At 45.7% G+C, this 56,805-nt stretch carries 52 protein-coding genes, 21 tRNA genes, 3 rRNA genes and 2 riboswitches (2 of these 78 running past the window's edge); of the genes, 55 read left to right on the top strand and 21 right to left on the bottom strand.

Annotated elements, in window-relative coordinates; genetic code table 11:
• Both hmpA and ACKTRM_RS14385 read left to right on the top strand, forming a co-directional pair.
• Positions 1-383: the final stretch of an NO-inducible flavohemoprotein gene (gene hmpA, locus ACKTRM_RS14390; RefSeq protein ID WP_012118279.1), read on the top strand. 793 nt of this gene lie to the left of the window's left edge; 383 of the gene's 1,176 nt are visible here — the last part of the coding sequence; the start codon falls outside the window, past its left edge; the stop codon is at positions 381-383.
• Positions 384-524: 141 nt separating this feature from the next.
• On the top strand, positions 525-1,370 hold the full coding sequence (locus ACKTRM_RS14385; protein WP_007410172.1) for a glucosaminidase domain-containing protein: 846 nt from the start codon (positions 525-527) through the stop codon (positions 1,368-1,370).
• A gap of 33 nt (positions 1,371-1,403) precedes the next feature.
• On the opposite strand, the gene ACKTRM_RS14380 is transcribed toward ACKTRM_RS14385, so the two are convergent.
• From ACKTRM_RS14380 to cudC, 3 genes are all read right to left on the bottom strand, one after another.
• On the bottom strand, positions 1,404-2,072 hold the full coding sequence (locus ACKTRM_RS14380) for a potassium channel family protein (RefSeq protein ID WP_012118278.1): 669 nt from the start codon (positions 2,070-2,072) through the stop codon (positions 1,404-1,406).
• 163 nt (positions 2,073-2,235) lie between these two features.
• Positions 2,236-2,775, bottom strand: coding sequence for a biofilm surface layer hydrophobin BslA (gene bslA, locus ACKTRM_RS14375; protein ID WP_015240450.1), 540 nt, complete (start codon positions 2,773-2,775; stop codon positions 2,236-2,238).
• A 160-nt stretch (positions 2,776-2,935) separates the two neighbouring features.
• Entirely contained in the window at positions 2,936-3,490 is a 555-nt protein-coding gene (cudC, locus tag ACKTRM_RS14370) for a choline uptake/conversion transcriptional regulator CudC (RefSeq protein ID WP_007410170.1), read from the bottom strand.
• Between the two features lie 200 nt (positions 3,491-3,690).
• Between cudC and betB the strand changes: the two genes are divergently transcribed.
• From betB to ACKTRM_RS14355, 3 genes are all read left to right on the top strand, one after another.
• A complete protein-coding gene (gene betB, locus ACKTRM_RS14365) occupies positions 3,691-5,163 on the top strand; it encodes a betaine-aldehyde dehydrogenase (protein ID WP_012118277.1) in 1,473 nt (490 codons plus the stop codon).
• Positions 5,164-5,180: 17 nt separating this feature from the next.
• On the top strand, positions 5,181-6,389 hold the full coding sequence (gbsB, locus tag ACKTRM_RS14360; protein WP_003152181.1) for a choline dehydrogenase: 1,209 nt from the start codon (positions 5,181-5,183) through the stop codon (positions 6,387-6,389).
• A gap of 70 nt (positions 6,390-6,459) precedes the next feature.
• A complete protein-coding gene (locus ACKTRM_RS14355; RefSeq protein WP_012118275.1) occupies positions 6,460-7,041 on the top strand; it encodes an MOSC domain-containing protein in 582 nt (193 codons plus the stop codon).
• On the opposite strand, the gene ACKTRM_RS14350 is transcribed toward ACKTRM_RS14355, so the two are convergent.
• Entirely contained in the window at positions 7,042-7,530 is a 489-nt protein-coding gene (locus tag ACKTRM_RS14350) for a DinB family protein (RefSeq protein WP_012118274.1), read from the bottom strand.
• Positions 7,531-7,676: 146 nt separating this feature from the next.
• On the opposite strand from ACKTRM_RS14350, the gene ACKTRM_RS14345 reads away from it, so the two are divergent.
• Positions 7,677-8,207, top strand: a complete 531-nt coding sequence (locus ACKTRM_RS14345; RefSeq protein WP_012118273.1) for an NfeD family protein — start codon at positions 7,677-7,679, stop codon at positions 8,205-8,207.
• Positions 8,208-8,226: 19 nt separating this feature from the next.
• Positions 8,227-9,756, top strand: coding sequence for a flotillin family protein (locus ACKTRM_RS14340; protein ID WP_012118272.1), 1,530 nt, complete (start codon positions 8,227-8,229; stop codon positions 9,754-9,756).
• A gap of 30 nt (positions 9,757-9,786) precedes the next feature.
• Here the strand turns inward: ACKTRM_RS14340 and thiT are convergent, their stop codons facing one another.
• Complete coding sequence (thiT, locus tag ACKTRM_RS14335) at positions 9,787-10,368, bottom strand: energy-coupled thiamine transporter ThiT (RefSeq protein WP_012118271.1); 582 nt, start codon at positions 10,366-10,368, stop codon at positions 9,787-9,789.
• 100 nt (positions 10,369-10,468) lie between these two features.
• A riboswitch (TPP riboswitch) is annotated at positions 10,469-10,569 on the bottom strand.
• 366 nt (positions 10,570-10,935) lie between these two features.
• Here thiT and ACKTRM_RS14330 point away from each other — a divergent pair.
• The 24 genes from ACKTRM_RS14330 to ACKTRM_RS14215 all read left to right on the top strand — a co-directional run bounded on the left by ACKTRM_RS14330 (position 10,936) and on the right by ACKTRM_RS14215 (position 17,736).
• Positions 10,936-12,485, top strand: a 16S ribosomal RNA gene (locus ACKTRM_RS14330).
• 233 nt (positions 12,486-12,718) lie between these two features.
• A 23S ribosomal RNA gene (locus tag ACKTRM_RS14325) occupies positions 12,719-15,648 on the top strand.
• A 50-nt stretch (positions 15,649-15,698) separates the two neighbouring features.
• A 5S ribosomal RNA gene (gene rrf, locus ACKTRM_RS14320) occupies positions 15,699-15,814 on the top strand.
• The 16S, 23S and 5S rRNA genes sit together here with 21 tRNA genes alongside, the layout of an rRNA operon.
• A 23-nt stretch (positions 15,815-15,837) precedes the next feature.
• Positions 15,838-15,913, top strand: a tRNA-Val gene (locus ACKTRM_RS14315).
• Positions 15,914-15,942: 29 nt separating this feature from the next.
• Positions 15,943-16,018, top strand: a tRNA-Thr gene (locus tag ACKTRM_RS14310).
• A gap of 37 nt (positions 16,019-16,055) precedes the next feature.
• Positions 16,056-16,131 (top strand) — tRNA-Lys (locus ACKTRM_RS14305).
• Between the two features lie 10 nt (positions 16,132-16,141).
• Positions 16,142-16,225, top strand: a tRNA-Leu gene (locus tag ACKTRM_RS14300).
• 9 nt (positions 16,226-16,234) lie between these two features.
• A tRNA-Gly gene (locus ACKTRM_RS14295) sits at positions 16,235-16,309 on the top strand.
• A 19-nt stretch (positions 16,310-16,328) separates the two neighbouring features.
• A tRNA-Leu gene (locus tag ACKTRM_RS14290) sits at positions 16,329-16,414 on the top strand.
• 9 nt (positions 16,415-16,423) lie between these two features.
• A tRNA-Arg gene (locus ACKTRM_RS14285) sits at positions 16,424-16,500 on the top strand.
• A 17-nt stretch (positions 16,501-16,517) separates the two neighbouring features.
• Positions 16,518-16,594, top strand: a tRNA-Pro gene (locus ACKTRM_RS14280).
• A 4-nt stretch (positions 16,595-16,598) separates the two neighbouring features.
• Positions 16,599-16,671 (top strand) — tRNA-Ala (locus ACKTRM_RS14275).
• A 20-nt stretch (positions 16,672-16,691) separates the two neighbouring features.
• Positions 16,692-16,768 (top strand) — tRNA-Met (locus ACKTRM_RS14270).
• Between the two features lie 2 nt (positions 16,769-16,770).
• A tRNA-Ile gene (locus ACKTRM_RS14265) sits at positions 16,771-16,847 on the top strand.
• A gap of 7 nt (positions 16,848-16,854) precedes the next feature.
• A tRNA-Ser gene (locus ACKTRM_RS14260) sits at positions 16,855-16,947 on the top strand.
• Positions 16,948-16,966: 19 nt separating this feature from the next.
• Positions 16,967-17,043 (top strand) — tRNA-Met (locus ACKTRM_RS14255).
• A gap of 6 nt (positions 17,044-17,049) precedes the next feature.
• A tRNA-Asp gene (locus ACKTRM_RS14250) sits at positions 17,050-17,126 on the top strand.
• 10 nt (positions 17,127-17,136) lie between these two features.
• Positions 17,137-17,212: transfer RNA gene (locus ACKTRM_RS14245), tRNA-Phe, on the top strand.
• A gap of 20 nt (positions 17,213-17,232) precedes the next feature.
• Positions 17,233-17,308, top strand: a tRNA-His gene (locus ACKTRM_RS14240).
• A gap of 8 nt (positions 17,309-17,316) precedes the next feature.
• Positions 17,317-17,390, top strand: a tRNA-Gly gene (locus ACKTRM_RS14235).
• 15 nt (positions 17,391-17,405) lie between these two features.
• Positions 17,406-17,482, top strand: a tRNA-Ile gene (locus ACKTRM_RS14230).
• A gap of 10 nt (positions 17,483-17,492) precedes the next feature.
• Positions 17,493-17,567: transfer RNA gene (locus tag ACKTRM_RS14225), tRNA-Asn, on the top strand.
• Between the two features lie 3 nt (positions 17,568-17,570).
• Positions 17,571-17,661: transfer RNA gene (locus ACKTRM_RS14220), tRNA-Ser, on the top strand.
• 3 nt (positions 17,662-17,664) lie between these two features.
• Positions 17,665-17,736, top strand: a tRNA-Glu gene (locus tag ACKTRM_RS14215).
• Positions 17,737-17,771: 35 nt separating this feature from the next.
• Here the strand turns inward: ACKTRM_RS14215 and ACKTRM_RS14210 are convergent.
• Positions 17,772-18,242, bottom strand: coding sequence for a TspO/MBR family protein (locus tag ACKTRM_RS14210; protein ID WP_012118270.1), 471 nt, complete (start codon positions 18,240-18,242; stop codon positions 17,772-17,774).
• A 156-nt stretch (positions 18,243-18,398) separates the two neighbouring features.
• Positions 18,399-19,118 (bottom strand): TraR/DksA C4-type zinc finger protein, encoded by a 720-nt coding sequence (locus ACKTRM_RS14205; protein ID WP_007408850.1) that lies wholly within the window; start codon positions 19,116-19,118, stop codon positions 18,399-18,401.
• Between the two features lie 282 nt (positions 19,119-19,400).
• On the opposite strand from ACKTRM_RS14205, the gene ACKTRM_RS14200 reads away from it, so the two are divergent.
• From ACKTRM_RS14200 to menC, 6 genes are all read left to right on the top strand, one after another.
• Complete coding sequence (locus ACKTRM_RS14200; RefSeq protein ID WP_012118269.1) at positions 19,401-20,816, top strand: isochorismate synthase; 1,416 nt, start codon at positions 19,401-19,403, stop codon at positions 20,814-20,816.
• Positions 20,813-22,549 carry a 2-succinyl-5-enolpyruvyl-6-hydroxy-3-cyclohexene-1-carboxylic-acid synthase gene (menD, locus tag ACKTRM_RS14195; RefSeq protein WP_012118268.1) on the top strand — a complete coding sequence of 579 codons (1,737 nt, stop codon included), beginning with the start codon at positions 20,813-20,815 and terminating at the stop codon, positions 22,547-22,549. Before ACKTRM_RS14200 ends, menD begins: the two co-directional genes overlap by 4 nt.
• The gene (menH, locus tag ACKTRM_RS14190) at positions 22,537-23,361 is read left to right on the top strand and encodes a 2-succinyl-6-hydroxy-2,4-cyclohexadiene-1-carboxylate synthase (protein ID WP_012118267.1); all 825 of its coding nucleotides are present in this window, start codon (positions 22,537-22,539) and stop codon (positions 23,359-23,361) included. Before menD ends, menH begins: the two co-directional genes overlap by 13 nt.
• Positions 23,362-23,419: 58 nt before the next feature.
• The gene (gene menB, locus ACKTRM_RS14185) at positions 23,420-24,238 is read left to right on the top strand and encodes a 1,4-dihydroxy-2-naphthoyl-CoA synthase (RefSeq protein WP_007408846.1); all 819 of its coding nucleotides are present in this window, start codon (positions 23,420-23,422) and stop codon (positions 24,236-24,238) included.
• 87 nt (positions 24,239-24,325) lie between these two features.
• Positions 24,326-25,789, top strand: coding sequence for an o-succinylbenzoate--CoA ligase (locus ACKTRM_RS14180; protein ID WP_012118266.1), 1,464 nt, complete (start codon positions 24,326-24,328; stop codon positions 25,787-25,789).
• A complete protein-coding gene (gene menC, locus ACKTRM_RS14175) occupies positions 25,786-26,901 on the top strand; it encodes an o-succinylbenzoate synthase (protein ID WP_012118265.1) in 1,116 nt (371 codons plus the stop codon). The genes ACKTRM_RS14180 and menC overlap by 4 nt, the downstream gene beginning before the upstream one ends.
• 383 nt (positions 26,902-27,284) lie before the next feature.
• On the opposite strand, the gene ACKTRM_RS14170 is transcribed toward menC, so the two are convergent.
• From ACKTRM_RS14170 to ACKTRM_RS14160, 3 genes are read right to left on the bottom strand one after another with little or no spacing between them, the layout of a single operon-like run.
• Positions 27,285-27,443, bottom strand: coding sequence for a DUF1540 domain-containing protein (locus ACKTRM_RS14170; RefSeq protein WP_007408842.1), 159 nt, complete (start codon positions 27,441-27,443; stop codon positions 27,285-27,287).
• 57 nt (positions 27,444-27,500) lie between these two features.
• Positions 27,501-28,541 (bottom strand): cytochrome d ubiquinol oxidase subunit II, encoded by a 1,041-nt coding sequence (locus ACKTRM_RS14165; protein ID WP_012118263.1) that lies wholly within the window; start codon positions 28,539-28,541, stop codon positions 27,501-27,503.
• 22 nt (positions 28,542-28,563) lie between these two features.
• A complete protein-coding gene (locus tag ACKTRM_RS14160) occupies positions 28,564-29,895 on the bottom strand; it encodes a cytochrome ubiquinol oxidase subunit I (RefSeq protein ID WP_041482266.1) in 1,332 nt (443 codons plus the stop codon).
• A gap of 197 nt (positions 29,896-30,092) precedes the next feature.
• Here ACKTRM_RS14160 and ACKTRM_RS14155 point away from each other — a divergent pair, with 197 nt between their 5' ends.
• Both ACKTRM_RS14155 and ACKTRM_RS14150 read left to right on the top strand, forming a co-directional pair.
• On the top strand, positions 30,093-30,341 hold the full coding sequence (locus ACKTRM_RS14155) for a type B 50S ribosomal protein L31 (protein WP_007613295.1): 249 nt from the start codon (positions 30,093-30,095) through the stop codon (positions 30,339-30,341).
• Between the two features lie 118 nt (positions 30,342-30,459).
• Positions 30,460-31,029 (top strand): beta-class carbonic anhydrase, encoded by a 570-nt coding sequence (locus tag ACKTRM_RS14150; RefSeq protein WP_003152233.1) that lies wholly within the window; start codon positions 30,460-30,462, stop codon positions 31,027-31,029.
• Here ACKTRM_RS14150 and yidD read toward each other — a convergent pair.
• The gene (yidD, locus tag ACKTRM_RS14145; RefSeq protein WP_007408838.1) at positions 31,026-31,253 is read right to left on the bottom strand and encodes a membrane protein insertion efficiency factor YidD; all 228 of its coding nucleotides are present in this window, start codon (positions 31,251-31,253) and stop codon (positions 31,026-31,028) included. The genes ACKTRM_RS14150 and yidD overlap by 4 nt on opposite strands.
• A 124-nt stretch (positions 31,254-31,377) precedes the next feature.
• Here yidD and ACKTRM_RS14140 point away from each other — a divergent pair, with 124 nt between their 5' ends.
• Together ACKTRM_RS14140 and ACKTRM_RS14135 are read left to right on the top strand one after the other, a co-directional pair.
• A complete protein-coding gene (locus tag ACKTRM_RS14140; RefSeq protein WP_003152237.1) occupies positions 31,378-31,851 on the top strand; it encodes an S-ribosylhomocysteine lyase in 474 nt (157 codons plus the stop codon).
• 114 nt (positions 31,852-31,965) lie between these two features.
• Entirely contained in the window at positions 31,966-32,409 is a 444-nt protein-coding gene (locus ACKTRM_RS14135) for a FixH family protein (RefSeq protein ID WP_012118261.1), read from the top strand.
• Here the strand turns inward: ACKTRM_RS14135 and ytzI are convergent.
• Positions 32,406-32,555 (bottom strand): YtzI protein, encoded by a 150-nt coding sequence (ytzI, locus tag ACKTRM_RS14130; protein WP_007408836.1) that lies wholly within the window; start codon positions 32,553-32,555, stop codon positions 32,406-32,408. The genes ACKTRM_RS14135 and ytzI overlap by 4 nt on opposite strands.
• Before the next feature lie 124 nt (positions 32,556-32,679).
• Here ytzI and ACKTRM_RS14125 point away from each other — a divergent pair, with 124 nt between their 5' ends.
• The 3 genes from ACKTRM_RS14125 to ytkD all read left to right on the top strand — a co-directional run bounded on the left by ACKTRM_RS14125 (position 32,680) and on the right by ytkD (position 34,285).
• The gene (locus tag ACKTRM_RS14125) at positions 32,680-33,117 is read left to right on the top strand and encodes a Dps family protein (protein ID WP_012118260.1); all 438 of its coding nucleotides are present in this window, start codon (positions 32,680-32,682) and stop codon (positions 33,115-33,117) included.
• 151 nt (positions 33,118-33,268) lie between these two features.
• Entirely contained in the window at positions 33,269-33,673 is a 405-nt protein-coding gene (locus ACKTRM_RS14120) for a phage holin family protein (RefSeq protein WP_015240432.1), read from the top strand.
• A gap of 132 nt (positions 33,674-33,805) precedes the next feature.
• Positions 33,806-34,285 (top strand): RNA deprotection pyrophosphohydrolase, encoded by a 480-nt coding sequence (ytkD, locus tag ACKTRM_RS14115; RefSeq protein ID WP_003152244.1) that lies wholly within the window; start codon positions 33,806-33,808, stop codon positions 34,283-34,285.
• A gap of 35 nt (positions 34,286-34,320) precedes the next feature.
• On the opposite strand, the gene ACKTRM_RS14110 is transcribed toward ytkD, so the two are convergent.
• From ACKTRM_RS14110 to ACKTRM_RS14100, 3 genes are read right to left on the bottom strand one after another with little or no spacing between them, the layout of a single operon-like run.
• Entirely contained in the window at positions 34,321-35,133 is an 813-nt protein-coding gene (locus ACKTRM_RS14110) for an ABC transporter permease (protein WP_012118258.1), read from the bottom strand.
• A complete protein-coding gene (locus ACKTRM_RS14105; RefSeq protein ID WP_012118257.1) occupies positions 35,108-35,890 on the bottom strand; it encodes an ABC transporter ATP-binding protein in 783 nt (260 codons plus the stop codon). The genes ACKTRM_RS14110 and ACKTRM_RS14105 overlap by 26 nt, the downstream gene beginning before the upstream one ends.
• A gap of 11 nt (positions 35,891-35,901) precedes the next feature.
• Positions 35,902-36,906 carry an ABC transporter substrate-binding protein gene (locus ACKTRM_RS14100; protein WP_012118256.1) on the bottom strand — a complete coding sequence of 335 codons (1,005 nt, stop codon included), beginning with the start codon at positions 36,904-36,906 and terminating at the stop codon, positions 35,902-35,904.
• A gap of 137 nt (positions 36,907-37,043) precedes the next feature.
• Between ACKTRM_RS14100 and ACKTRM_RS14095 the strand changes: the two genes are divergently transcribed.
• Together ACKTRM_RS14095 and ACKTRM_RS14090 are read left to right on the top strand one after the other, a co-directional pair.
• Complete coding sequence (locus tag ACKTRM_RS14095; RefSeq protein WP_012118255.1) at positions 37,044-37,817, top strand: alpha/beta hydrolase family protein; 774 nt, start codon at positions 37,044-37,046, stop codon at positions 37,815-37,817.
• A 57-nt stretch (positions 37,818-37,874) separates the two neighbouring features.
• A complete protein-coding gene (locus ACKTRM_RS14090) occupies positions 37,875-38,117 on the top strand; it encodes a DUF2584 domain-containing protein (RefSeq protein WP_003152249.1) in 243 nt (80 codons plus the stop codon).
• Between the two features lie 42 nt (positions 38,118-38,159).
• Here ACKTRM_RS14090 and pckA read toward each other — a convergent pair whose 3' ends face one another.
• Positions 38,160-39,743 (bottom strand): phosphoenolpyruvate carboxykinase (ATP), encoded by a 1,584-nt coding sequence (gene pckA, locus ACKTRM_RS14085; protein ID WP_007408828.1) that lies wholly within the window; start codon positions 39,741-39,743, stop codon positions 38,160-38,162.
• 197 nt (positions 39,744-39,940) lie between these two features.
• Positions 39,941-40,080: riboswitch (SAM riboswitch) on the top strand.
• A 169-nt stretch (positions 40,081-40,249) separates the two neighbouring features.
• Between pckA and metK the strand changes: the two genes are divergently transcribed.
• The 3 genes from metK to alaP all read left to right on the top strand — a co-directional run bounded on the left by metK (position 40,250) and on the right by alaP (position 45,102).
• Complete coding sequence (metK, locus tag ACKTRM_RS14080; protein WP_003152253.1) at positions 40,250-41,452, top strand: methionine adenosyltransferase; 1,203 nt, start codon at positions 40,250-40,252, stop codon at positions 41,450-41,452.
• Positions 41,453-41,595: 143 nt separating this feature from the next.
• Positions 41,596-43,494, top strand: coding sequence for an asparagine synthase (glutamine-hydrolyzing) (gene asnB / locus ACKTRM_RS14075; RefSeq protein WP_003152255.1), 1,899 nt, complete (start codon positions 41,596-41,598; stop codon positions 43,492-43,494).
• Between the two features lie 204 nt (positions 43,495-43,698).
• Positions 43,699-45,102: an alanine permease AlaP gene (gene alaP, locus ACKTRM_RS14070; RefSeq protein WP_007408827.1), complete on the top strand. Its 1,404-nt coding sequence runs from the start codon at positions 43,699-43,701 to the stop codon at positions 45,100-45,102.
• A 175-nt stretch (positions 45,103-45,277) separates the two neighbouring features.
• Here alaP and ACKTRM_RS14065 read toward each other — a convergent pair whose 3' ends face one another.
• Positions 45,278-45,793, bottom strand: coding sequence for a gamma carbonic anhydrase (locus tag ACKTRM_RS14065; RefSeq protein WP_025285156.1), 516 nt, complete (start codon positions 45,791-45,793; stop codon positions 45,278-45,280).
• Between the two features lie 46 nt (positions 45,794-45,839).
• Between ACKTRM_RS14065 and ACKTRM_RS14060 the strand changes: the two genes are divergently transcribed.
• The 3 genes from ACKTRM_RS14060 to ACKTRM_RS14050 all read left to right on the top strand — a co-directional run bounded on the left by ACKTRM_RS14060 (position 45,840) and on the right by ACKTRM_RS14050 (position 48,637).
• Complete coding sequence (locus ACKTRM_RS14060; protein ID WP_003152261.1) at positions 45,840-46,619, top strand: alpha/beta hydrolase; 780 nt, start codon at positions 45,840-45,842, stop codon at positions 46,617-46,619.
• A 20-nt stretch (positions 46,620-46,639) separates the two neighbouring features.
• Positions 46,640-47,719 carry a tetraprenyl-beta-curcumene synthase family protein gene (locus ACKTRM_RS14055; RefSeq protein ID WP_041482265.1) on the top strand — a complete coding sequence of 360 codons (1,080 nt, stop codon included), beginning with the start codon at positions 46,640-46,642 and terminating at the stop codon, positions 47,717-47,719.
• A 108-nt stretch (positions 47,720-47,827) separates the two neighbouring features.
• Positions 47,828-48,637 carry a glycerophosphodiester phosphodiesterase family protein gene (locus ACKTRM_RS14050; RefSeq protein ID WP_007408824.1) on the top strand — a complete coding sequence of 270 codons (810 nt, stop codon included), beginning with the start codon at positions 47,828-47,830 and terminating at the stop codon, positions 48,635-48,637.
• A 17-nt stretch (positions 48,638-48,654) separates the two neighbouring features.
• Here ACKTRM_RS14050 and ACKTRM_RS14045 read toward each other — a convergent pair whose 3' ends face one another.
• The 4 genes from ACKTRM_RS14045 to ACKTRM_RS14030 all read right to left on the bottom strand — a co-directional run bounded on the left by ACKTRM_RS14045 (position 48,655) and on the right by ACKTRM_RS14030 (position 52,270).
• Positions 48,655-48,849 (bottom strand): hypothetical protein, encoded by a 195-nt coding sequence (locus tag ACKTRM_RS14045; RefSeq protein ID WP_003152265.1) that lies wholly within the window; start codon positions 48,847-48,849, stop codon positions 48,655-48,657.
• 120 nt (positions 48,850-48,969) lie between these two features.
• Positions 48,970-49,551, bottom strand: a complete 582-nt coding sequence (locus tag ACKTRM_RS14040; protein WP_003152267.1) for a tRNA (mnm(5)s(2)U34)-methyltransferase — start codon at positions 49,549-49,551, stop codon at positions 48,970-48,972.
• Entirely contained in the window at positions 49,548-50,516 is a 969-nt protein-coding gene (locus ACKTRM_RS14035) for a TIGR01212 family radical SAM protein (protein ID WP_007408822.1), read from the bottom strand. The genes ACKTRM_RS14040 and ACKTRM_RS14035 overlap by 4 nt, the downstream gene beginning before the upstream one ends.
• A gap of 86 nt (positions 50,517-50,602) precedes the next feature.
• Positions 50,603-52,270, bottom strand: a complete 1,668-nt coding sequence (locus ACKTRM_RS14030) for an MFS transporter (protein WP_012118253.1) — start codon at positions 52,268-52,270, stop codon at positions 50,603-50,605.
• A gap of 265 nt (positions 52,271-52,535) precedes the next feature.
• Here ACKTRM_RS14030 and ACKTRM_RS14025 point away from each other — a divergent pair, with 265 nt between their 5' ends.
• The 3 genes in view from ACKTRM_RS14025 to ACKTRM_RS14015 are tightly spaced (at most 22 nt apart) and all read left to right on the top strand, a layout consistent with a single transcriptional unit that may run on beyond the window.
• The gene (locus ACKTRM_RS14025) at positions 52,536-53,240 is read left to right on the top strand and encodes a thioesterase II family protein (protein WP_012118252.1); all 705 of its coding nucleotides are present in this window, start codon (positions 52,536-52,538) and stop codon (positions 53,238-53,240) included.
• A gap of 22 nt (positions 53,241-53,262) precedes the next feature.
• Complete coding sequence (locus ACKTRM_RS14020; protein WP_012118251.1) at positions 53,263-54,246, top strand: SagB/ThcOx family dehydrogenase; 984 nt, start codon at positions 53,263-53,265, stop codon at positions 54,244-54,246.
• Positions 54,243-56,805, top strand: partial view of a non-ribosomal peptide synthetase gene (locus ACKTRM_RS14015; RefSeq protein ID WP_173602743.1) — the start only. Its footprint extends 7,673 nt past the window's final position; only the first 2,563 of its 10,236 coding nucleotides appear in the window; the start codon lies at positions 54,243-54,245; its stop codon lies beyond the right edge, outside the window. Before ACKTRM_RS14020 ends, ACKTRM_RS14015 begins: the two co-directional genes overlap by 4 nt.

The raw sequence follows: 56,805 nt of genomic DNA, 5'->3' as shown, positions 1-56,805 counted from the left end.
TCACGCCGATGATGAGCATGCTGAAAACAGCCGCCGAAAAACAGCCGGAGCGTGCCGTTACTTTTATTCATGCCGCGAAAAACGGAGAGTACGCCGCGTTCCGCAAAGAGGCTGAACAAGCTGCGGAGAATCATCCGAATATTAACGTCATTTATGTATACAGTGAACCGGCAGAACAAGACCGCTCAGGAGACAAGCCTTTTTACAGCGGCAGGATTGATCAAACCTTCTTGGAGCAGCTTCATCTGAATCAAGATGCTGAATTTTACTTGTGCGGATCAGCGCAGTTTATGACGCAAATGAAAGATATGATTCTTGCACTCGGGTTTGACTCTGATTCCGTTCAATATGAATTGTTCGGCCCTCAGCTGAGCATGGCATAACAAAAAAGACTCCTCAAAGAGGAGTCTTTTTTATTTGCACAATGTGTTCTTTCTCCGTCTTTTTCCCTATTTTATTGAAATTTTCATCAATGACCAGTAAAATTATAAATCTAGTGATTCCGGAATTAAAGGAAGGTTGATATGAAAAAGAAAGCAAAGACCAAAAGGGGGCTTGGGTGCCTTTTTGCTGTATCTCTTATATTCGGATTATTTCTGGTATCAATGGTGTTTTCGAAATTCATAGTGACGGAAGAAAAACCGCCTGAAGAGGTGGACGAGCAGCAGGTCTTTATTGACAGCCTTTCCGGGCATGCTCAGATTTTATATGAGAAATATCATGTCCTTCCGAGCATCACCCTCGCACAGGCCATTCTCGAATCGGACTGGGGGAACAGTGAGCTTGCGGGGAAAGCGCGCAACCTGTTCGGTGTAAAAGGTGATTATAAAGGAAAACACGTCACGATGAAAACGGATGAATTTGAAAAAGGAAAACGAAAAACGATTCGGGCAAAATTCCGTAAATACAGCACGTTTTTTGAATCAATGGATGACCATGCCAAATTATTTGTCAACGGAACGTCTTGGAATAAAAAGAAGTATAAGCCTGTCATTGAAGCGGACAATTATAAAACAGCGGCGGCTGCCCTTCAAAAATCCGGCTACGCCACAGACCCCGGCTATGCTGAAAAAATTAAAGATGTCATAGAAACCTATAATCTGAATGAATATGACAAAATCAATGCCTCTCTTAAAGCAGTTGATATGAAAGGCGCCATCAAAGACCACGCCATTGAAGACGTGTGGTCCAAGCCGTCGAAAGAGCGGCATTCTATTAAACTGGCATCGGCGCAAAAGTTTACCGGCCAGCATATTAAAGTCGTATCTGAAAAACAAAACGGAGAATCCGTCTGGTACCAAATTCAAGTGAAAGATGAGCTGATCGGCTGGGTTGACCAAACCGCCGTCCAGTTAAGTGAAGAAACATAAGCATCAAAAAAAGCCGGCAGCCCGCCGGCTTTTTTACATTCCTTCAGTTTCAAACCTTTTAATATCACGTTTATGCCCCATCAGCACAAGGCAGTCACATTCATGAATGACAGTCTCCGGAGAAGGGGACAGCTGAATGTCTCCGTTATGTTTCAAGGCGAGAATGGTGCAGCCGAATCTGGCCCGGACGCCGAGCTCAAGAATGGATTTTAAATGCAGCTTTTTCGTGGCTGAAAGCTCCACGATGCTGTATTCATCTGACAAATCAATATAATTTAAGACGTTTTCATCCGAAAGGCTTTGCGCAATCCGCACGCCCATATCCTTTTCGGGATGGATAATACGATCAGCACCGATCTTTTCAAGCACTTTGTGATGATAATAGTTTTGCGCTTTCACCCAAATATTAGGGATGTTCAGCTCCTTCAATAACAGCGTCGTCAGCGTGCTTGCCTGAATGTTGGCGCCGATTGCTACGATGACATATTCAAAATTTCTGATGCCGAGCGACTGAAGCTCGCTTTCTTCCGTTGAATTTGCCCGCACAGCATGCGTGGCATAAGAGGAGTATGCGTTGACCCGCTCTTCGCTGATATCGACCGCAAGCACCTCATGCCCCATTTTAAAAAGCTCTTTACAGATGCTTCCGCCGAAACGGCCGAGTCCGATGACGGCAAATTGTTTATTTTTGATTTTTCCCAATCCTCATAACTCCTTAAGAAACTGTTTTCGTCACTCCAAATACAACAAACAAGAATGTACTCCTGTTTCAAGGGTTTGTCAATGCGAGAGCCGGAAGAAAGAAAACAGCACAAAAAAAGACCGGCTGACAAGCGATGGGCTTGTGCCGGTCTTTTTTTCGCAATTATTTGCAGTTGCAAGGCTGTGTCGGCGGTGTGCTGCGTTTTTGAACAACAATTGTGTCCTCAGCATAGAATTTAGAGCCGATGCTTAATGATTTATTTTCTGCACGGAACTTATATGTACCTGCAGCAGGCAATGTTTTATTATTAAGAGAAAGCTTGAATTCCGCTGCGCCGAGCAAATCAATGTTTAACGGAAGTCTGACTGTTTTGCCGTTATTCAGAATCTGTCTTTCACGCAAAGCGTGTCCGTTGACTGTATCTTTTGTTGTAGCCGCAAATCCGCTAGGAAGGGTAAATTCCATAACGCCTAAGCTCAGGATCGTGTTCGGACGGTACGTCAATTCGATATCAGAAAATGACCATTCCTGCTGGCTGGCACCTGTATATTTTGCAAATAAGGTAGCAGTCGCTTTCGTGGACATTTCCGGCTCGTGAACGGTTGAGCCTGACTCAGCGGCGAATGACGCTGTCGGCAGAGAAAGAAGCAAAACCAGGCCGAATAAACTTGCCATGACAGTTGAGAAAAATTTCTGTTTCATTTTCATAAATCCCCCTAAAAAAAAATTTGTTGATTGTTCTTAAAAAAGAACGACCATACCTATAAAAATTTACCATCAATTTTAATGGAAGTAAATGGGGTTATGTTCCTATATTTTCTCAAAAATAATCAAATCACGACAAAAAACGCCTGATTTTGATTCAGGCGTTTTTTTCGTCCGTTTCTATCGGGATAAATTTAAAAATCTCCCCGCTCTGAACCGAGTCGGCGAGCCGCTTCAGCCAATGATAATAAGCTTTCGAACTCTCAAGCTGATCATATAACTGCCGCGCTTCTTCCTGTAATTCCGCGTTGCCTTCCTCGGCCAGCAAAACGGACTGCAAATCCGCCTGGGCCTGTTCGATGGCGGACAAATTCACCTGAACTTCACGATCCCATTTCGGCGGGAAGAAATTCGTGAAAAACGTAAAGAAATCTTTTTCCGCTACAAACGTATGCTTCCGTGTGCCGCGGTGAAAGGTTTTTTTGACCACATTTAAATCCTGCAGCTTTTTGACGCCTGTGCTCATACTCGGTTTGCTCATCTGCAGTTCCTCGCGCATTTCGTCAAGCGTCATTTCATCCCTCATATACATTGTTCCGTATAAAATCCCGACACTCCGTGTGATTCCGTAAAGATCCATCGTCTCTGCAATGGAATCAATGACAAGATCCCTGGCTTGTTCTATAGCTGCGAATTCTGGATTCTCATCCATACTGTCCCTCTTTTCCTCTTGAAGTTTAAATTTGTTAAGTCATTTCTTTATGTTCTTAATCTTAACGAATCATGACAAAATGTCAAAATCTAAACGGACTGACCGGGTTTTGACAGGCAAAAAAACATGTGTTAAATTAATATTGTTAAAAACATTAAATTTTTATTTAACAAACTTACTTTTCGGTAAGGAGGACTCTTATGAGCAAAACGCTTTATATCGGCGGCGGATGGATCAGTGCAGAAAAAAAACAGACCCGCCGTATCATTAATCCATTTAATCAAGAAGAAATTGCAACGGTATGCGAAGGAGATCGGAACGATGCGGTGAAAGCCATCGCCGCAGCCAGAAAAGCATTTGATGAAGGGGAGTGGCCGGTGCTTTCCGGGCTCGAGCGCGGACAATTTGTTCTGAAAATTGCGGAATTAATCAGACGCGATCTGAACGAATTAGCTGAGCTGGAATCGCTCGATACAGGAAAAACGATTGAAGAAAGTAAAGCCGATATGGATGATATCGCAAATGTATTTCAATATTATGCCGGTTTGGCGGATAAAGACGGAGGCGAGGTCATTTCATCTCCGATTCCCGATTCCGTAAGTAAAATCGTCAGAGAGCCCATTGGCGTATGCGGACAAATTACGCCGTGGAACTATCCGCTCCTTCAGGCGAGCTGGAAAATCGCTCCCGCTCTTGCGGCCGGAAACACGATCGTTTTAAAGCCGAGCGAGATTACTCCGCTGACAACCATTAAAGTCTTTCAATTAATAGAAGAAGCCGGTATTCCGAAAGGGGTCGCCAATCTCGTGCTGGGGCCGGGCGCCTCTGTCGGCGACGAGCTGGCGAGAAACCTCGACGTCGATCTGGTCTCTTTTACGGGCGGAATTGAAACAGGCAAAAAAATCATGCAGGCGGCAAGCGGCAATGTGAAAAAGATTGCCCTGGAGCTTGGCGGCAAAAATCCGAATATCGTATTTCAAGATGCAGATCTCGAAACAGCTGCAGATCAAGCGCTGAACGCCGTGTTTTTCCATGCCGGCCAAGTTTGTTCGGCAGGGTCACGTCTTTTGGTGGACGAAGCCATTCATGATGAATTTTTAGCCGAGCTGATCAAGCGCACGAAACGCATCAAATTAGGAAACGGTTTTCATGAAGATACGGAAAGCGGTCCGCTGATTTCCGCCGAGCATCGGGCCAAAGTCGAAAAATACGTAGAAATCGGCATCGAAGAAGGGGCAAAACTGGAAACAGGCGGCAAACGTCCTGATGATCCCGCCCTTCAAAACGGTTTCTTCTATGAACCTACTATTTTCTCAAACTGCAAGTCTGATATGCGGATAGTCCAAGAGGAGATCTTCGGCCCCGTTTTAACAGTTGAGTCATTTTCTTCTGAAGAAGAAGTGATCAGACTTGCCAACGATACCATTTACGGGCTGGCCGGAGCGGTATGGTCAAAGGATATTGAAAAATGCGAACGCGTAGCCGCCAAACTGCGGATGGGAACGGTATGGATCAATGATTTCCACCCGTATTTCGCGCAAGCGCCATGGGGCGGGTACAAACAATCGGGCTTCGGCCGCGAACTCGGCAAAATCGGTCTGGAAGAATACACGGAAATCAAACATATTTACCGCAACACGAAACCTGCACCCGTGAACTGGTTTCAAGCATAACGAGGAGGAGATACAATATGACATTAAATATGAAAGTAGAAAGCATGCATAAATTCCATACATTCGAAATCCCGACAGTCATTAAACACGGAATCGGTGCGATTCAGCACGCGGGAAGTGAAGTCAGAGCGCTTGGCGTCACAAAAGCGCTGCTCGTAACAGACCCGGGAATTTATAACGCGGGAGTGGCAAACCCGGTCATTGAATCTTTGCAGGAAGCGGGCATCGAAGTCGTCCTGTTTAACAAAGTGGAGCCGAACCCGCCTGTACGTCTTGTAAACGAAGGATCAGAACTGTATAAAAAAGAAAACTGCAACGGCCTTGTGGCTGTCGGCGGCGGAAGCTCCATGGATACAGCGAAAGCGATCGGGGTAGAAGCGACACACGAAGGAAGTGTGCTTGATTATGAAGCCGCGGAAGGCAAAAAGCCGCTGGAAAACCGTATTCCTCCGCTGACAACGATCCCGACGACTGCGGGAACAGGTTCAGAGGTCACACAATGGGCGGTCATTACAGATGAGGAAAGAGAATTTAAATTCAATACGGGCGGACCGCTTATCGCCGCGCATTTAACAGTCATTGACCCTGAGCTGCACACGTCCATGCCTCCGCATGTGACGGCCATGACAGGTATTGACGCACTTGCGCACGCCATCGAGTGCTATACGATGAAATTCGCGCAGCCGATCACTGATGCCGTCGCTTTAATGGCCATTGAATATGCGGCGCATTATATTAAGCGCGCGTTTGCGGACGGAGAGGATTTGGAAGCAAGATACGGCATGGCGCAGGCGGCGATGCTTGCCGGCCTTTCATACGGCAGTGAATCAGCAGGCGCGGCGCATGCGATGAGCCAGACGCTCGGCGGCATCATCCCTGTCGCTCACGGACAATGCGTCGCAGCTATGATGGGGCCGGTAATGGAATACAACTGGAAAGGCTATCCGGAAAAATTCGCCCGCATCGCCAAAGCATTCGGAATCGATACAAGCAACATGACAACCGAAGAAGCGGCAAAAGCGTCCGTCAACTGGATGTATGATCTTGTAAAAGATTTAGAGGTGCCGAGTTTAGAAGAACAAGGTGTGTCTCCGGACATGATTGAACGTTTATCAAAAGAAGCCATGAAAGATCCGCAAACTTTCGGAAATCCAAGAGATTTGAATGAGAAAGCATACAACTGGATTTACAAACGCTGCTTTGACTTAACGCCGAAAACGGTATAATAAATGAACCCCGCTCCTTTACAGAGCGGGGTTTTTTAAGGATAATGTCAAGAAAAGGCGGTGGCGGCTGATGTGGAAACGCATAACAGCAAAGACGGAAGGCGTATATATAGCGGATACCGAACAATTTGTTACCAAAAAGATGGACAAGCTTCGTACGGAATACGGCGGGTTTCCCGGTGACCTGCATTTCGGACTGACAAAAAAGGCCGGCGCGCGTGAGCCGATGTATGAAAGAGGAACAGAAATTTTTAACCGGAGACAGATTTCAATCGTGTCCATGGAGGAATGTGATGACATTGCGGAGAAGATGGGGATTTCTCATATATTTCCCGAATGGCTCGGCGCTAACATCGCAATCAGCGGTTTTTCTGCACTGACGCCGCTTAAAGAAGGAAGCAGAATGATATTTCCAAGCGGTGCGTCTCTGTTGTGCGAGGGAGAAAATGATCCGTGCATTCAGCCGGGAGAAGTCATTCAATCCTTTTATCCGGATCAGCCAAAACTCGCCGCGGCGTTTGTGAGGCACGCGATGGGCAGAAGAGGAATTGTCTGTATTGTTGAACGCCCGGGTGACATATGCACGGGCGATGCGGTCACCATCCATTCTTATGAACCGAAACGCGCCAAGAAAAAAATCGAGAAGGTCTGACTAGACCTTCTTGATTTTTTGTTTGATTTCTTTTATTTGATTAATGTGACGCTTTTCATGATGGCCGATAAAATCAATCCACTGGCGGATCGCCAGTTCCTGAAAAACAGGATGCGGAAGCACACGTTCAAAGTCTTCCTCGTTTAATGATGAAATAACTGCGGTCAGCTGCTGTCTTGCCGTATCTAATTCTTGTTTTGCTTCAATGACTGATATTCGGTTTTGCTCAGGTTCGAGGTGTGACGGCGCCGGCCGTTTATCTGTTCTGTCCTCTATAAACTCCATCGGTTTTTCTTCTATTTCTTTTAACGGTGCGTCTTTTGCCTGCTTTGATAAAAGGGTCTGCGCTGTTTCGTCAATTTTCTTTAAATGGTCAAGGACTTCCCGCACGCTCCACTCATCAGCCGCGGGCTTTCGGTTGAATTCCTCATCAGAGAGTCCTTTCAGTTCTTCCCAGATCTGCTGTCTGGCTTCATTAAAAATGCTCATCCTATCTCCTCCTTTAGAGTAAACATATCATATCCGGATTGGATAATCATGTAATCAGCCTTACTTATCAGAAAATTGAAACCATTTACCTTTACATCCGTATATAAAGTAACACTCCGACACCTCGGCCGAAAGGAGGATAGAAGATGGACATATTTCATCTGCCGCTTGAAACGGTCTATCTTTACACATTGATTATTTCGGGAAGTCTCACGCTTTTGATTCTGTTTTTTCAAGATGTGTTTCACGGCCTCTCGGAAGCCATTCCTGTTTCATTTTTAAACCCTGCATTGATTCTGTCTTTTTTAACAATCTTTTCAGCCTCAGGTTATATCGGCGAAATCGCCGCTCCGCTATCAAGTTCTGTCATTGCGTTGCTTTCATTTGTTCTTTCGGTTCTTTTGGTCAGCCTGCTTCACTTCTTCGTCCTTGTCCCGCTTTCATCAGCGGAAGAATCGCTCGCTTATCGGGAGACGGATTTAAAGGGCAGAGTCGGCAGGGTCATTACTTCCGTCCCGAAAGACGGCTATGGAGAAGTGATCATAGAGGGAATAGGGGGCGCCATTTCTAAATCAGCCGTCAGCTTTGATCAAGAACAGATCAAGTACGGAACGGCCGTATTAGTGATTGACGTGAAAGACGGAGTGCTTTTTGTGACGCCGCATGAACTAATCTGATATCTAAGGGGGAACTGTTATGACTATGCCGATTATCATCGTTATCGGAATCGTATTCTTTTTACTCATCGCACTTATTGCTGTATTTATTACGAAGTACCGGACGGCGGGGCCGGACGAAGCCCTTATCGTGACCGGAAGTTATTTGGGAAATAAGAACGTCCACATTGATGAAGGCGGAAATCGTCTGAAAATCGTCCGGGGCGGGGGAACGTTCGTGCTCCCGGTATTCCAGCAGGCAGAACCTCTCAGTTTACTGTCAAGCAAACTTGATGTCTCTACACCCGAAGTCTATACAGAGCAAGGCGTGCCGGTAATGGCCGATGGAACCGCCATTATTAAAATCGGAGGCTCTATCAGTGAAATCGCAACAGCAGCTGAACAATTTTTGGGGAAATCTAAGGAAGACCGTGAGCAGGAGGCGCGGGAGGTGCTGGAAGGCCATCTGCGCTCCATCCTCGGCTCCATGACCGTTGAAGAGATTTATAAAAACAGGGAAAAGTTTTCTCAGGAAGTCCAGCGGGTCGCGTCTCAGGATCTTGCTAAAATGGGGCTCGTGATCGTTTCTTTTACGATTAAAGACGTCCGCGATAAAAACGGCTATCTTGAATCATTAGGTAAGCCGAGAATCGCCCAAGTCAAGCGGGATGCGGACATTGCCACGGCAGAAGCGGATAAAGAGACGAGGATTAAACGCGCGGCCGCTGATAAAGACGCAAAAAAATCAGAGCTGGAGCGGGCGACGGAAATAGCTGAAGCGGAAAAAATCAATCAGCTGAAAATGGCGGAATACAGAAGAGAGCAGGATACAGCAAAAGCCAATGCCGACCAGGCATATGATCTTGAAACAGCAAAAGCCCGCCAGCAGGTGACAGAGCAGGAAATGCAAATTAAAATTATTGAGCGGCAAAAGCAGATTGAATTGGAGGAAAAAGAAATTCTGCGCCGTGAGCGCCAATATGACTCTGAAGTGAAGAAAAAAGCCGATGCTGACCGTTACTCGGTGGAACAAGCGGCCGCGGCCGCAAAAGCGAAGCAGCTCGCAGAAGCGGATGCCGAGCAGTACAGTATCGAAGCGATGGCCAAGGCGGAAGCGGAACGCGTGAGAATTGCCGGTCTTGCTAAAGCGGAGGCTGAAAAGGCGAGAGGAGAAACCGAAGCGGAAGTCATCCGCCTGAAAGGTCTCGCAGAAGCGGAAGCTAAAGAAAAAATCGCCGAAGCATTCGAAAAATACGGGCAGGCTGCAATCCTTGATATGATTGTGAAAATGCTGCCTGAATATGCGAAGCAAGTCTCAGCGCCTCTTTCCAACATTGATAAAATAACCGTCGTTGATACGGGAGGAAGCGGTGAAAACGGCGGGGCCAATAAAGTCACAGGCTACGCAACCAATTTAATGGCCGGTCTTCAGGAAAGCTTAAAAGCATCTTCCGGAATCAATGTAAAAGAGCTTATTGAGAATTTTTCAGGCAAAGGCAACATAAAACAAAGTATAAATGAACTTACAAAAGAACTGAGTGATTCGAACGAACGGCACAGCCCGGAATAAAAAAACAGCAGGCGTAAACCGCCTGCTGTTTCAGTTCGTCCGCTTAGCTTCAAGAAGCCGCGGCGCAGTCATGAATAATAAGATAAGGACAATGGCCGAAAGGATAAAAGAAGGAATCATATAAGTCGCGTTATAGACGGACGAATAAATCCATACCGGCGTGCCCTTCGGAGCATAGCTTCCGAAAAAGACAGCTCCGGAGACCACATGTGCCGCATAGCGCAGCACACTGCCGATGAAAACACCGCCTATAACATACATCGTTAAAGCGCCTCTTTTTTTATTCAATGCCGATTCCCGTACACCGGAAGCAAACAAGCCACTGAAACCGAGAACTGCAAAGGCCGCGATGTAATCAAGAAATAGCTGCACCGGGTGCTGCAAAAACAAATTGCCGATGGCGATCTGGACAATCCCTGTCAAAAAGCCTGTCGTAAGCCCGGCTTTCACTCCCCAGCGGAATGAAATCAAAAAAATCGGAATCATCATAATAGAGACCGAACCGCCTTGGGGCATCCGGAGAAACATACCTGAGACAATGTCCAGAATGACAGCCGCCCCGGTCATAATCGCTATTTCAATTAAGCGCACAAGCCGTGTTGAATGATTCATAGTTTTCCCCCTGGTCAGACAACCGTAACAAGGATAAACAAAAAAGCAGCGCGGGGAAGGATGGGAAAAGGTCCGCGCGCTGCTTGCATAAACTGCAAATCATTTGGCTTTGCCACATCCCTACGCCAGCGTTAACTAACAGGTTCAAAGGGTCAGAACAAAACGTTCACTCTCAGCTTTAATGCTCCCCTTGTGGTCATCAAGTATTTAGTTCAATCTTACTATACAAGAAAATATGCCAAACCACAAGACAACTTATCTTTCTATAGAAGAGAAACTGAAATAAGTATGAAAGAAAATAATTAATGATTTTTTTAAAAAAACTATTGTCATATTTTCAAAAGGGTGTTATATTATTAAACGTCGCTGATGAACAGCAGACAACAACGAAAAGCTTCGGAAACAACGTAAAAAAAGTTGTTGACATAAAAGAAGCTGAGTGGTAAGATAATAAAGCTGCTTCAACAAGCGGTAATGATCTTTGAAAACTAAACAAGACAAAACGTACCTGTTAATTCAAAGTTTTAAATAAATCGCACAGTGATGTGCGTAGTCAGTCAAACTACTTTATCGGAGAGTTTGATCCTGGCTCAGGACGAACGCTGGCGGCGTGCCTAATACATGCAAGTCGAGCGGACAGATGGGAGCTTGCTCCCTGATGTTAGCGGCGGACGGGTGAGTAACACGTGGGTAACCTGCCTGTAAGACTGGGATAACTCCGGGAAACCGGGGCTAATACCGGATGGTTGTCTGAACCGCATGGTTCAGACATAAAAGGTGGCTTCGGCTACCACTTACAGATGGACCCGCGGCGCATTAGCTAGTTGGTGAGGTAACGGCTCACCAAGGCGACGATGCGTAGCCGACCTGAGAGGGTGATCGGCCACACTGGGACTGAGACACGGCCCAGACTCCTACGGGAGGCAGCAGTAGGGAATCTTCCGCAATGGACGAAAGTCTGACGGAGCAACGCCGCGTGAGTGATGAAGGTTTTCGGATCGTAAAGCTCTGTTGTTAGGGAAGAACAAGTGCCGTTCAAATAGGGCGGCACCTTGACGGTACCTAACCAGAAAGCCACGGCTAACTACGTGCCAGCAGCCGCGGTAATACGTAGGTGGCAAGCGTTGTCCGGAATTATTGGGCGTAAAGGGCTCGCAGGCGGTTTCTTAAGTCTGATGTGAAAGCCCCCGGCTCAACCGGGGAGGGTCATTGGAAACTGGGGAACTTGAGTGCAGAAGAGGAGAGTGGAATTCCACGTGTAGCGGTGAAATGCGTAGAGATGTGGAGGAACACCAGTGGCGAAGGCGACTCTCTGGTCTGTAACTGACGCTGAGGAGCGAAAGCGTGGGGAGCGAACAGGATTAGATACCCTGGTAGTCCACGCCGTAAACGATGAGTGCTAAGTGTTAGGGGGTTTCCGCCCCTTAGTGCTGCAGCTAACGCATTAAGCACTCCGCCTGGGGAGTACGGTCGCAAGACTGAAACTCAAAGGAATTGACGGGGGCCCGCACAAGCGGTGGAGCATGTGGTTTAATTCGAAGCAACGCGAAGAACCTTACCAGGTCTTGACATCCTCTGACAATCCTAGAGATAGGACGTCCCCTTCGGGGGCAGAGTGACAGGTGGTGCATGGTTGTCGTCAGCTCGTGTCGTGAGATGTTGGGTTAAGTCCCGCAACGAGCGCAACCCTTGATCTTAGTTGCCAGCATTCAGTTGGGCACTCTAAGGTGACTGCCGGTGACAAACCGGAGGAAGGTGGGGATGACGTCAAATCATCATGCCCCTTATGACCTGGGCTACACACGTGCTACAATGGACAGAACAAAGGGCAGCGAAACCGCGAGGTTAAGCCAATCCCACAAATCTGTTCTCAGTTCGGATCGCAGTCTGCAACTCGACTGCGTGAAGCTGGAATCGCTAGTAATCGCGGATCAGCATGCCGCGGTGAATACGTTCCCGGGCCTTGTACACACCGCCCGTCACACCACGAGAGTTTGTAACACCCGAAGTCGGTGAGGTAACCTTTTAGGAGCCAGCCGCCGAAGGTGGGACAGATGATTGGGGTGAAGTCGTAACAAGGTAGCCGTATCGGAAGGTGCGGCTGGATCACCTCCTTTCTAAGGATTTTAACGGAATATAAGACCTTGGGTCTTATAAACAGAACGTTCCCTGTCTTGTTTAGTTTTGAAGGATCATTCCTTCAAAACATAGGAACACCTGCTAAATGCGCCACTTCCTGTGGCAACGCATGTGTTAGCATGTCCTATGCGTTGTTCTTTGAAAACTAGATAACAGAAGTAATTCACATTCAATTAGTAATGCAAGATATCACGTAGTGATTCTTTTTAACGGTTAAGTTAGAAAGGGCGCACGGTGGATGCCTTGGCACTAGGAGCCGATGAAGGACGGGACGAACACCGATATGCTTCGGGGAGCTGTAAGCAAGCTTTGATCCGGAGATTTCCGAATGGGGAAACCCACCACTCGTAATGGAGTGGTATCCATATCTGAATACATAGGATATGAGAAGGCAGACCCGGGGAACTGAAACATCTAAGTACCCGGAGGAAGAGAAAGCAAATGCGATTCCCTGAGTAGCGGCGAGCGAAACGGGACCAGCCCAAACCAAGAGGCTTGCCTCTTGGGGTTGTAGGACACTCTGTACGGAGTTACAAAGGAACGAGGTAGATGAAGAGGTCTGGAAAGGCCCGCCATAGGAGGTAACAGCCCTGTAGTCAAAACTTCGTTCTCTCCTGAGTGGATCCTGAGTACGGCGGAACACGTGAAATTCCGTCGGAATCCGGGAGGACCATCTCCCAAGGCTAAATACTCCCTAGTGACCGATAGTGAACCAGTACCGTGAGGGAAAGGTGAAAAGCACCCCGGAAGGGGAGTGAAAGAGATCCTGAAACCGTGTGCCTACAAGTAGTCAGAGCCCGTTAACGGGTGATGGCGTGCCTTTTGTAGAATGAACCGGCGAGTTACGATCCCGTGCAAGGTTAAGCAGAAGATGCGGAGCCGCAGCGAAAGCGAGTCTGAATAGGGCGAATTGAGTACGTGGTCGTAGACCCGAAACCAGGTGATCTACCCATGTCCAGGGTGAAGTTCAGGTAACACTGAATGGAGGCCCGAACCCACGCACGTTGAAAAGTGCGGGGATGAGGTGTGGGTAGGGGTGAAATGCCAATCGAACCTGGAGATAGCTGGTTCTCTCCGAAATAGCTTTAGGGCTAGCCTCAAGGTAAGAGTCTCGGAGGTAGAGCACTGATTGGACTAGGGGCCCCTACCGGGTTACCGAATTCAGTCAAACTCCGAATGCCGATGACTTATCCTTGGGAGTCAGACTGCGAGTGATAAGATCCGTAGTCGAAAGGGAAACAGCCCAGACCGCCAGCTAAGGTCCCAAAGTATACGTTAAGTGGAAAAGGATGTGGAGTTGCTTAGACAACCAGGATGTTGGCTTAGAAGCAGCCACCATTTAAAGAGTGCGTAATAGCTCACTGGTCGAGTGACTCTGCGCCGAAAATGTACCGGGGCTAAACGTATCACCGAAGCTGCGGACTGTTCTTCGAACAGTGGTAGGAGAGCGTTCTAAGGGCTGTGAAGCAAGACCGGAAGGACTTGTGGAGCGCTTAGAAGTGAGAATGCCGGTATGAGTAGCGAAAGAGGGGTGAGAATCCCCTCCACCGAATGCCTAAGGTTTCCTGAGGAAGGCTCGTCCGCTCAGGGTTAGTCGGGACCTAAGCCGAGGCCGAAAGGCGTAGGCGATGGACAACAGGTTGATATTCCTGTACCACCTCCTCACCATTTGAGCAATGGGGGGACGCAGGAGGATAGGGTAAGCGCGGTATTGGATATCCGCGTCCAAGCAGTTAGGCTGGGAAATAGGCAAATCCGTTTCCCGTGAAGGCTGAGCTGTGATGGCGAGCGAATTATAGTAGCGAAGTTCCTGATTCCACACTGCCAAGAAAAGCCTCTAGCGAGGTGAGAGGTGCCCGTACCGCAAACCGACACAGGTAGGCGAGGAGAGAATCCTAAGGTGATCGAGAGAACTCTCGTTAAGGAACTCGGCAAAATGACCCCGTAACTTCGGGAGAAGGGGTGCTCTGTTAGGGTGCAAGCCCGAGAGAGCCGCAGTGAATAGGCCCAGGCGACTGTTTAGCAAAAACACAGGTCTCTGCGAAGCCGTAAGGCGAAGTATAGGGGCTGACGCCTGCCCGGTGCTGGAAGGTTAAGAGGAGCGCTTAGCGTAAGCGAAGGTGCGAATTGAAGCCCCAGTAAACGGCGGCCGTAACTATAACGGTCCTAAGGTAGCGAAATTCCTTGTCGGGTAAGTTCCGACCCGCACGAAAGGCGCAACGATCTGGGCACTGTCTCAACGAGAGACTCGGTGAAATTATAGTACCTGTGAAGATGCAGGTTACCCGCGACAGGACGGAAAGACCCCGTGGAGCTTTACTGCAGCCTGATATTGAATGTTGGTACAGCTTGTACAGGATAGGTAGGAGCCTTGGAAACCGGAGCGCCAGCTTCGGTGGAGGCATCGGTGGGATACTACCCTGGCTGTATTGACCTTCTAACCCGCCGCCCTTATCGGGCGGGGAGACAGTGTCAGGTGGGCAGTTTGACTGGGGCGGTCGCCTCCTAAAAGGTAACGGAGGCGCCCAAAGGTTCCCTCAGAATGGTTGGAAATCATTCGCAGAGTGTAAAGGCACAAGGGAGCTTGACTGCGAGACCTACAAGTCGAGCAGGGACGAAAGTCGGGCTTAGTGATCCGGTGGTTCCGCATGGAAGGGCCATCGCTCAACGGATAAAAGCTACCCCGGGGATAACAGGCTTATCTCCCCCAAGAGTCCACATCGACGGGGAGGTTTGGCACCTCGATGTCGGCTCATCGCATCCTGGGGCTGTAGTCGGTCCCAAGGGTTGGGCTGTTCGCCCATTAAAGCGGTACGCGAGCTGGGTTCAGAACGTCGTGAGACAGTTCGGTCCCTATCCGTCGCGGGCGCAGGAAATTTGAGAGGAGCTGTCCTTAGTACGAGAGGACCGGGATGGACGCACCGCTGGTGTACCAGTTGTTCTGCCAAGGGCATCGCTGGGTAGCTATGTGCGGACGGGATAAGTGCTGAAAGCATCTAAGCATGAAGCCCCCCTCAAGATGAGATTTCCCATTCCGCAAGGAAGTAAGATCCCTGAAAGATGATCAGGTTGATAGGTCTGAGGTGGAAGTGTGGCGACACATGGAGCTGACAGATACTAATCGATCGAGGACTTAACCAATTTGAATGTATGCTTACTGTTATCTAGTTTTGAGAGAACACTCTCAATGGTTTGGTGGCGATAGCGAAGAGGTCACACCCGTTCCCATGCCGAACACGGAAGTTAAGCTCTTCAGCGCCGATGGTAGTCGGGGGTTTCCCCCTGTGAGAGTAGGACGCCGCCAAGCCATTACACGCAAGTGTAATATATGGAGGATTAGCTCAGCTGGGAGAGCATCTGCCTTACAAGCAGAGGGTCGGCGGTTCGAGCCCGTCATCCTCCACCATTCCTATCATACATAAGTTGGCGTATTAAGCCGGTGTAGCTCAATTGGTAGAGCAACTGACTTGTAATCAGTAGGTTGGGGGTTCAAGTCCTCTTGCCGGCACCACCTTTATATGTTATACTATATAAGTCTCTTGTAATAAGAGCCATTAGCTCAGTTGGTAGAGCATCTGACTTTTAATCAGAGGGTCGAAGGTTCGAGTCCTTCATGGCTCACCATGTTTTTCTTGCGGATGTGGCGGAATTGGCAGACGCGCTAGAATCAGGCTCTAGTGTCTTTACAGACGTGGGGGTTCAAGTCCCTTCATCCGCATTGCCAAACGCGGAAGTAGTTCAGTGGTAGAACATCACCTTGCCAAGGTGGGGGTCGCGGGTTCGAATCCCGTCTTCCGCTCCAACTATACTATACCATCCATGCCGGGGTGGTGGAATTGGCAGACACACAGGACTTAAAATCCTGCGGTAGGTGACTACCGTGCCGGTTCAAGTCCGGCCCTCGGCACTTATTGTTGCGCCCGTAGCTCAATTGGATAGAGCGTTTGACTACGGATCAAAAGGTTAGGGGTTCGACTCCTCTCGGGCGCGCCATACATACTTTTGAAAAACGGGAAGTAGCTCAGCTTGGTAGAGCACATGGTTTGGGACCATGGGGTCGCAGGTTCGAATCCTGTCTTCCCGACCATTTTGGGGCCTTAGCTCAGCTGGGAGAGCGCCTGCTTTGCACGCAGGAGGTCAGCGGTTCGATCCCGCTAGGCTCCACTTGATTTTAATTGTTTTTTGGCGGTGTAGCTCAGCTGGCTAGAGCGTACGGTTCATACCCGTGAGGTCGGGGGTTCGATCCCCTCCGCCGCTACCATTGGACCTTTAGCTCAGTTGGTTAGAGCAGACGGCTCATAACCGTCCGGTCGTAGGTTCGAGTCCTACAAGGTCCACCACTTATACGGAGGAATACCCAAGTCTGGCTGAAGGGATCGGTCTTGAAAACCGACAGGGGTGTCAAAGCCCGCGGGGGTTCGAATCCCTCTTCCTCCGCCATATCTAATTTAATTATCATCGCGGGGTGGAGCAGTTCGGTAGCTCGTCGGGCTCATAACCCGAAGGTCGCAGGTTCAAATCCTGCCCCCGCAACCAAAAAATGGTCCGGTAGTTCAGTTGGTTAGAATGCCTGCCTGTCACGCAGGAGGTCGCGGGTTCGAGTCCCGTCCGGACCGCCATTTATAAAAAGGCTCGGTAGCTCAGTTGGTAGAGCAACGGACTGAAAATCCGTGTGTCGGCGGTTCGATTCCGTCCCGAGCCACCATTTAATTTAATATTGTTTTGGCGGTTGTGGCGAAGTGGTTAACGCACCAGATTGTGGCTCTGGCACTCGTGGGTTCGATTCCCATCAATCGCCCCAAACAACATGCGGGTGTAGTTTAGTGGTAAAACCTCAGCCTTCCAAGCTGATGTCGTGGGTTCGATTCCCATCACCCGCTCCATTTTTATATTGTCATGGGCCTGTAGCTCAGCTGGTTAGAGCGCACGCCTGATAAGCGTGAGGTCGGTGGTTCGAGTCCACTCAGGCCCACCATGATGATTTTTCCACAGTAGCTCAGTGGTAGAGCTATCGGCTGTTAACCGATCGGTCGCAGGTTCGAATCCTGCCTGTGGAGCCATACGGAGAAGTACTCAAGTGGCTGAAGAGGCGCCCCTGCTAAGGGTGTAGGTCGTGTAAGCGGCGCGAGGGTTCAAATCCCTCCTTCTCCGCCATAAGGCCCGTTGGTCAAGCGGTTAAGACACCGCCCTTTCACGGCGGTAACACGGGTTCGAATCCCGTACGGGTCATTAAAAAAACCTTGCATAGTATGCAAGGTTTTTTATTATGCGTTCATAGCATAAATGGTAAAAGACAGGTATGTGGCAAAAGCACTCCATAATAAATAAGGAACCAGAAGCCAGGCTGAAGCTTTACTGTATTTACCGGCAATGAGCAACAGAATGAGTGTTGTCACCGCCACAAGCAGGCAATCGATAGATGCAGCAAGCAAATTTTTCTGTGTGAATTGAAAATAGCTGAATCCTTGATTCACGATATAATTGGTGAGAAGCATCACCCAAAAAGCTTTGGATTCTTTACATGAAAACTTTGCGTATATCAAGGCTGCTGAGAGCGAAATAAGCGCAAACAAAACCGCCCATATGATGCCGATCACTGATCCGCTCGGCGTCCAGTCAGGTTTTTGCAGTGCGTCATACCATTCACGGTCGATGGGAAAGAGAACCCCCGCTAAAGAAAACAAGACATATGTAATGATAAATACAATAATCGCACCGATATACTTCTTTTTCATTTGTTCCCTCCGTCATTCAATGTCAATACGTTAGTTCCCTTTTTTGGAAATATTAAACCTTTTAAAAGGTTCATGCATCATTAAGTGTATGAGTTTTCAGTGTAAAAATGCAGCAAACCATTTATTTGTATTCAAAAACCCCGGCAGGCCGGGGTTTTAATCAGCATGAAGATCGCCAAAGGTCGTCATAATTCCTTCTTCGTCCAGTTCCTGTTCATATTTTTCGTGTGCTTTGCTTGGATACACGGAAATGTTTTTTCCGGTAATATCTGTCGCGATAAAGTTTTCATAATCCTCAGCATAGCCGATGTTTTCTTCTGAGTTCATTGTCATATCCCCATAGCTGAGCGGAGGATCCTCTAAATCCTGAGGCGTTTCTGAGTTTCCGTATTCCTCAACATCCTGATAAGCATCTTCACTATCGTAAGTCGCCCGGATTGATTCATCATCATCAAATTCAAACTGTCCGAACGGTGTTTCCTCCTCAATCGGCCTGTCTTTGGAAACGGCATCCTGCGAGGAATATTCCGCCAATGTCGTAGCCGTCGGCAGAGCTTCGAGTCTGTCATAAGGAATGTCCTTGCCGCTGACTTCACATGTGCCGTATGTGCCGTTTTCAATTTGTTTCAGAGAGTAATCAATGTCGCGAAGGTGCTCCCGTTCATGGTCGAGCAGAGCCAGGTCTTTTTCCCGCTCGTATAATTCGGTCGCCTGATCGCCGGGATGATTGTCATAGGAAGACAATTCGCCGGATGACTGATACGGGAATTCATCAGCTAACTGAAATTGATCATTTTCTTTAAAGCGGCTTAAAATATCATGTCTGGCTTCTTCCAATTCTTTTTTTAAGTGTGTGATCTGTTCGTTTGTAAGCACATCAATCCCTCGTTTCTATGTGATGCTTACTGTTAGTATGAACGCTTTTGCGCAGAAAAATGGTGGATAAAAATAGTCATTTTCCCATGAGGAAGTAAAAGGATACAGTGATTGCCGAGAGTGGAGAAAGAAAATTCAAGTTTGTTTCTTTATTCATTTGCGCAAAAAGGTTTATAATAAGAAATGCAGGCATTTTGTCGTGCTCAAATCTGTGTGTTTGACACAAAGTCATCACAGGTGTATTGTATTAAAAGCATTTAACGGATTATGGAGGAATGTCTCATGGTGACAACGGTGCAGCATACGTTCCGAGAGGAAGCAGATCATGCATTACATAAAGCCAAACAAGTCAACCATGCTGTCTTATTGAGCTATTCAAGACGTATTGCGTCTTTAGACCCTCTATCATTTTTCAAAGACGGAGCAAAAAAATATAAAGGCAAACGATTTTTTTGGTCAGAACCCGGTAGTGAATTAACAATAGTCGGTCTTGGCACAGAAGCGCTGTTCCAATCGAATGAAAAAAATGGAAAGCGTTATCACGACGTTTTTGAACAATGGGAGCGCTTTAAAAAGACGGCTTTTCATATTCATGAAGAAGAAGAGGCGGCGCATACCGCGGTCGGCCCTGTCTTATTCGGCGGTTTTTCATTTAATCCCGCTGAAGAGAGAGGAGACGAATGGAACGGGTTCGAAGAAGGACTGTTCTTTATCCCCTCACTCATGCTGACAAAGACGGCAGATGGTGATTATTTAACCGTCAATCAATGGGCGGCAGACGGTAATCTGGCAGAAGATACGCTAAAACGTCTGAAATCTTTTTCGGAAGCTTTTTCAGTTTCTTCAATCGAGTATGAAGAATATCCTGTTTTAACAAAAGCGGAAGAACTTGATGTGGAAAACTGGCTTGAAGCCATTAAAACAGCAACAAATGGTATGAAAGCAAATCAATATGATAAAGTCGTGCTGGCAAGGGAAGTCGTTTTGTCATATGATGGGCCTATTCCGGCGGAGAGCGTTGTCCGTAAGCTTTTGACGGACCAAACGACAAGCTATGTTTTTGCGATTGAGCAGGGAGATAAATGCTTTGTCGGCGCTTCACCGGAACGGCTGATCAAAAAATCCGGCAAAGACGTCATGTCCACCTGTCTGGCAGGTTCAATTAAGCGCGGAGAAAATCAACAAGAAGATGAGCGTCTCGGCAAAGAGCTGCTGCATGACGAAAAAAATCTCGCGGAACATGATTTTGTGGTTCAGATGATACACGATTCTTTCTTGTCGAGCTGCAGCGATGTGAAAAAGCCTGCAGGTCCGCAATTATATAAAACGAAAAGTGTTCAGCATCTATATACACCGATCACAGGCCATCTTAAAACGTCCGCTTCACTGTTTGATTTAATTGAAAAGCTGCATCCCACACCGGCATTGGGCGGATCTCCCCAGCAGAAAGCTGTTGAAGTTATCGCTGATATTGAACCGATGACACGCGGATGGTACGCGGCACCGATCGGCTGGATGGACGGCAGGGAAAACGGAGAATTTGTCGTGGCTATCCGATCAGGGCTGATTGAAGGCAAAAGTGCGCGGCTTTTCGCAGGCTGCGGTATTGTTGAAGATTCAGATCCGCAATCAGAATATGAAGAAACACAAATTAAACTAAAGCCGATGATCTCTGCTTTAGGAGGTGAAAGGCTTTGACAAACCCGATTACACATTATATCGGAAGCTTTATTGATGAATTCGCTCTATCGGGTGTCACCGACGCAGTTGTTTGCCCGGGGTCGAGGTCAACTCCCTTGGCGGTTTTGGCGGCGGCCCACCCGGATATTCAAGTCCATATACAGATTGATGAACGATCCGCAGGTTTTTTCGCACTCGGTCTTGCAAAAGCCCGCCAGCGTCCGGTCATGCTGATTTGTACGTCAGGAACGGCGGCGGCTAACTTCTATCCGGCCGTGATTGAAGCTCATTATTCAAGAGTGCCTCTTATTGTCCTGACTGCTGACCGGCCTCATGAATTGAGGGAAGTGGGGGCGCCTCAGGCGATTAACCAGCATTTTCTGTTCGGTAACTTTGTTAAGTTTTTCACAGACTCGGCTCTGCCTGAGGAAAATCCTCAAATGCTGAGCTATATCAGAACATTGGCCGGCAGAGCCGTAAGTGAAGCCGGGAAGCGCCCGATGGGGCCAGTCCATATCAATGTGCCGCTCAGAGAGCCTTTGATGCCGGATTTATCAGCCGCACCTTTTGAAAGAATGAGAAAGGGGCGGCACGTCTCAGTCACAACAGGGATTCAGTCAGCTGATCAAGATTCTCTCTGTCATATTACAGAGCGTCTTGCGGGGACCGAAAGAGGTATGATCGTCTGCGGCGAAATTCACGGTGAAGCAGAAAAGCAGCAAATCATCGCGCTTGCCGAGATGCTTCAGTTCCCGATTTTGGCTGATCCGCTTTCAAATCTCCGAAACGGGAAGCATGATAAGACGCTGATTATTGATGCTTATGACTCGTTTTTAAAAGATGAAGCAATAAAAGAGGCGCTGCGCCCTGATGCTGTGATCCGCTTCGGCCCGATGCCGGTTTCCAAACCGCTCTTTTTATGGCTCAGAGATGATCCTGCCATTGAGCAGTTTATCGTCGATGAAGACGGAGGATGGAGAGATCCCACCCAGGCCGGCGCGCATATGATTCATTGCCATCCGTCTGTGTTTTTGGAAGCGGTCCGTTCAGCTGAAACCGGAAAACGGCCGTCCGGATGGCTTGAGAAATGGCAGTTTGTCAATGAGCGGTTCCGGAGTCATTTACAGGCCGCGAGCATGGATGATTTATCATTTGAAGGAAATGTATATCGTCAGCTTCAGCACCTTGTCCCTGAAGGCAGTTCGATTTTTGTCGGCAACAGCATGCCGATTCGCGACGTGGATACGTTCTTTGAAAAACAAGATCGTTCCTTCCGTGTTTATGCCAACCGCGGCGCTAACGGAATTGACGGAGTTGTCTCCTCGGCTATGGGACTGTGTGAAGGTACAAAAGCTCCTGTCACGCTTGTCATTGGAGATTTATCGTTTTACCATGATTTAAACGGGCTGTTAGCGGCTAAAAAACTTGGAATTCCGCTTACGGTTATTTTAATAAACAATGATGGCGGCGGGATTTTCTCGTTTTTGCCGCAGGCATCTGATAAGACTCATTTTGAAGAACTGTTCGGTACGCCGACGGGTCTTGATTTCCGGCATGCCGCCGCACTGTACGGCGGGACGTATACTTGCCCTGAGACATGGGAGGCATTTAAGGATGCGTATCAGCCGCAGGCGGACAAGCCCGGACTTCATATAATCGAGCTGAAAACAGATCGGACATCAAGAGTTCAATTCCATCGCGATCTGCTGCAGGCCGCAGTGCGGGAAGTGAAAAAAGAATGGAAACTGTAACAGTTAAAACGGCCGATGGCGTATGCTATCGTGCTGCTGATAGCGGACACGAATCATCTGAAGCTATTGTTTGTCTGCATGGATTTACGGGCAGCAAAGAATCATGGATGTTTTTACGCGGCATGTTTCCCGGCGAACGAATGGTGATGATTGACTGCCTTGGTCACGGGGAGACAGACGCGCCTGTGCAAGCGGCAAGGTACAGCGCGAGCCGGCAGGTTGCGGACCTTGCCGCCGTTTTTGATCAATTAAAACTTCACAAAGTGAAACTTATTGGTTATTCTATGGGGGGAAGACTTGCGTATTCCTTTGCACAGGCATTTCCGCATCGGGTGTCAGCGCTTGTTTTGGAAAGTACAACCCCGGGCCTCAGCACGCTTCAGGAACGCAAAAAGCGGATTCAGTCAGACCGGAAGCTTGCTGACTTTATATTGCGGGAAGGTATAACATCGTTTGTCGATTATTGGGAGGGCATTCCGTTGTTTGCCACGCAGCTTTCTCTGCCGGACAGCGTAAAGGCGTCCATCCGTGCCGGCAGGCTGAAAAATAATCCGTCCGGACTTGCAGGCAGCCTGCTCGGAATGGGGACGGGCTCACAGCCATCCTGGTGGGAGGCATTACACCGCATCAAAGCGCCCGTCCTGCTCATATGCGGTGAATGGGATGAAAAGTTTTGCGCTATTAATCAAAAGGTGCATAACCTGCTCCCATCAAGTAAAATAGAGGTTGTCAAACAGGCGGGGCACACGGTACATGTGGAACAGCCGCGAATTTTTGGTAAGATAGTAAGTGAGTTTTTATACGGCTTGTAAAGCATAAAGAAAATAGCTTTTCGGCCGGACTCAGGCAAAAATGAAGGAGGTCATATCAATGGCTGCAGAATGGAAAAGTGAACGTCAGTACGATGAAATCCTGTACGAGACGTATAACGGTATTGCAAAAATAACAATTAACCGCCCGGAGGTACATAACGCATTTACTCCTAAGACGGTATCAGAAATGATTGACGCGTTTGCCCGTGCACGTGATGACTCCAATATTGGTGTCATCGTTCTTGCGGGAGCGGGAGATAAAGCATTCTGTTCAGGCGGAGATCAAAAAGTCCGCGGTCACGGCGGATATGTCGGAGACGATCAGATCCCGCGTCTGAATGTGCTTGATCTTCAGCGTTTGATCCGCGTTATTCCTAAACCGGTCGTAGCAATGGTATCAGGCTATGCCATCGGCGGAGGCCATGTGCTTCATATCGTCTGTGATTTAACGATTGCAGCCGATAACGCGATTTTCGGTCAAACCGGACCGAAAGTGGGAAGCTTTGATGCCGGTTACGGCTCAGGTTACCTGGCGCGTATCGTCGGACATAAGAAAGCCCGTGAAATCTGGTACCTGTGCCGTCAATACAACGCGCAGGAAGCGCTCGACATGGGGCTTGTCAATACAGTTGTCCCATTAGAGAAACTTGAAGAGGAAACAATTAAATGGTGTGAAGAAATGCTTGAGAAAAGCCCTACAGCCCTTCGTTTCCTTAAAGCGGCATTTAACGCTGATACAGACGGCCTCGCCGGAATTCAGCAATTTGCAGGAGATGCAACGCTTCTTTATTACACGACTGACGAAGCGAAAGAAGGCCGCGATTCCTTTAAAGAGAAACGCAGTCCCGATTTCGGTCAGTTCCCTCGTTTTCCGTGATCAGATGACACTACGAAACAGCTTGAGCCGCTCTGGTCCAAGCTGTTTTCTTTTCAAAAATAGTACTTTTACCTCGGAGATGATAACATGCTGACAGAACAGCCGAATTGGCTCATTCAAAGGGCTCAGCTGACACCAGAGAGAATCGCTCTCATATTTGAAAACAAACAGATGACATTCAGAGAATTATATCATGCTTCTAAACAAATGGCCGCGCGGCTGTCCAAATACTGCTCGCTTAAAAAAGGAGACCGCGCTGCGATTTTGCTTTCTAACAGACCGGAAATGGTTTATGCCGTTCACGCCTGCTTCTTATTAGGGGCGGAAGCTGTGCTGTTGAATACGAAGCTCTCAAAACAGGAACGGTTGTTTCAGCTCGAAGATTCACAGGCAAAGCTTTTATTGATGGAGGACGGTTTTTGCCGCGAAGAATATGAATCTGCGGTCGCCACCGCAGATGTGGACGAGCTGCAGGCTGAAGAGGCGGGAGACATTGAACCTGAAGCTTATGTAACGCTTGATGATACGGCGACTCTTATGTATACGTCAGGAACAACGGGAAGGCCGAAGGGGGTGCAGCAGACTTTCGGTAATCATTATTCCAGCGCTGTATCGTCTGCGCTGAATCTGGGGGTCACGGAGCGGGACCGCTGGCTTATTGCGCTGCCGCTGTTTCATATCAGCGGTCTGTCTGCGCTGTTTAAGTCGGTCATTTACGGCATGCCTGTCGTGCTTCATCAAAAATTTTCTGTCACTGATGTGCTGGACAGCATCAGCTCCCATCAGGTCACGATCATTTCAGCGGTGCAGACCATGCTTTCGGGCCTGCTTGCGGAAACTGAACAATGTCCTGAATCACTGCGCTGCATTCTGCTTGGCGGGGGTCCGGCACCGCTACCGCTCCTTGAAGAATGCCGCAGGAAACAATTTCCGGTATTCCAATCTTACGGCTTGACTGAAACCTGCTCACAGATTGTCACGCTTTCTCCGGAATTCAGTATGGACAAGCTCGGCTCGGCCGGTAAACCGCTGTTCTCATGCGAAATTAGAATTGAAAAAGACGGAAACCCTTGTGCGCCGTTTGAACACGGTGAAATTACGGTGAAAGGCCCGAATGTAATGAAAGGGTATTACCATCGTGACGACGCAAACCAGGCCGCTTTTCATAATGGATGGTTTAAAACGGGCGATCTTGGCTATTTGGATGATGAAGGGTTTTTATACGTGCTGGACAGGCGGTCGGACCTCATTATTTCAGGCGGAGAAAACATCTACCCGGCAGAAGTGGAAGCGGCGCTGCTTGCCCATCCGGCTGTAGCAGAGGCCGGTGTTTCGGGATCCGAAGATCCGAAGTGGGGGAAAGTGCCGCATGCTTTTCTCGTGCTGACTTCTTCTGTCAGTTCTGAGGAGCTGACCGCCTTTTGCCGTGAGCGGCTTGCAAAATATAAAATACCGGCTGCTTTTTTCGAGGTTGACGGGCTCCCGCGGAACGCGTCCAATAAACTGATGAGGCATCGGCTGAATGAGCTTCGTAAAGGAGAATTATCATGATTAAGATTGAAAAAATCACCCTTTATCATGTAAGTATGAGGCTGAAAAAACCGTTTAAAACAAGTATTGAAACGCTGCAGGATCGTAAATTTTTGATCGTGGAAGCGATCGATGAAACCGGGAGAACCGGCTGGGGGGAGGTATCGGCGTTTTCTTCTCCGTGGTATACAGAAGAAACGATTCAGACATGCGCGCATATGCTGAGAGATTTTTTCATCCCAAATGTCGTAGGCCGCGAGTTTTTCCATCCGTCAGAAGTGCCTGACAGTCTCGCGCGTTTCAAAGGAAACCGCATGGCAAAAGCGGGGCTGGAATCAGCCGTGTGGGATCTATATGCCAAGAAAAAGGGGATATCTCTCGCAGAAGCCTTAGGGGGCAAAAGAGATAAAGTGCCCGCCGGCGTGGCGGTGGGTCTGGCTTCGGCTGATGAGATGCTTCGGGAAATTGAGCAATACGTAAAAGAAGGTTATCAACGTATAAAAATAAAAATTCAGCCCGGCCATGACGTTGATCTGGTCAGAGCCATCCGCAGCCGTTTTCCGAACGTACCGCTGATGGCGGATGCCAACTCGGCATATGAACTGAAAGACATCAGCAGGCTGAAAGAGTTGGATGAATTCCAGCTCTTGATGATAGAACAGCCGCTTCAAGCAGATGATATTGTCGATCACCGCCACCTGCAGAAACACTTGAGAACCGCGGTATGCCTTGATGAAAGCATATGCTCATATGATGACGCAAGGCGGGCGATTGAGCTTGGGAGCTGTAAAATCATTAACATAAAACCGGCGCGTGTAGGAGGCCTGACAGAGGCTTTAAAAATACATGACTTATGCAGAGAGCATCACATGCCGGTTTGGTGCGGCGGAATGTTTGAAACCGGCATTTCGAGAGCGCAGACAGTCGCGCTTGCTTCGCTGCCGCAATTTACGATACCGGGTGATATTTCCTCATCAGACCGATACTGGGAGGAGGATATTGTCACTCCCGACATACGTATCGAAGAGGGATTCATCTCTGTTCCGGACGGTCCCGGACTGGGTGTTGAAGTCAATCAGGAAATAATGAGAAAATACGTCACCCAAATGGACGTTTTTACGACAAACAACTGATAAAAAGACATTTCAGCGAGTTGAGCTGCCTGTATGCTGCTGTTATATTGAAACTGTTCATCATCACCCCTTCCCCCGTTTGAACCGGCTGTATCAGCCGGTTTTTTTAATAGGCGAATGCGATGATTTTTTATTCTTCAAACAGTGTCGGCTTTACATCGCAGGTGTTGCTTTCTGGCTGGGCAAACATGTACATCTTGATAAAAAATTCTGTGCTTGTCATGAATGCGATACTGATCGTACCGTCTGCCGCCTATATTTGCCGACGAACCGCCTTTCTGCCATGCTTCTCATCCGCGCGATTTTCTCCGGCTCAGGGGCTGATTTCAAAAAGGCTTGCGGCGCGGAAATGAAAAAGAGCTGTATAAAACAGCTCTTTTCTTTTATAAATCATGCGGTTTAAAGGTTTTGCAATCCGTTTCTTCACTTTTTTCAGCGGTTTCGCCTGTATGGCTGACCACATAAATCGCGTCGGCCGTGCATTTGTTTCCTCTGCCCCAATATGAACAGTTATTGACTTCACACAGAATTTTTTGGTCCATGCTGGCTCCCCTCCAAGATAAAAGGTACGCCATTAGTATGAGCCGCCCTGATTTTTGTTATTCCTCCTGGCGGATATAACGTCTGTCTTTCATAAAGAGCTTCCAGAAGAAATAAAACCCGGGAAACAAAATAATGAAAGCGACGATATACGTCATAAACAGCGCCCTGAAGGTGGCCGGCTCCGTAAATCCTGACATGACCGTAATATCCGGATAAATCATATAAGGAAGATGCGCCCGTCCGTATGCATAGCTTGCCAGAAAGTATTGAAGCGCAATGGCGATCATGGCGATTCTCGGTTTGCCGAGGTTGCGGCCGAAGCGCTTATTCGGCAAAAACAGAGCCGCGCCGGCAATGATAAATGTAATGACAGACAGAATGAGCCATGTCTTGTCTTTCATCATCCCCGTATACAGCCAGCCGGCTTCAGAACGTAATGTCAGCATAATGAAGAAGGCGAAAAGAAGCGACAGCGGCCCTGTTATTAAAGAGCTCCGTCTGTAGATGCGGTACGCATGCTCCTCTTCCGCAACATTTGAAAAATCGGCCAGAAGCAGTGAAGATAAAAATAAAGTGCTTAAAATGGCAAAGCCGATAAACGCATACGCATTAAGGCTTGTAAAGACATTTGCCAAATTCAGGTGATACACGCCGCCCGTCTTCTCAATAAATCCTCCGTGTGTGACCGGAAGGACCAAAATCAGCACAGCGGGAATAATGAAGCCCGAAATTCCGGAGATATATCTCATGATTTTTCTTTCCTTCGCCGTATTGGAGAAAACGAGAAAGCCGCTGCGGATGGCTAAAAGCAGCAAAATAATACTCCCCGGGATCAATAAAACGGTTCCCAGCACGAAGGTTGCCCCTGGAAAGAAGCTGAATAGGGCGACAACGATTGCGACGATAAAGACGTTGGTCACTTCCCATGTCGGGGACAAATAACGGTTGGCGATGTTTGTCGCCTTTGTTTGTTCTTTATTTAAATAAATCATCGACCAAAAGCCGGCTCCGAAGTCCATCGTTGCCATGACCGCGTAGATAAACACGAAGCCCCATACGATTGATATCGCAATGAGAGCATCCATGGTAATGTCCATTTTAATTCAGCCCTTTCTATTGTTAGGATTCCGCCGCTTTTACATCCTCCTCAACGGGATGTTTGCGGAAATAATAAAGCAGCACATAAATGACTGCGGCTGCCAAAATGGCGTAAACGACCGTAAACAGGATGAACAGCAAACCGATTGAACCGGTTGTCGTGACGACATCAGACGTTTTCAGGAGATGGTAAATCACCCATGGCTGCCGCCCCGTACAAGCGAATATCCACCCGAATTCAATTCCGATCAGACTGAGCGGCCCTGCGGTTAAAAATAAAATCAAAAGCCAAGTCGGAAAGCTGTCTTTCTTTAAAATTTTTCTCCACAAGATGCCGATGATTGAGTACAAAATGAGCAGCATCCCGATGCCGACCATTCCGTTAAACAGTGTATGGATGAATAAAGGCGGCCACTCGTCTTTGGGAAACGCGTTCAATCCTTTGACGACGGTATCAAAGCTGTTTGCAGCCAAAAAGCTTAAAGCCCACGGCACTTCTATCGCCCATTTTACTTTTTCTTCTTTTGCATCAGTAAAACCTCCGATCGCAAGCGGAGCGTGTGATCTAGTTTCAAACAGCCCTTCTGCGCCCGCAAGCTTCTCAGGCTGGTATTCGTAAAGAAGCTGGGCTGACTCGTGACCGTTTAAAGAGGCAATAATGGAGAATATCCCTCCGATCGTTAAGGCGAGCAGCAGCGCTTTTCGGTGAAAGCGGTATACCTGCTCCTGTTTTCTCGTTCTCAGCATTTTATAAGCCGCAACTGACGCAACGATAAATGCACCGGTCATGAAAGCCGTCAGTACGACATGGCCCGCGGTGGTGAAAAAGCTTGGATTAAAAAACGCTGCCCACGGTTCGACGTCAGTGATTTTGCCGTTTAAAATTTTAAAGCCGGCCGGCGTTCCTTCAAATGCGTGAACATTTGTGATTAAGACGGCGGATGCCGCGGCGCCGATCAAAACGAAAATTACGGCAATGATGCGCATCGCCGGAGTCAGCCGGTCAGCGGCGTAGACATAAATGGACATAAACAGCGCTTCGATAAAGAATGCATAAATTTCAATCTGAAACGGGAGTGACATCACCCTGCCGATGACCTCCATGAATCCGGGCCACAAAAGGGCAAGCTGTGTACCCGCGATCGTTCCGGTCGGTATCGCCACGCCGAGCAGAACAGCCTGCGCCTTCGTCCACCTTTTCGCCATAATGGCATAATGCGGATCTTTTGTTTTTTGATAAATCAATTCAGCCATTAAAATCATCAGAGGCAAGCCGACACCAAGCGTCGCAAAAATAATATGAAAGCCCATGGTTGTACCGAACAGACTTCTGGCTAATACTAAATCATCCACGATCATAAACCGCCTTTCTAAATTACCGTTTTATGTAATGTGGTTATATTATTTGCTGAAGCGATTAGATTATTCTTCCGATTCCATATATGTGCAGGGTTTAGAAATCAAGGGATCAGGGCATATATGATTGACAAGCGGATATTTAAGGTTTAAAATAAAACGTAATTATTACGATTTGAGAAAGGGAGATCAGCATGAAAAAAGATATACATCCGGATAACCATCAAGTGATTTTTCAAGATGTGAACAGCGGCTATCGCTTTTTAAGCCATTCTACGAAAAAATCAGAGGAAACGGCAGAGTGGGAAGACGGAAAGACATACCCGCTGATTAAAGTAGAGGTCAGCTCAGATACGCATCCGTTTTATACAGGCCGCCAAAAATTCAACGAAAAAGGCGGGAGAGTCGAACAGTTCAACAAAAAATACAATATGGGGAAATAAGACAAGCCCAATGGGGCTTGTCTTATTTATTGAGCATTTTGTCATCTCGTGCGGGGAGTGACGAAATGACCCGTCTTATGTTATATTGTGAATAAAAAAGCAGAAAGGAAACACCAAGATGAGTCTTCTAAACGATATCATGCAATTTAATGAGCAGTTCACTAAAAACAAAGATTATGAAAAATACCAAACATCTAAATTCCCGGATAAAAAAATGGCGATTTTGTCCTGTATGGACACACGTCTTGTAGAATTGCTTCCGCATGCGATGAACATGCGAAACGGCGATGTGAAAATTATTAAAAGTGCCGGCGCGCTTGTCGCCCACCCGTTCGGAAGTATCATGCGCAGCCTTTTAGTGGCCGTATACGAATTAAACGCCGATGAAGTCTGCGTTATCGGCCACCATGATTGCGGCATGAGCAAAATCAACAGCGAGGATATGCTCGATAAAATTATCGACCGCGGTATTCCGAAAGAGCGGATTGACATGCTGAAGCACTCAGGAGTTGATCTTGATCAATGGCTGAAAAGCTTTGATTCAGTAGAAGCGAGTGTTACAGACAGCGTAAACGTCATTAAACACCATCCGCTATTCCCTGACAATGTGCCGGTGCACGGTCTGGTGATTGATCCTGAAACCGGTAAACTTGATCTGGTGATCGACGGCTACCAGCATATGGACTAATGTTTTTGTTTTTTGTCCGGTACGGGATCAACACCGCCCGGATGAAAAGGGTGGCACTTTAAAATCCGCTTCAGTGTCAGCCATCCGCCTTTTAATGCGCCGTGAGTCTTGACGGCTTCGATTCCGTACTGCGAACACGTCGGATAAAAGCGGCATGACGGCGGCGTCAGCGGAGAGATGAACTTCTGGTATCCGCGGATGAAAGCAATCATTATGGTTTTCATCAAAAAACCACCTTTCTGATGCTAGTATAGAAAAAAAATTTCAGATTGAAAAGCTTCCGCCACAATTCTTATCGGAAAACTGTGTTATAATGGATGCATATTCTGAAAAAAAGGGAGTGCCATTATGCCTTCAGTAGAAAGTTTTGAGCTTGACCATAATGCGGTTGTGGCTCCGTATGTAAGACATTGCGGAGTGCATAAAGTCGGAACAGACGGCGTCGTGAATAAGTTTGACATTCGCTTCTGCCAGCCGAACAAACAGGCGATGAAGCCGGATACCATTCATACGCTTGAGCACTTGCTTGCGTTTACGATTCGCACACATTCTGAGAAATACGATCACTTCGACATCATAGATATCTCACCGATGGGCTGCCAGACAGGCTATTATCTTGTTGTCAGCGGGGAGCCGACAGCGGAAGAAATTGTAGACCTGCTTGACGCTACGCTGAAAGAAGCCATCGATATTACGGAGATTCCGGCGGCCAACGAAAAACAGTGCGGCCAGGCGAAACTTCATGATTTAGAAGGCGCGAAACGTCTGATGCGTTTCTGGCTGTCACAGGATAAAGAAGATTTGCTGAAAGTGTTCGGATAAAAAACAGGCCTTTTTGCTGACATGCAAAAAGGCTTTTTTACATATTTCTAAAAAATGTCACACCTTATGTGTAAGCGTTTGCTAAAATAGAAGCAAACATGAAGGAGTGATGGGATGAAACGGGCTGTATTGGCAGGTATGTGCGGTATGCTATTTCTATTATCTTCCTGCGGGGGCAATTCGGACAAAACCTCCGCGGATGAAGAGCCTAAAGCGCTTGAGGTCAAGCTTACAGGACCGGAAACGGCAGCACCGCATGAAAAAGCGGAATACAAGGCGGAAGTTTTTTACGGCGGCAAGCGTGTCACGGATGCGGATGAAGTCATGTTTGAAGTATGGAAAGAAGGAAAAAAAGGCAGCAGCAAAACAAGCAAGGCCAAGGAGGAAAAAGGGGCGTATCACCTGCGGACTGAATTTGATGAAGAGGGTGTGTATACCGTTCAATCCCACGTAACGGCAAAACAGCAGCATAATATGCCGACTGTAAAAGTGCGTGTCGGAGATGCTGAAGCTGCCGATGATTCCTCCGGCCATGAGGAACAGACGCATCATCATTAAGGATTTTTTTTATCCGTCAAGCCTTTTGATGCGTCCTCCGGCGGGTCAATCGTATGTTTTACATTATAAGCTCTTACAGTCGACCAGATGGATAAAAGCAGCACGGCGAGCACGATAAGAAAGCCGAAGCTCAGAAGAAGCAGCATGAAATCCCTCCTTTTTAACAAATCATAACATATTTTCCATCCGTAAAATCAAGGGCTAAAAATTTATGTTTTAACACACGATATATAGGGTATATCAATAGTAAACCAAAGGAGGAAGATAGGCATGTCAGAAAAACTATTGGACGCAGTCAATAAGCAAGTTGCAAACTGGACGGTCATGTATGTGAAATTACATAACTATCATTGGTACGTCAAAGGGAAGGACTTTTTCACATTGCATGAAAAGTTCGAGGAGCTGTATAACGAAACGGCTACATATATTGATGATCTGGCAGAACGTCTGCTGGCATTAAACGGCAAGCCGATCGGCACAATGACGGAATCATTGAAGATCGCGTCTGTAAAAGAAGCGGAAGGCAATGAGAGCGCAGAACAAATGGTACAGAACATTTATGATGATTTCACTGTCATTGCGGAAGAGCTGAAAAGCGGCATGGATCTCGCAGATGAGGTAGGAGACGAAACGACCGGTGATATGCTGCTTGCCATTCACCAGAATATCGAAAAACATAACTGGATGCTGAAAGCGTATTTGGGATAATCAACAAGGGAAGACCGGGGCTATAAAGCACTCGGTCTTTTATTTGGCTGCCGAAGAGAGGTGTTGTCCATTTTTCTGAAAAATCCAGTCCGTTCCATTCACTTTTCATAGAATAATGTAAGGCCGTTTCTGTGAAAGGATGTTGGATCAAGTGGGCAAAGACTTTGGCATCTTTTCGTTTTTTGCAGTGATCATGTCGGCAGCGGGGTTTTTCTTCGGAGGTTTTCAGTATTCGTTTCTGATTTTGCTATCGGTCATGGCGATTGAGTTTATCAGTACAAGCTTAAAAGAATCTCTTTTGCAGCAGCTGAGCGCAAGAAAGCTTTTTGCGCGGCTGGTCAAAAAAATCGTGACCCTGGCATTAGTCTCAGTTTGCCATTTTTTTGACCAGCTGCTTCATACCGAAGGTGCCATCCGTAATTTGGCTATCATGTTTTATATCTTATACGAATCGGTTCAGATCGTGATTACGGCAAGCTCGCTGGGCATACCGGTTCCGCAGGTGCTCGTCGACCTATTGGATACTTTGAAAAATAAATTCAAGCGCAAACCGTAACATTTGCTTCAAAGGAGGCTATACTAGCGGGTATGATGGTTTTCCTCTGAATTTTTGATAAAGGGCTTCCGAACAAACGCAACTGTGGTATGATGTATGGAAGATATGAAGGAACGGATTAGAGGGATAAACATGTACGAGTTTAAAGACTATTATCAGAACACTGTTCAGCTCTCCTTTGAACACCAGCCTTTTTCAGACAGCCCGAAGCACGTATGGGTCATATGCCGATACGGAGATAAGTGGCTTTTGACTGAGCACGAAGACCGGGGGTTTGAATTTCCGGGCGGAAAAGTGGAGCCGATGGAATGTGCGGAGGAAGCGGCCCTGCGCGAGGTGAAAGAAGAAACCGGTGCCGCGGTAAGACATCTGAAGTACGTCGGACAGTATAAAGTTCTCGGCAGGGAAAAGGTAATCGTAAAGAATATTTATTTTGCCGATATTGAAAAGCTTGAAAAACAGGCTGATTATTTTGAAACAAAGGGGCCGGTGCTGTTCAGCGAACTGCCGGAGAATCTCCCGCGAAATAAAAAATTCAGTTTCATTATGAAAGATTCGGTGCTTCCGATCAGCCTGAAAAAGCTGAAAGAGGACGGCGTATTTCAATCATAAAAAACGGAGACCCGGCGCTGACGCACGGGTCTTTTTTATATTTTTCCTTTCGTCCATTTTCTTTCTAACAGTTCGACTCCCTGATACATCAATGTCGCAAAAATCGCGATGATCAGAAGGCTTAAGAACACAAGAGTGAAATTGAAGACCTGGAATCCGTAAATGATCATGTAGCCCAGACCTTTTTCGGAAACGAGAAACTCGCCGACGATCACACCGACCCAGGATAAACCGACGTTTACTTTAAGCGCGGAAATAATCGCGGGGGCGCACGCCGGCAGAATGACTTCTTTAAACATGATGCTTCTTTTCGCTCCGAAGGTTTTCATCACCTTAATATAGTTTTCATCCACTTCCTGAAAAGCCGTAAAGACGACGATTGTCGTGATAATGACACTGATGACTGCTCCCATGGCGACAATGCTTGTGAAATTCGGTCCGAGTGCCACGATGAGAATCGGTCCGAGTGCGACCTTCGGCATCGCGTTTAAAATGACGAGGTACGGGTCTAAAACCCGGGCTAGCCTGTTTGACCACCATAACAGAGCGGCGAGGCATGTGCCGAGAAGCGTGCCGAACAAAAAGCCGAGAACGGTTTCTCCTAAGGTTACGCCGATGTGCGCCGCAAGGGATCCGTCCGCAATCTTTTCAACTAAAAGCCTGCAAACGGCGGAGGGTGAGCTGAAGATTAACGGATCGATCCAGCCCGCCCTGCTCGATATTTCCCATCCGGCAAAAAATACGATAAAAATGGCGGCCTGATACGCACGGATCCGGAGCTTTTCTTTTTGGTGTCTTTTCTTAAACTGCTGATGAAGCTGTTCAATCGTGCCGCTGCTGTTTTTCAAGGGAATTCAGCTCCTTCCATATGGTTTGAAACAGCGGCTGAAAGGCCGGATCCTGACGCGCGTCAAACGGATCTAAAGCCGCGAGCTCCTTGGGCACGGTGAATATTTGGTGGATGGCGCCCGGCTGATTCGAAAATAAATAGATTGTATCGCTCATGGCGATGGCTTCACCGATATCGTGGGTGACGAGCACGGCGGTTTTTTGAAAATCCTTTAATGTTCTGAAGACAAGGTTTTCCAAAGAAAGCTTCGTTTGAAAGTCCAGCGCGGAAAACGGTTCATCAAGGAGCAGCAGTCCCGGGTCCGGCGCAAGAGTTCTGACAAGTGCCGCCCGCTGCCGCATCCCGCCTGACAGCTCTTTCGGGTATTTCTTTTCAACGCCGATTAATCCGAGCTTAGGCAGAAGGCTGAGAACTTCAGCTCTTTTTTCTTCTGTTAATGTTTTTGAAATGTGTAAACCGAGCAGCACGTTTTCCTCAATTGATTTCCAAGGAAATAAATAATCCTGCTGAAGCATATAACCGATTTGGTGTTCTTTATGGTTCGGCACGCTTCCTTCAATCAGCACCCGGCCTTGCGCAGGAGTAATAAGGCCGGCCAGAATGGACAGGAGTGTTGTTTTTCCGCATCCGCTCGGCCCGAGAAAGGAGATGAAATCCCCTTTTTCAATCTGAAAATGTATATCTTTCACGGCGGTTGTCTTTTCTTTCAGCGAGAAATAAGTATGTGTTACATGATCCACATGTAAAAAAGACATTCATGTTCCTCCTATTGTTCTGAGGTGACTTTTTTGGCGATTTTTGTGTTGACGAGTTTGCTGTACGGAATGTGTTTCGGGAGCTCTCCGGCTTCATCCATAATAGATTGAAGCTGTTCCCATTCATCCTTTTGCAGAACTGGGTCTGCAGAGAATGACTTTTGTTTTTTATAGCGCTCTATTGATGTTTCGATAATAGCCGGATCGGTATCGGCAAATTCCTTCTGAATCGTTTTTGCGATGTCTTTGGCCGGATGGCTTTCCACCCATTGCTGGGCGCGATAGATGGCGCGGGTGAATTTTTCCGCCGTCTTTTCATTGGTTTTCAAATAACTTTCTTTTGCCATAAAGGTTGTGTATGGCATTTGGCCGGAAGCTTCTCCGAAGGATGCGACGATATGGCCGATGCCTTCTTTTTCAAATTGGGATGCCGTCGGTTCAAACAGCTGCACATAATCACCCGTTCCGGATGCGAATGCGTTGGAAATATTGGCGAAATCAATGTTTTGAACGAGGTTAATGTCTTTTTTCGGCTCTATGTGATTCTTTTTCAGGACGTACTCACCGGCCATTTGGGGCATGCCGCCTTTTCGCTGGCCGAGAAATGTTTTTCCTTTTAAATCGCTCCATTTGAATGATTTCTCATCCTTCCGTGACACGAGAAATGTGCCGTCCGTCTGCGTCAGCTGCGCGAAGTTGATGACCGGATCTTTTGCTCCCTGCGCCTCCACGTAAATGGATGTTTCAGAACCGACCAGCGCGATGTCTGACCCGTTTGACAAAAGCGATGTCATTGTTTTGTCTCCGCCCCATGTTGTTTGAAGTGACACTTGGAGCCCTTCTTTTTTAAAGAAACCTTTTGCTTCAGCGACATACAGAGGCGTATAGAAGATGGAGTGTGTGACTTCCGCCACCTTTACCTTTGTCAGACTTTCTTCCTGTCTGCAAGCCGGAAGAATGAGCAGGAAAAAGGCGGATATGACAAAAACGCAGCCCGTTTTGAGCCATTTGTTCACGGTGTAACCTCCTTGTTTTAAGCGTTAAATAACCTTTTCTGCTTTACATATCGTATGATGGGTATAAAAAATGTGTGAGTGCCCATATTCACGTTGGGAAAGAATAAAAAAACTGATGATATAAGGAGGCCATTGTTTTGCTGGTAGAAAAGAAAAGGTTCCCGTCTCCGAGTCCGCATATCCGCCTCTTTGAGGTATGCTATGAGTCAGAAGGGCTGAAGGTAAAGGGGCTTCTTGCCGAGCCTGCGGCGCCGGGAACATATGACGGTTTTTTATATTTGCGCGGCGGCATAAAAAATGTCGGCATGGTACGCCCCGGAAGAATCGTTCAATTCGCTTCCCAAGGCTTTGTCGTGTTTGCGCCCTATTACAGAGGCAACCAGGGCGGCGAGGGAAATGAAGATTTTGCGGGAGAGGACAGAGAGGACGCGTTTTCCGCTTTCCGCCTGCTTCGGGAGCAACCGAACGTCAGAGAAGGGCGGGTGCATATTTTCGGTTTTTCCCGGGGCGGAATCATGGGGCTTTTGACCGCGATTGAAATGGGGCATCAAGCGGCTTCGCTCGTATCATGGGGCGGTGTGAGCGATATGGTGCTTACTTATGAAGAGCGGAAGGATATGCGGCGGATGATGAAGCGGGTGATCGGAGGCACGCCGAAAAAGGTGCCGGATGAATACAGATGGCGTTCGCCGTTTGAAAACGCAGACCGCATTCAGGCCCCTGTGCTACTCATCCATGGAGAGAATGATGAGAATGTTTCGATCGAACACGCCCGAATGATCGAGGACAAGCTGAAAGAGGCGGGGAAACCGGTGGAAACTTGGTATTACAGCGGTTTTACGCATTATTTTCCGCCGCAGGAAAACAGACGCATTGTCCGGCGGCTGGCGGAATGGATGAAGACACGGTAAGATGCCTGATTTATGATATGATAATAAAGAATAAGAGAATGAAAGGGGATTTTCATTTTGGGAATGCCTGTTGAATTTAATACCATGATTGTGACAAAAGGCAATGAAAAACGGATAGAGGAAAATATCTTTTTATTGGAGAAAGAGGGCTACCGCGTCTATCCTCTTGATATTCCGATGGACGTGCGCAAAACGAAAACCGGCGAGAAATCCGGCACCGGCGAGGTCCAAAAGCTCGAATGGGCGAACGGCCGGACAAGCATTACATACAGACTCACGTCGCTCCATTCGACAAACTGAAAAAACAAAAGCCAAGGGCATAAACGCCCTTGGCTTTTTTGATTACACGAGAGGTCCGCCGGCTTTGGCAATCGAGTCCGCATGGGAAAACTTTTTAAAGTTTTCTTTAAACTCATTGGCTAAAAACAGCGCTTTTTCGTTGTATGCTTGTTTATCGCTCCATGTGTTTTCAGGCTGAAGAACTTCATCCGGAACGCCCGGAACATGAACGGGACTGCGCAGGCCGAAAATGCTGTCTGCCGTCATGTCAGTCTGGTTCAGTCTGCCTTCAATAGCGGCCTTGACCATCGCTCTTGTATACGAAAGTTTCATCCGTTCTCCGACTCCGTACCCTCCGCCGGTCCAGCCTGTGTTGACCAGGAAGACTTGAACGCCGTGTTCGTCGATTTTATGCCCGAGCATTTCGGCATATACATGCGCCGGAAGCGGAAGGAACGGTGAACCGAAGCACGTGGAGAAAGTCGTTTGCGGAGATGTCACGCCGCGCTCGGTTCCCGCGAGTTTACTGGTGTACCCGCTTAAGAAGTGATACATCGCCTGTTCCTTCGTCAGTTTGCTGATCGGAGGGAGCACACCGAAGGCGTCCGCCGTTAAAAAGACGATCGCCTGCGGATGGCCGGCAATGCTCGGCTGCACGATATTGCCGATCATCTCAATCGGATATGCGGCTCTTGTGTTTTCCGTGTAGAAGGAATTGTCGTAATCCGCTTCACCCGTTTTTTCATCAAGCACGACATTCTCAAGAACAGACCCGAAGCGGATCGCACGAAAAATCTGCGGTTCTTTTTCCTCGCTCAGATTGATACATTTAGCGTAACATCCGCCTTCAATGTTGAAAACGCCGGAATCTGACCAGCCGTGCTCGTCATCGCCGATCAGTTTGCGGTCCGCATCGGCTGAAAGCGTCGTTTTCCCTGTGCCGGAAAGGCCGAAAAACAGGGCGACATCGCCTTTTTCACCGACATTGGCTGAGCAGTGCATCGGCAGTATATCCTGCTGCGGAAGCAGGAAGTTCATAATGGAGAATATTGATTTTTTCATTTCTCCGGCGTATTCGGTGCCGCCGATTAAAATGACGCGCTTTTCGAAAGAGACAATGATAAATGTTTCCGAATGCGTGCCGTCCGTCTCCGGATCTGCTTTAAAATGCGGAGCTGAGAGAATGGTGAAAGGCTGCGCTTGCGTGTCTCTTTCATCCGTCTCCGGTCTGATAAACAGCTGGCGCGCGAATAAATTGTGCCACGCAAATTCATTTACGACCGTAATCGGGAGTCTGTATTTTTCATCCGCTCCCGCGAATCCTTCAAAAACAAACAGTTCATCCCGCTGTTTTAAGTAGCTGACGACTTTGGCGTACAGCTTTTCAAACGCCTCTTCAGAAATGGGCTGATTCACCGCACCCCAATCAATTTGATTTTCTGTGCTTTGTTCACGGACGATAAATTTATCTTTAGGTGACCGGCCTGTATATGCGCCGGTGGTGGCGCGTACGGCGCCCGTTGATGTCAGCGTTCCTTCATTTCGGCTGATCACTTTTTCGGTAAGTTTTGGAGCCGATAAATTATGATGCACATTCGGACTTGCAAGTAATGCTTGAAGATCTGCGGTTAAATCAACTAATTTCATAAAAACCTTCCTTTGTCGGTTTATTTGTATTTCGCTGAATGTGGAATTAGTATAACATATATCTGAAAATAGTCTATACTATTTGCGGTTTTTTGTTTGTGTTTTTCCATTGCTTCCCGAAATAAAGGCGCGTAATCGCTTTAATTCATATTGACACTTTCCGCCCTTTTACGATAAGATATTTCATTGAGCGGATACTCTTATCCCGAGCTGGCGGAGGGACAGGCCCGATGAAGCCCAGCAACCGGTTTCTCTGTAAAAAAGCAGGTGAAAACACTGTGGGAAACCAAGGTGCTAACCTGATGCAAGGTTTAATATTTTCCTTGAGCGATAAGAGTGAAAGGCACACAGACCAAACCCTTTCCTCGAGTGGAAAAGGTTTTTTTATTTCATAAAATATGCCAATTAACATTCTCTGATATAGTATGACATTGTATTAAGAGGGAGCGAGTTCCGTATCATATGAAAAGGTCTTGCAAAAGATCTTTTTTCAGGAGGAAAAGTGAATGAGTAAAAACCGTCGACTATTTACATCTGAATCTGTTACTGAGGGTCATCCGGACAAAATCTGTGACCAAATTTCTGACAGTATCTTAGATGAGATTTTAAAAAATGACCCGAACGCGCGCGTGGCCTGCGAAACATCTGTAACGACAGGACTTGTGCTGGTAAGCGGAGAGATTACGACATCAACATACGTTGACATTCCGAAAACAGTCCGTGAAACGATTAAAGAAATCGGCTACACACGCGCCAAATATGGATTTGATGCGGAGACTTGCGCTGTTTTAACATCAATTGATGAACAGTCTGCGGATATCGCAATGGGTGTCGATCAGGCTCTTGAAGCGCGTGAAGGCACAATGAGCGATGCTGAAATCGAAGCAATCGGAGCGGGAGACCAAGGCCTGATGTTCGGTTATGCGTGTAACGAAACGAAAGAGCTTATGCCGCTTCCGATCTCTTTGGCGCATAAATTAGCCCGCCGTTTGAGCGAAGTCCGCAAAGAAGACATTCTTCCGTACCTTCGCCCTGACGGCAAAACGCAAGTTACCGTTGAATATGATGAAAACAACAAGCCGGTCCGCATCGACGCGATCGTCATTTCAACTCAGCACCACCCGGAAATTACGCTTGAGCAGATTCAGCGCAATCTGAAAGAGCATGTCATTAACCCTGTCGTGCCTGAGGAACTGATCGATGAAGAAACAAAATACTTCATCAACCCTACGGGACGTTTCGTAATCGGCGGACCTCAAGGTGATGCGGGTCTGACCGGCCGTAAAATCATCGTTGACACATACGGCGGATATGCACGCCACGGCGGCGGCGCATTCTCCGGTAAGGATGCGACGAAGGTAGACCGTTCTGCGGCATACGCTGCGAGATACGTAGCGAAAAACATCGTGGCAGCAGGTCTTGCTGATTCTTGTGAAGTGCAGCTTGCATACGCAATCGGCGTGGCACAGCCTGTTTCTATTTCCATCAATACATTTGATACAGGAAAAGCTTCTGAAGAAAAACTGATCGAAGTCGTACGGAATAACTTCGACCTGAGACCTGCCGGCATTATTAAAATGCTTGATTTGCGCCGCCCGATCTATAAGCAGACAGCTGCTTACGGCCACTTCGGACGTCATGATGTGGATCTTCCTTGGGAGCGTACTGACAAGGCGGATGCGCTTCGCAAAGAAGCACTAGGAGAATAATTTTATAGCCGCTTACTTAAGCGGCTTTCCCTTTTTGTAGATGCTGCCATGCTTATTTTTTACATAGCGTGAAACCAATGGCGTAACAAAGCGTCTATAAAAAGGGGGTCCAATTAGAAAATTACACTTATGGAGGCTATACTATGTGTGGATTTGTCGGTGTTTTTAATAAGCATCCATTAACTCAAACCGCAGATCAAGAAGAGCTAATCAAACAAATGAACCAAATGATCGTTCACCGCGGTCCTGACAGCGATGGGTATTATCATGACGAGCACGTCGGATTCGGCTTCAGACGGCTCAGTATTATTGACGTAGAAAACGGCGGACAGCCTTTATCATATGAAGACGAAAAATATTGGATCATTTTTAACGGCGAAATCTATAACTACATTGAATTGAGAGAAGAGCTTGAAGCCAAAGGCTACACTTTCAATACAGATTCCGATACCGAAGTGCTCCTTGCGACATACCGTCATTATAAAGAAGAAGCTGCTTCAAAGCTTCGCGGAATGTTTGCGTTTTTAATCTGGAACAAAGCTGACCGCGTCATGTACGGCGCGAGAGACCCGTTCGGCATTAAACCGCTGTATTACACAACCATCGGGGACAAAGTATATTTTGCATCTGAAAGAAAAAGTTTAATGGCCGCTCAAAACGGCATTGATCTTGATACAGCTTCTTTACAGCAATATATGTCTTTCCAATTCGTTCCTGAACCGAGCACGCTTGACGCTGAAGTGAAAAAAGTCGAGCCGGGCAGCCAGTTTACGATCCGCCCGGAAGGCGATATCGCGTTTAAAACATATTTCAAAGCGAACTTTAAGCCTGTTCAGTCTGATGAAGATAAATTGGTGAAAGAAGTCAGAGACGCAATCTTTGACTCTGTCAAAGTTCACATGAGAAGTGACGTGCCTGTCGGTTCGTTTCTATCCGGCGGTATCGACTCTTCTTTTATCGTCTCAGTTGCGAAAGAATTTCACCCGAGCCTTAAAACATTTTCCGTCGGTTTTGAGCAGCAGGGCTTCAGTGAGGTTGACGTAGCGAAGGAAACGGCTGCCGCGCTCGGGATTGAAAACATCAGCAAAGTCATTTCTCCTGAGGAGTATATGAACGAGCTTCCGAAAATCGTCTGGCACTTTGATGACCCGCTTGCAGATCCGGCGGCGATTCCTTTGTACTTTGTCGCGAAAGAAGCGAAAAAACATGTAACGGTCGCGTTATCCGGGGAAGGCGCGGACGAGCTGTTCGGCGGGTACAATATTTACCGCGAACCGCTTTCGCTTAAACCGTTTGAACGCATTCCGTCCGGTCTGAAAAAAATGCTTCTTCATGTGGCGTCCGTCATGCCTGAAGGAATGAGAGGGAAAAGCCTCTTAGTCCGCGGCTGCACACCGCTTGAGGAGCGCTATATCGGTAATGCGAAGATTTTTGAAGAGCCCGTGAAAAAGCAGCTGCTCAAACATTACAATCCAGAGCTTTCATACCGTGATGTCACGAAGCCGTACTTTACGGAAAGCCGTTCATACAGCGACATTAATAAAATGCAGTATGTTGACATCCATACGTGGATGCGCGGCGACATCCTGTTAAAGGCTGACAAAATGACGATGGCCAACTCATTGGAACTGCGCGTGCCGTTCCTTGATAAAGTTGTGTTTGACGTGGCTTCTAAAATTCCGGATGAACTGAAAACGAAAAACGGCACGACGAAATACCTTCTGCGCAAAGCTGCTGAAGGGGTAGTGCCTGATCATGTGCTTAACCGCAAAAAGCTCGGCTTCCCTGTGCCGATCCGCCACTGGCTGAAAAATGAAATGAACGAATGGGTTCGCAACATCATTCGTGAAAGTGAAACAGATGCTTATATTGAAAAGGATTATGTCCTTCAGCTTCTGGAAGATCATTGTGCCGACAGAGCGGACAACAGCCGCAAAATCTGGACCGTGCTGATCTTTATGATCTGGCACAGCATCAATGTTGAAAAAAGACTGGTGCCGGAAGAGCTGAATCATCAGCCGAAAGAAGTCATTTTCGTTTAATCCAAAAGGCTTTCGATGTTATCGAAAGCCTTTTTTCTATTGTTTTTTTGTAAACCGTCTATTCCGCTCTGTTTTCGACAAAGTATTACGCAATATTCAGAAAAAGGTTATAATAGGACTAATCGGGTAGATTCCGGAAAGTGTTTTCTGGCTATTTCGTCTCGGTTTGTTGTTTCTTTGTCAAAATCAGGGGGAGGGAGAGTTATGCAAAACAAAGAAAAAACGCTTCACCGCGGCTTGGAAGAGCGGCATATCTCGCTTATGTCGTTGGGCGCCGCGATAGGAGTCGGGCTGTTTCTCGGGTCGGCTTCTGCCATAAAGCTTGCCGGGCCGGGGATTTTAGCCGCTTACGCCTGCAGCGGGCTGATTATGTTTTTTATTATGCGGGCATTAGGGGAAATGGCGATTCAAAAGCCTGTAGCCGGCTCATTCAGCCGGTATGCCAGAGATTACCTCGGTCCGCTTGCCGGGTTTTTAACAGGCTGGAATTATTGGTTTTTATGGGTTGTTACCTGCATGGCGGAAATCACCGCGGTCGGCATTTATATGGGCTACTGGTTCCCTGACGTGCCGTCATGGATCTGGGCGCTTTGTGCACTCGTCATTATGACGGCTGTCAACTTTCTGGCGGTCAAAGCGTACGGTGAGCTTGAATTCTGGTTTGCGCTCATTAAAGTCTTGGCGATTCTGTCAATGATTGCGATCGGTCTGGTGATGATCGTATTCGGTCTCGGAAACGGAGGCGTTGCGCTCGGAATCAGCAATTTATGGAGCCACGGCGGCTTTTTCCCGAATGGGATTAAAGGGGTGCTGCTGTCGCTTCAAATGGTCATGTTTGCCTATCTCGGGATTGAGCTGATCGGTGTCACAGCCGGTGAGGTCAAAAATCCTGAAAAATCACTGGCGCGTGCCATAGATACTGTTTTTTGGCGCATTCTCATTTTTTACGTCGGAGCTTTGTTTGTCATTATGTCAATTTATCCGTGGCAGGAAATCGGTTCAGGCGGAAGCCCGTTTGTTTTGACATTTGAAAAAATCGGAATACCTGCTGCAGCCGGAATCATTAATTTTGTCGTATTGACGGCGGCCCTTTCTTCCTGCAACAGCGGGATCTTCAGCACGGGGCGCATGCTGTTCAATCTGGCGGAACAAAATGAAGCGCCTAAAGCATACGGTACGGTCACAAAAGGCGGTGTGCCGGGAAAAGCGGTATTGGTTTCAGCGGGCGCGTTATGCATCGGCGTTTTGCTGAACTACGTGGTGCCGGCGAAAGTGTTTACGTGGGTGACGAGCATTGCGACGTTCGGGGCGATTTGGACATGGTCGATTATTTTGCTTTCCCAAATGAAATATCGTAAAAGCTTACAGCCGGAACAACGGAAAAAACTGAAATATAAAATGCCTTTATATCCCTTTTCCTCATATATCTCATTGGCATTTCTCGCTTTTGTCGTTGTGCTGATGGCTTTTAATGCAGAGACCCGGGTGGCCGTCATCATCGGGCCTGTCTGGTTCGGCATATTATTAGCCGCCTATTACGGGAAAGGTTTCCATAAAAGAAAAGACATAGGTCTGGAAAACGGACAGACATTCGCCGAAAAAGCGTAAAAAAAGAGCCCGGGACATGGGCTCTTTTTTTCATAGGATCGGGCCGGCGGGGAAAGAATAAAACAAATTCCTGAACATTTTGCTTCTGTTTCCTGACAATCGGGAGAATGCAAATGGTTTTTACTTAAATAATATTTTGAAAAATGGTACAGTAATAAAACAAAGCTGATCTTTTTTATTTCTCTTGCAGTGTTTTATAGTATCGGCCTTTTTCAACATATTCCGTTCTGATTCTTTCCATGTCCCGTATGTCTTCTTCTGTCAGCCGGCGGATAACCTTTGCGGGCCGGCCGAACGCAAGACAGCCGGGAGGAATGGTTTTGCCCGGAGGAACGAGACTTCCGGCGCCGATAAACGCGCCTTCTCCGATTTCCGCCCCGTCCAGAATGACGGAGCCCATACCGATTAAAGCATTCTTTTTGATGATTGCGCTGTGCAGTGTAACCTGATGGCCGATCGTGACGTCATCTTCAATAAGAAGCGGGCGGTTCGGACTTTGATGCAGACAGCTCAAGTCTTGTATGCTGACTCTTTTTCCGATCCTTGTCGGCGCAACATCCCCCCGGATGACGGCTGAGAACCAAATGCTTGATTGTTCTCCGATCACGACGTCGCCCGTAATGACGGCGTTATCCGCAATGAACGCTTCAGGATGTATGTCAGGCGTAAATTGTTTATAAGGGTAGATTATCATGTCTCATCCTTCTTTCTCTAAATTTATGTAAGAGGTGAACTGCATGTGGACTTGGAAAGCAGACAGGCCCGTCGGTACCATTGTCATTATCCACGGGGCAAGCGAATACCACGGACGTTATAAATGGCTCGTTGAAATGTGGAGATCTTCCGGATATAACGTGGTGATGGGCGATTTGCCCGGTCAGGGAACGTCGACCCGCGCCAGAGGGCATATTCGCTCTTTCCAAGAATACATTGATGAAGTAGATATATGGATTGATAAAGCGAGAACGCTTGAAGCGCCCGTTTTCCTTTTGGGCCACAGCATGGGCGGACTGATTGCGATAGAATGGTTTAAGCAGCAGAGAAATCCCCGCATTACGGCACTCATTTTATCATCACCTTGTCTGGGTCTGCAAATAAAAGTCAATAAAGTCCTTGATTTTGCGTCTAAAGGACTGAACGTCCTCGCTCCGTCCCTCAGAGTGGATTCCGGCTTATCACCTGATATGGCAACGAGGAATGCGGATATGATTGAAGCGGATCAAAACGATTCTTTATATGTCACGAAGGTATCCGTAAGATGGTACAGAGAGCTTTTAAAAACCATTGATGCCGCTATGGTGCCGACTGATGCGTTTTTAAAGGTGCCGCTTTTGCTTATGCAGGGCGGAGATGACAAAATCGTCGATAAAATGAAGGTCCGCAAATGGTTTTCCGGTGTGGCTTCCCATAATAAATCGTACCGGGAATGGGAAGGGCTTTATCATGAAATTTTTAATGAACCGGAAAGAGAAACTGTGTTTAAGGCGGCAAAAGCCTTTACAGATCAGTATATTTGAATTCGCTGGGGGTGCATATGTTGACAGTACCGGAACATCCTTTTAACCTTATGGCAAAAGTGTATCGGGAAATTTTTCCGCTCGTTCATCAGGAATTGAACATGTGGCGGGAAAAATCAGATTCCATTAAAAATACCGAACTGCGGCAGCAGGCGGCCGCAAGTATCCGCGATAAATCGTTTCATTGTGAAGGCGGCGGCATTTTAGCCCTGCTTTCGGGAGAGCAGAAACAGAAATGCGTGCAATTTATCATCGCGTATCAGACAATCAGTGATTATCTGGACAATCTGTGCGACCGCAGCACCTCGCTTGATCCCGAGGACTTCCGCATGCTTCATCTCTCCATGCGTGACGCGCTGACGGTCGGCGCCGAGGTGCGGCCGTACTATCAGTACAGAGACGAGCAGGATGACGGCGGTTATCTTCATGAGCTGGTCAGAACATGCCAGCGGGTGCTCGGGTCAATAGAACATTACGGTATCATTAAACCTTATTTGCTTGAGCTGTGTGATTATTATTGCGACCTTCAGGTTCATAAGCATGTCGTTGAGCATGAACGCGTTCCGAGGCTTAAAGGCTGGTTTGAGCAGTACCGGTCACAGCTTCCGGAAATGGAGTGGTTTGAGTTCTCGGCCTGCGCCGGATCGACGTTAGGCATTTTCTGTCTCGTTGCTTACTCATTCCAGTCTGATTTTAACGAACATACCGCTGAGAAAATCCGCAGCAGTTATTTTCCGTACATACAAGGGCTGCATATACTGCTTGATTATTTAATTGACCAGGAAGAGGATCTGCTTGAAGGCGATCTGAATTTCTGTACGTATTATCAGTCTCATGAAGAAATGATGCAGAGACTGCAGCATTTTATTGAAAAAGCGGATGAACATTTGCAAGGCATTCCGCATGAAAATTTTCACCGGCTGATCAACAGAGGGCTGCTCGGCGTCTATTTATCCGATGACAAAGTCGCCGGCCAAAAAGAAATGGGCCGCCTCGCGCGAAAGCTGATCAGGGCTAGCGGAAAAACGTCATTTTTCTTTTATATCAACGGAAGAGCCTACCGCAAATTTCAGAAGATGGCTTGGACGAAAAGTTCGTAATGGGTGAACTGCGCCTCTCGTGTAAATCATGACGGCGCAGTTTTATTTATGACGTGAAGTATGAAATGAAACATTGTTTGCGCCTGCAGAATATGATACTTTAATTTTATGAAAAAATTAAAGTATTTAGCGGTCATAGCATTACTTTCCATTTCCGGAGGCTGCTCCGTCATCCATGCTTCCGCCGGCTATCATCCTGTCTTGATAGCGCACAGGGGTTCTTCTGCGATTGAGCCGGAACATACAGCTTTGTCTTATGCGCGTGCCATTAAAGACAAAGCAGATTATATTGAGATAGACTTACGGGAGACGAAGGACGGCCATCTGATTGCAATTCACGATAAAACGGTAGATCGGACAACAGATGGTAAAGGGATGACAGATGATCTGTCTTTGGCTCAGATTAAGAAACTGAATGCGGGAAAAGGAGAAAAGATTTTAACATTAGAAGAAATCATACAGAAATTCGGACAAACTGCCAATTACTATATTGAGACAAGAGAAAGCAACGGCAGCCTGGTGATGGAAAAGAAACTGATTGACATATTACAAAAACATAAGCTGATTTCCAGCCATAAAGCAGTCATTGAGTCTTTTAGCGGGAAGAGCTTAAAGAAAGTTCGATCTATGGATAAAAAAGTTCCTCTTGTTCGATTATTAAAAGATAACGAGGCTGAGGAGATAAATGATAAGCAGCTGCAAACCATCAGAACGTATGCTGATACAGTCGGGCTCAACGCCAAATTGGCAAATGAAGCAGTCGTGAAGCGCATTCATCACAATAAGATGAAAGTGCACGTGTTTTTTGATAAGGAAGACGAGCATACGCTGACGCCTATTATGCTGAAACAAAAAGCAGATGGTGTCTTTACGAACAATCCCGCTTATACACGCGGCGTGCTGCAAAACAGTAAATAAAAAGAGACATGCGCATTTTACGCTGTCTCTTTTTTTAACGGTTTCTTTTTTGCCGCAAGGTGCATTGCGAATTTGCCGATCAGCCCGATGACAAAAAATGCAGCAAACCACCAGTAATAGGTTTTTGCGAACTCAAATCCTAAATGTCTTGATAAAATGATGACGAACATCACATAGGGAACACTTGAAAATATGATGCGAAGAATATTCAAACTGCCGCTCCTCCCAGATGTTACACTTAAAAGATGAACTTTTTTCCATTATTTCATAGTAATTGATTTTTCAGAAAAAGTAAACACAAAAAGAAGGCCCGCTTATGTCAGGCCGATTCTTTATTTGCCGGCAGATTTCTTTTCAATCGCTATAATAAACGGCGGGTCGTTTCGCTGGTTGAGAAAGCCGTAGCTCAGCACGCGCGCTTTTTCCTGATCAAGATTGCTGCAGTACTCCAGTAATGCACTTTTTTCCGTCTTGCCTTCAGGATGCCCGTGGTACACAACGAGAACGATCAGCCCGTTCTCCTTCAGCAGTTCAAGGAGCTGTTCGATCGCGGAAATGGTTGAGTGGCCGTTTGTCGTAATGCTTTTATCGCCGCCGGGCAGATAGCCGAGATTAAACACGGCGCAAGCCACACGACCGTGCGCATCCTCAGGCAGCGATGCCTTTATTTGATCATGGCTCTTATGGTGAAGCGTGACGCGCGGACTGAAGTCGGCACCGAGCCGCTCCTTCGTTTTAGCGAGTGCGTCCGCTTGAATATCAAAGGCATGGACATGTCCTGTCTCACCGACAAGGCCGGCCAGAAAGTATGTATCATGTCCGTTGCCCATCGTCGCGTCAACCGTGATATCACCTTCCTGTGCGGCGGACTTCAGCAATTCTTTACTGAAAGGGAGGATGTGCATCAAGGTCATAGGGCGGTCTCCTCCCCGATCTTTCTGAAGAGCTTCCCTTGATAGCTTCCTCGTGTTTCCAGCTCTTTTTGAATGGCGCCCAGTACTTCCCACTTATTGACGCTCCACATCGGTCCGACCATTAATTCGATCGGCCCGTCTCCCGTAATGCGGTGAACGATCATTTCCGGGGGAATGATTTCGAGCTGATCACATACAAGACTTACATATTCTTCTTGAGAAAGGAACTCCAGCTTTCCTTTTTCATATTGCTTCACCATCGGTGTGCCTTTTAATAAGTGAAGCAGGTGAATTTTAATGCCTTGCACATCCAAATCAGCGACGGCTTTGGCCGTCTCCATCATCATGTCCCTGTTTTCAAGCGGAAGCCCGTTAATGATATGGGAACAAACGCGGATGCCGTGTTTTCTCAGTTTATTGACACCCTCAACATAGCAGTCAAAATCATGGGCGCGGTTGATCAGAAGGGCGGTCCGCTCATGCACGGTCTGCAGCCCGAGTTCAACCCACAAATAGGTCCGCTCATTCAGTTCGGCCAAATATTCCACGACATCGTCCGGAAGGCAGTCCGGACGGGTCGCGATCGACATGCCGACAACGCCGTCAAGCTTGAGGACGGATTCGAATTTTTCTCGCAGCTCCTCTACCGGGGCATGCGTATTCGTGAACGCTTGGAAATATGCGATATATTTGCCGTCTTTCCACTTTTCGTGCATGCGGTTTTTGATATCGTGAAATTGCGTGAGTAAGTCATCGGCCCGATTGCCGGCAAAATCGCCGGAGCCCGCCGCGCTGCAGAATGTGCAGCCTCCGTGTGCAACCGTGCCGTCCCGATTCGGGCAGTCAAAACCGCCGTCAAGCGCGACTTTAAACACTTTATGCCCGAAATGCTCCCGCAGATGATAATTTAATGTATGGTACCGTTTTTCCGTATTTGAATAAGGAAAAGGGTTATTCTCGTTCAATGTTCAAAAAGCCTCCCTCACATCAGATGCATCCTAAAATTGTAGCATGAATGATGGAGCGGAACAATGAAACAATTATGGAACGGTCAAGACGTAATATCTACCTGGTTTTTCTGTTGTTGTTTTAAACGTTTTGGAGAAATATCACTGAACAATGCAAAAATAATTCCTAAAATAAGAATTACACTGCCTACTTTGAATGTATTATTAAAACTGTCACTTATTTTTTCATTATATAAATTTGAAATTTTTTTCTGGATAGCCATAACTTCCTTCTTTTGGATATTGAAGCTTTTTTGTACTTTTTCTTTATACGGATCCGGGGTTATAGAGAGAATTTCTTCCTCTTTTTTGTTTAATTCAGCAATACTTTTGCTTCGATCGAAACCTTTACTGTCTGAATGCTTTAAGTGAGTTATTATCTCGTTCTTTGCATTTTTATCAAAAACCTGATTGCTTTCCACAATTTTAATGGCTTCTTTTTTCGCAGTAGCTGTGTGATCATTTATATTCATTGTAAGCACAGATGTAAGTATGGCAATGCCTAGCGCTTGTCCAACTGTCCGCATCATATTAAGAATACCTGAGGCAATTCCTACTTTCTCAGGAGGAATAAGCCGTATCCCTGAACTCATTGCTGGTCCTATCACAAGCCCTAAAGCTAAGCCGGTCAAACATAACAGAATAATTACTGGTGTTATAGAACTGTCGTATCGTATGTATCCATATAAATATGTTGTGATTGTTAAACCGAGCATACCTAGACCCGAAAGCCAAATGCCCCCGAGTTTATCAGATAGCTTTCCAGAAAGTACAGAGGTAAACATAGATGATAGAGCTAATGTAGAAACAATTAACCCCGCTTCTAATTCAGTTTTTCCCATTAAATTCGTGAGGAGTAAAGTAATAATAAGGGTACCGCTTGTTAATCCAAGGCCCTGCATAAAGAGGGTGAAAGAACTGAAACTAAACGTACGTATCTGCAGCATGGATAAGGGAATCATCGGGTTTTTAATTTTAGATTCAATAAAGAAAAACAAACAGAATAATAATACAGAGATTACAAAAAGAGAGATAATTAATGGTGATGACCAGCCTAAGTCAGATACTTTTGCAAAACCAAAGGTTAAACAGAAGAGAGCTCCGGATAAAATAAGAATCCCCATGTAATCAATTTTTTTACTCACTGTTTCATCATAACTCTCAGTAATAAAAAATGCTGCTAAAAAAAGAGAAATCAGACCTAAAGGAATATTTATGAAGAAGATAGCTTGCCAATTAAAATTTTCAGTTAATAATCCTCCAAGTACAGGTCCTAATGTAGCTGCTAATCCTGAGAAAGCACCCCAGATTCCAATGATCATTCCTTTTTTATTTTGAGGTACGATAGCTAAAGCTATAGGCATTGTAACAGGTACAATGAAAGCAGCAGATAATCCCTGAATCACTCTAATTGTGACAAGCATTTCAATTGAAGTGCTCAAACATGCAATAACTGATGTCAAAATAAAAAGTGCTAATCCAAACATAAAAGCTTTTTTTCTTCCAAAATGGTCTGCCAGCTTTGATGCACCTACTAATAAAACCGCAAAAGCTAAGGTATAACCTGTAGCCACCCATGCTACTTGAGAAAGGTTACTCGAAAAATAATCCAGCATCTTAGGTAAGGCGATATTTACTATAGTGGTGTCCATTACTGAAATGAATGTACCTAATAATAATGCAGATAACATGATTATTTTTTTGAAATTCAATATACTTACATCTCCTTTTAGAAAACTATCTAATTAAAACTTTGACATATGTCTAAAAACATAATAAGAAAAAAAATCATTTGTGTCAATATTATTCATAATATGTTTATTAGACCCAATATATTATAAAATAACAAATGTATTAAGATAACCATTACTTTAAATCTATTAAAATTCCAAATTAATACTTTACAAATAGACAATAATTCCTTATTATTATTTAAAAGTTGGTTTTTCATGGTTTTTTTTGAAAAAGGAGGAGCTAATGACCCATCCAATTAAACTTTTTTGCATTCCGCATGCTGGAGGATTGTCAAGTATTTATAGTGAATGGAGTAACTCAGTTGGACCAGAAATTGAACTAATACCTGTTGAACTAGCAGGAAGAGGCTCTAGATTTTCTGAAAATCCCTACAAAACAATAAATCAGGCTATAGATGATATTACAGAATTAATATTAAGAAAATGTGATAATAAGTGCTATGCGATTTACGGCCATAGTATGGGTGCATATATATCGTATGAAGTAATACTTAAATTAATGAAGGTTACAGATAATCTTCCTCAGCATTTATTTGTATCTGGAAAAGGCGCACCTTATTTAACTAAGGAAACATTTATAAGCGGTCTTCCTGATAAACAAGTTATTCAATGGTTAAACAAATTAGGGGGAATTCCCAAGGAACTTATCGAGAATTACGAACTAATGAAACTATTTCTTCCAGTAATAAGGAATGATTATAAACTAATAGAAAGTTACAACCACAACATCAAAAAAAAAATATCAAATGTTACGTTAACTGTTTTAACGGGCAAGTTTGACGAATCAATAACTATAGGAGAAGTTGAAGGGTGGAAAGAATATTCAGAAAAGGAGGTTGATGTATACCAGATTAGCGGAGGGCATTTTTTTATTAATGAATCCGTTACAGAAGTTATATCAATTATTAAAGATAAATTATTGGTTTAAGTTTAGTATGGAGGTTTTTAACGTGAAAAAATACTTTTGGGCTCCTCATGTTCACTGGAGAAATGAAAATAACCATATTATTATTAATGATTTTCAATTTAGAGGGAAAGTAGTTGAACTTTTTCCTGATATTTATTTTCATTTTCAAAAAGGCATTTCTTTAAGCGAAATATATGTTATTTTTAAAGACTTTAATCCAAAGATTTTAAAAATGTTTCTAAAAGATTTAATACGTAATAGAGTTTTAGTTTGCAATGTAAGCACACCGACAGAGCTTTTCGAAACGCAAAACAAATTTGTTTATCAAGAATATGACGATGAGTTTTTTTTATACAAAGAAAATATAGAATCTTATAAGAAGAAACAATTAACTAGGTTTATGTCAAAGAATACTCTTCAATCAATTGATTTGGAGGAATGCTCAGATTTGCCCTCTTTAGTTCAAAATAGAAAAAGTACTAGGAATTTTGATACTAGTAAAATGATGAATTTTTCTAAGTTTAGTCGGTTGTTAAATGTCTTTAAACAGTCTCCAATTCAAGAGGGTATTAAATATTTCTACCCAAGTGCAGGAGGACTGTATCCTGTCAACATATATTTGTATATTAAAGATGGGAGAGTCGAAAATCTTGAGGAAGGGATATATTTTTATAATCCTCACAGCCACTCTATCAATTTACTTAATAGAGTAAAACTGGCTGAAAAAAAATATCATTATTTTATAAACCACAGTGCATTTAATACTTCGAATTTCTCTATCTTTTTCACCCTTGATTGTGATGTAATCATGCCCAAATATAAGGGTGCGGGGTATTACTATGGTATTCTTGAATGTGGTGTTATGTCAGCTACATTGGCTAATATAGCAGAATATTTTGATGTTGGATCGTGCTCCATAGGAGAAATAGACTTCGATAAAATTAAAGATGAATTTAATTTGAATAGCAATGAAATCTATTTACATTCGGTAGAGGTAGGACTAAAGAATAAGGAGGTAAATCATTGATTAATAACACGCTAGTAACGAGTAATAAATTTAAAGAGATTTCTAACTTTATAATAAAAAAAATTCGTGAATTAAGTAAAGATGATTCAGTTGATTTAAGAACTAATATTTTTGATTATCAAATATCTTCTATTAATATATTAAAATTACTTGGAGCCATTGAAGATACATATAATATAAATATTGAATTTTATGATTATATTGACAACCCAGATGTACTGTCATTTTGTCAAGTTGTTTATGAAAAGTTTCAGTTATTAGATAATAAAAAAGAGTATAATATATTACATTTATTAAGCGATGAAGAAAATGCCTATAAAGAATTTGATCTTACAAATGTTCAAGTTGCTTATTTATCTGGAAGAGACAAGCAATTTGAACTGGGGGGAACTTCCACCCATGCTTTTGTAGAATTTGAGGCTGAACTAGATATTGAAAAATTCAATAAAAGTGTACAAGCTGTGATAGAGCGTCAACACATGCTACGTGCAGTTTTTTTATCAAATGGTAAGCAAAAAATACTTGAACACGTACCGAATTATAAATTAGCTATTCAAGATGTGAGTTATCTTAAAAAATCAGACCAAGAAGACAAAATATTAGAAGCAAGAAAAGTAACTAACGAACGAATCTTCGATCCATACCAATGGCCATTGTTTGAATTTAAAGCTTTAAAAATCAGTGATAAACTATATAGAATATTCTTTGATATCGATATGTTAATAGCAGATGGAGCTAGTATCCAGCTTTTATTTAAAGAGATATCTGAATTGTACAATGGAAAGATTCAAGAGCCTTTAGAAGTATCCTATAGAGATTATATGTTAGCTTATAACAAATTAAAGGGAAATCATAAATATCAGGATGACAAGGAATATTGGTTAAATAAACTTAAAAGTTTTCCTTCAACACCAGCTCTGCCAGTAAAAGTAGATTTAGCATGTATAAAAAAACCTACTTTTAAAAGAAAGAAAAAAATTATTGAGAAAAGAAATTGGAATCAATTTGTGAATTTATGCTCTCGGAAGAATATTAGGCCTAGTATACTACTTTTGTCTATTTATTCAAAAGTGTTGTCTAAATGGAGTAATCAGCAAAATATTGCGTTAAACACTACATTATTTAAAAGAAGACCTTTGCATAAGCAGATTAATAACGTTATAGGCGATTTTACAGAAATTATGATATTTGATGTATGCTTCAATAATTTAAATCATTTTTGGGAAGAAGTAAAAAATATTCAGGATAACTTCTTTAAATGCTTATCACATAATGATTTTGATGGAATAGAGTTTACCAGAGAATACTGTGAATTTAATGATATAGATAGAAGGAAAGCTGTTTTTCCGATTGTTTTTACAAGTATGTTATTTGAAAATGAATTAAACTATTTAGATTCTCTAGGAGTTTTTATAGAGAGTATCAGCCAGACATCACAAGTTTATCTGGATCATCAAGTGATAGAGCTCAATGATGGAGTCATGCTTAGTTGGGACTATGTTTCAGAGGCTTTTGAAAATGACGTAATTGAGTCTATGTTTGAGGAGTATACCCACATTATTGACCAATTAACGTCCGGTGAGATGATGTCTTCTGAAGATACAGCACTGGAACAAGCAATTACTGATTATAATCAAACTGAGAAGGCCATCAAGCCGGATACTTTATATCACTTGTTTGCGAGACAAACAATAAAAACACCTGAGAATATTGCGATTGAGTGTCAAGGAAGAGCAGTTACCTATCAAGAGTTACAAGTCATGTCCAACCGTATATCTAGTTTTTTGGAAGAGAAGGGAATTCAGCCAAATGAGTATGTTGGGGTTATTGTTGATCGTGAGATCGAGACAATCGCCAGTATCCTCGCAGTGTTAAAAATTGGAGCTGCCTATATCCCAATTAATCCGGAATTTCCAAAAGAAAGACAATCATATATTGTGAAAGATGGTAATTGTAAAGTTGTATTAACAGCTGAACTGGTAAAAACTATTGTGTCAAGCTATAAAGAGTCTAAAAGAGAAAGTGTGGCAGTGCCGGAACAAATAGCTTATGCGATATACACTTCAGGAAGTACGGGAAAACCTAAAGGTGTAATTATAAAGAATGAGGCTGTAACTAATACTATATTAGACATCAATGAAAAATACAGTGTGAATGAAACAGACCGGTTTATCGGATTATCATCTATGTCCTTTGATTTATCAATATATGATATTTTTGGTGCTTTTTCTGCAGGAGCAACATTAGTAATGATCGAAGATCAGAGAGATATTAAAAAGATTCATGACATCGTAAAAGAGGAAAAAATTACAGTCTGGAACTCCGTTCCCATGATCATGGAAATGTTAGTAAACTATATGGATGAAACAGAAAACAAATCTAACGCTGGAGTTATTAACTATGACGAGCTTCCTGAATTAAGACTGGTATTATTAAGTGGGGATTGGATACCTGTTCATCTTCCTGAGAGGATTAAGGATCACTTCGTTGAAAGTGAAGTCATAAGCTTAGGCGGGGCTACTGAAGCGTCTATTTGGTCGATTTATTATCCAATTAAAA

The sequence above is a fragment of the Bacillus sp. D7-8 genome (genome assembly GCF_052055895.1).
Classification (GTDB): domain Bacteria; phylum Bacillota; class Bacilli; order Bacillales; family Bacillaceae; genus Bacillus; species Bacillus velezensis.
Note: the sequence above shows the minus strand (reverse complement) of the source record. Positions and strands in the feature narration are given on the sequence as shown.

Bases quoted from the DNA above. Each gene is read 5' to 3' on its own strand.
- ACKTRM_RS14385 (WP_007410172.1), top strand. From the start codon at position 525: ATGAAAAAGAAAGCAAAGACCAAAAGGGGGCTTGGGTGCCTTTTTGCT.
- bslA (WP_015240450.1), bottom strand. From the start codon at position 2,775: ATGAAACAGAAATTTTTCTCAACTGTCATGGCAAGTTTATTCGGCCTG.
- cudC (WP_007410170.1), bottom strand. From the start codon at position 3,490: ATGGATGAGAATCCAGAATTCGCAGCTATAGAACAAGCCAGGGATCTT.
- betB (WP_012118277.1), top strand. From the start codon at position 3,691: ATGAGCAAAACGCTTTATATCGGCGGCGGATGGATCAGTGCAGAAAAA.
- gbsB (WP_003152181.1), top strand. From the start codon at position 5,181: ATGACATTAAATATGAAAGTAGAAAGCATGCATAAATTCCATACATTC.
- ACKTRM_RS14355 (WP_012118275.1), top strand. From the start codon at position 6,460: ATGTGGAAACGCATAACAGCAAAGACGGAAGGCGTATATATAGCGGAT.
- ACKTRM_RS14350 (WP_012118274.1), bottom strand. From the start codon at position 7,530: ATGAGCATTTTTAATGAAGCCAGACAGCAGATCTGGGAAGAACTGAAA.
- ACKTRM_RS14345 (WP_012118273.1), top strand. From the start codon at position 7,677: ATGGACATATTTCATCTGCCGCTTGAAACGGTCTATCTTTACACATTG.
- ACKTRM_RS14340 (WP_012118272.1), top strand. From the start codon at position 8,227: ATGACTATGCCGATTATCATCGTTATCGGAATCGTATTCTTTTTACTC.
- thiT (WP_012118271.1), bottom strand. From the start codon at position 10,368: ATGAATCATTCAACACGGCTTGTGCGCTTAATTGAAATAGCGATTATG.
- ACKTRM_RS14210 (WP_012118270.1), bottom strand. From the start codon at position 18,242: ATGAAAAAGAAGTATATCGGTGCGATTATTGTATTTATCATTACATAT.
- ACKTRM_RS14200 (WP_012118269.1), top strand. From the start codon at position 19,401: ATGGTGACAACGGTGCAGCATACGTTCCGAGAGGAAGCAGATCATGCA.
- menH (WP_012118267.1), top strand. From the start codon at position 22,537: ATGGAAACTGTAACAGTTAAAACGGCCGATGGCGTATGCTATCGTGCT.
- menB (WP_007408846.1), top strand. From the start codon at position 23,420: ATGGCTGCAGAATGGAAAAGTGAACGTCAGTACGATGAAATCCTGTAC.
- ACKTRM_RS14180 (WP_012118266.1), top strand. From the start codon at position 24,326: ATGCTGACAGAACAGCCGAATTGGCTCATTCAAAGGGCTCAGCTGACA.
- menC (WP_012118265.1), top strand. From the start codon at position 25,786: ATGATTAAGATTGAAAAAATCACCCTTTATCATGTAAGTATGAGGCTG.
- ACKTRM_RS14170 (WP_007408842.1), bottom strand. From the start codon at position 27,443: ATGGACCAAAAAATTCTGTGTGAAGTCAATAACTGTTCATATTGGGGC.
- ACKTRM_RS14165 (WP_012118263.1), bottom strand. From the start codon at position 28,541: ATGGACATTACCATGGATGCTCTCATTGCGATATCAATCGTATGGGGC.
- ACKTRM_RS14155 (WP_007613295.1), top strand. From the start codon at position 30,093: ATGAAAAAAGATATACATCCGGATAACCATCAAGTGATTTTTCAAGAT.
- ACKTRM_RS14150 (WP_003152233.1), top strand. From the start codon at position 30,460: ATGAGTCTTCTAAACGATATCATGCAATTTAATGAGCAGTTCACTAAA.
- yidD (WP_007408838.1), bottom strand. From the start codon at position 31,253: ATGAAAACCATAATGATTGCTTTCATCCGCGGATACCAGAAGTTCATC.
- ACKTRM_RS14140 (WP_003152237.1), top strand. From the start codon at position 31,378: ATGCCTTCAGTAGAAAGTTTTGAGCTTGACCATAATGCGGTTGTGGCT.
- ACKTRM_RS14135 (WP_012118261.1), top strand. From the start codon at position 31,966: ATGAAACGGGCTGTATTGGCAGGTATGTGCGGTATGCTATTTCTATTA.
- ytzI (WP_007408836.1), bottom strand. From the start codon at position 32,555: ATGCTGCTTCTTCTGAGCTTCGGCTTTCTTATCGTGCTCGCCGTGCTG.
- ACKTRM_RS14125 (WP_012118260.1), top strand. From the start codon at position 32,680: ATGTCAGAAAAACTATTGGACGCAGTCAATAAGCAAGTTGCAAACTGG.
- ytkD (WP_003152244.1), top strand. From the start codon at position 33,806: ATGTACGAGTTTAAAGACTATTATCAGAACACTGTTCAGCTCTCCTTT.
- ACKTRM_RS14105 (WP_012118257.1), bottom strand. From the start codon at position 35,890: ATGTCTTTTTTACATGTGGATCATGTAACACATACTTATTTCTCGCTG.
- pckA (WP_007408828.1), bottom strand. From the start codon at position 39,743: ATGAAATTAGTTGATTTAACCGCAGATCTTCAAGCATTACTTGCAAGT.
- metK (WP_003152253.1), top strand. From the start codon at position 40,250: ATGAGTAAAAACCGTCGACTATTTACATCTGAATCTGTTACTGAGGGT.
- asnB (WP_003152255.1), top strand. From the start codon at position 41,596: ATGTGTGGATTTGTCGGTGTTTTTAATAAGCATCCATTAACTCAAACC.
- alaP (WP_007408827.1), top strand. From the start codon at position 43,699: ATGCAAAACAAAGAAAAAACGCTTCACCGCGGCTTGGAAGAGCGGCAT.
- ACKTRM_RS14060 (WP_003152261.1), top strand. From the start codon at position 45,840: ATGTGGACTTGGAAAGCAGACAGGCCCGTCGGTACCATTGTCATTATC.
- ACKTRM_RS14050 (WP_007408824.1), top strand. From the start codon at position 47,828: ATGAAAAAATTAAAGTATTTAGCGGTCATAGCATTACTTTCCATTTCC.
- ACKTRM_RS14040 (WP_003152267.1), bottom strand. From the start codon at position 49,551: ATGACCTTGATGCACATCCTCCCTTTCAGTAAAGAATTGCTGAAGTCC.
- ACKTRM_RS14025 (WP_012118252.1), top strand. From the start codon at position 52,536: ATGACCCATCCAATTAAACTTTTTTGCATTCCGCATGCTGGAGGATTG.